This window comes from Drouetiella sp. (assembly GCF_059504425.1).
In genome coordinates, this window is sequence record NZ_JCACIN010000032.1 from 1 (window position 1) to 57671 (window position 57671).

The following is a 57671-nucleotide window of genomic DNA, read 5'->3' on the forward strand; positions in this document are numbered from 1 at the left end:
GTCTAATTGATCATCTGAATAACTTCTGGCAAAGGACACTTGCCTACCTCAATCCCTCTTCCGAACCTCGTGTGTGGCAAATTCAAGACGCTGGTAAAGTGACCTGGAATGCTTATGATCCCACGACAAGAGAATCGATCAAGCAAGTCTCTGTTCAGGAATTACGTGTGTGGTTAGAAGAACTGCACTATCAAAACGTTTAATTGCGATCGCAATATTTCAAGCCTTACTCTGCCCAGGTTTCTGCAAGCTATCAGAACTGGGCTTTTTTTGTCTCTAGCTTTTTGGCTTCTTTACCAAGATGGGGAGTAGAGCTATGTGGCTGTCACCAGTTTGCTTAGGACATTTGGGGTGGGGCGCTTCGCGCCCCACCCCAAATGTCCTTGATTGCACCTCGACAAACACAAACAAGCTGTCAAATTCGCCACAGCCACAGCCGTTGATTGGCAGTAGATTTTTGACATTCTTCTCGAAGGGGCGAAATTCAATGGAAGCGAGTGCTTTTCTCTCAGTCGATCGCGCTAAGCCGCTCTGTGACCAGTCCCATGTCGGACACAACCGCTGGCACCCTGAGATTGAACCCAAAGTTGAAGTTGAGCCGGGTCAGGTGATTGGCATGGAAACGCTCGATGCCTTCGATGGACAGATCAAACCCGATACGACTCACGAAGCGGTCGGGCGGTTGAATTTGGGATTGGTGCATCCCCTCACGGGGCCTGTTTATGTCAAAGGCGCAGAACCGGGAGATATTCTAGAAGTCACCGTTCGTCAGATTGATCCCCAACCCTTCGGCTACACCTTGCAAGTCCCAGGCTTTGGCTTCTTGCGAGATTTGTTTCCAGACCCCTACATTATTCGTTGGAACATCGCCAACGAGACAGCAACCTCAGAGGACTTGCCGGGTGTCAGCATTCCGGGTGCTGCGTTCATGGGGGTGATGGGTGTTGCGCCGTCCCACGATCTGCTGCACAAGATTTACGCGAGAGAGGCTGAACTGAAAGCCAAGGGAGGAAATGTCCTGCTGCCCGATGCCAAAAACGCGGTTCCCAATTCGGGAATTGCTACTCAAGCCATGCGGACGATCGCCCCCCACGAAACAGGTGGCAACCTGGACATCAAGCAACTGACGGCAGGCACCACTGTCCGGATTCCGGTCTATGTCCCTGGTGCTTTATTCTCGGCTGGAGATGCCCACTTTGCACAAGGCGATTGTGAAACCTGCGGCACAGCCGTAGAAATGGGTGCAACGTTCTATGCCTCGTTTCAGGTGATTAAAGGGGAAGCTGAGCGTCTGGGAATTCGAGACACCCAGTTTTACCGCAACGACTACTTCACGACTCCGCAAATGGCGGTTCCACAGCGATTCTTTGCCACGACTGGGCAGTCCTACACGCGCGAAGGAGTCAACTATTCTGAGGATCTGACCGTTGCCGCCCGCAATGCGCTGCTGAATATGATTGATCATCTTGTGGATCAGCGAGGGTTCACTCCGCAGGAGGCTTACGCGATTTGCAGTGTCGCGGTTGACTTGAAGGTCAGCGAGATGGTAGACGTACCGAACTTCGTGGTTTCTGCCTTTTTGCCCCTCGATATCTTCGTTTAGGCTTCAAGTAGCCTCTTGAACTTGAGCCATTTTAGAATGTCAAGTCTAGGCTGGCTGAGCGATCGTCATGGCTTGAGGAGAACGGGAAAAATACCCCATTAAACCATCTGGGTCGTTCTGTTCTGCCAACTATTCAACCGAGGGGTTTGAGATTCAAATGGTTAAATCTCAGAGTTAAATCTCAGAGGCTTTACTCCTTGACATCGCCTCGGAGCGTTTTGATCTGCCCCCGTTTGGCTTTACTGTCGAGCCGCTTTTGCTTGGCACTGCGCGAAGGCTTCGTAGGTTTGCGGTTTTTAGGGATGACTGTCACGCTTTGGAGCAACTGTTGGAGGCGGATGAGCGCATCTTCTTTATTTTGCTCTTGGGTGCGATGCTGTTGGGCTTTGATGACAATAACGCCATCTTTGGTGATGCGGCTATCACCCAGGTTGAGCAGGCGCTCTTTGTAGAGGGGAGAAAGGGAAGAGGCATTGATATCGAAACGCAGGTGAATGGCAGTAGCAACTTTGTTGACGTTTTGCCCCCCTGCGCCCTGCGAACGAATGGCACTTAGCTCGATTTCACTGGGAGGGATGGCGGTGCGTTTGGTAATTTCTAGCATAAATGGGGGAGGACTTTAGGCAACGCCATAACCAGTATAGGGTCGTTTTAGTTGGGTGATAGTGAGTGCTGATCGCCATAAGTTTCAGAGGGTCAGGGGTCGGTAAGAGTGGACTCCAGGTATCGATCGCCCGAAACCCGCGCACATGGAGCTTTACCCGCTGCTATCGATCGCTACAAAGGTCTAAACCCCATACGCATCAATAAATCTTGTCCTTCCTTAGTCTTCAAAGTTTTAGCATAGGCTTGCCCTGCTTTCTCATGCTCTTTTTGCCATTCTTCAACCTGATTCCCGTAGTAACGTTTTACCACTATGGACACCGTTTCATGCTGAAGATCTTGAGGGTATGCAGAGTTCACCGACACAGGTGAATAAGCGCTAGTTTCGTTTTTACAGATTTCTCTAGGCTTAAAGGTGATGGCAAACGGAAGAACGGGTTTGTCACCCGCTTCAGCAATGGGCATGGGTTTTACTGTAGATGTGTCCTGAGTGAAATAGTTGTAAATTAACGCAGAGGGGGCAAGATATATTCCACCAGGAGTTTCACTGACTTTTTGTCTTCCAAGCTCGCTATTATCAACAGATTGAACCGTCGAACCAAACGGTTGACCCTGCAAAACATATTTCTGGAAGGCATAAGCTTTGCCTTGATTAGCCGCCTCTTCTTCTGCTTTATTGATGAAGGGAATAATAGCTATATTCTCTACTTGAGAGCCTCTAAAATCTTGCCAATTTAGCTGTTTATCGCTGGTATAAATTTTTCTCAAATCGGCTAGGTTGAGTCCACCAAACATTCTAAGATCTAGATCGGGATGAACAGCGATCGCGGTAACATCTTGTGCCACTGGATACTCTTCAAGAATAAATCCTTTTCCCCTCGCGTTTTCTTTTTGTTCATCCGTCAAAGCCTCGGCAAGAGGAAGCGAAGATACTGCAAACGCAATATCTTTCTCATGGCTGACCAATAACTCAATGGCAGTGAGAGAATTAACCCGCTTTCCTTCTAAGTTAAGATCGCTAGGCAGGGTGAAGGTAGGATTAAAAGAATTAGTGGCAAGAAAATCAAACTGAGTATCAATTCCAACGCCACTTCCTTCACAACGCAATGAAGACCAGGTAGAGGTTCCGGTATACTTGAATGTCCCCGAAGGGAAATCGATGTTAGAGAGTTGCGGAGGGGTCATGGTTCCCATAGCGACAATCATCACGGCGATTACCATACCAGACAATAGTACGTAGGCTAATGGATAACGTCGTATCCTTTTCCATCTCCTTTGCCACCGTTGGATGCTTTGTGCTGGCTGTAAAGGCGTAGCAGATGCAGTTTCTAGATCTGGGGAGGTCAACTGTAGCTGTGGAACGTCTGAAGTAACAGAGGGTATATCCTGGGCTTGTTCGATTGGAACAAAAGGTTCTGGAGAAGGTTTAGGAGAACTTTGCTCAAATACTCTTTGCTCAAATATTAAAGATGAAGGTCTTTGTAATAGGATAGGAATTAAATGTTCTGGAGTTTTAGCCCGTCGAATTGCACTCCGACCTAATTTGTACGAAAACTCAATTGATTTCCCAGCCCCTAATCCATCATAAAACCCGACAACGAATTCTATAGCTGCTCTATCACTAATGGCTTGGCTCATGCCAATGACATACTTGACATGCTGAGCGATCGCTCTTGCCTGTTGTTCTGAGTAACAGGCATTCAGTAAGACGCACTCAATCCTGATGCAGCTTGTTAGGAGTTCAAATAAATCTGCCAGAGCTTCTCCATCTACGAGTTGAGCCTGACCCGTCTCGTCTTCAAAGACCAATCCTTCCTCTCCCTCGCCATGTCCACAAAAGTGAATAATTTGGGGTTCATAGTCCAAAATGGCGCGATGAATGCCTTTACGGCTGACAGCCCATTTCGTTCTGACCTCAAAGCGTTCGCGCTCCCGTGAACGTTCTAGCCCTGCTTCAATTTCGTGAGCTTCTTCGTCTAACCGCAATCTCTTCGTATTTTTGGGATTTGCTGCTAGGATTAGAATTTTTTCTGGGGAAATACTATTCACAGCATCTAAGCGGTAATGAGATCTACCTAAAGTTTATGCTCTCTTCTACCCAATTGGGCTGACTTTATCCATCCCCAGCAGATCGCAAGTTAGGATTTTGTGGCGCGCTCCGCGCGCCACAAAATCCTAAAAGCTGGATTTCAAAGGCGCAGAGCGCCTTTGAAATCCAGCTTTTAGGAAAAATAGGAAGACTTTGCGCTCTACTGATCCCTTCTGGTAATCAAAGGGCGCTTCTGGCAAACTAGCGGCTGGGCAAACTTAGCGTCAGTGCCGTCTGTCCCTCTGGCGCTGAGTCAAGCACCAAGTCGCCATTGTGTGCCCGCGCGATTTCCCGTGACAGGCTGAGTCCTAGCCCAATTCCCTCTACTTTGCGAGTTCGGGCAGGATCGCCTCGATAGAAGCGATCGAAAATACGAGGACGATCGCTCAGGGGCATGGTGTTAGACGCATTAGAGATGGTCACCTGTACAGACAGCCTCTGCCGAGCCTGAATCCGTATCCATCCGTTAGGCAAATTGTACTTGATGGCATTGCTCACCAAATTTTGCAACACTTGAGTCAAAAGATCGCGATCGCCCCACACCCACAAATCGCTGGCCACATCGGCCTCTAGCGTCAGATGGGGTGCCAGTAGCTCCATATCTTCAACAATCACGGCTAGCAGCTCTGACAGGTTGACCTCAACCTTATGCAGGCTCATCTGTCCAGCATCAGCAAGCGATAGCAGCAGCAGCTTGCGCACAATGCCGCTCAGGCGACGAACTTCATCCAGTAAATTGCTAAGGTTTTGCTGAACTTCCGAGCCTGGTTCAGCATGATAGAGCGCCTGTTCTAATTCTCCCTGCAAAATAGCAAGCGGTGTTTTAAGCTCATGTGCTGCATCTGCGCTAAACCGAGAAGCCTGCTTGAAGCTCCGTTCTAGCCGCTCTAACATTTGATTAAAGACTTGAATTAACTCTACGAACTCAACATCAGTAGCCCCCAGATGGATCTGCTGATCGAGTCCGGCAACGGTCACTTGCTGAATCGCTGCTGTTAATCTACGAATAGGACGCAATGCTCTACCTGACAATCCCCAGGCTCCTCCCGCGACCAGTAGCAGAGTTCCAGAAATAGCAACCAGAAAGATGTTGCGAATCACATCCATTTCTTGGTCAATCGCCTGAAGACTAATAGCGATCGCCGCCTGAGCACGAGGAGTGCTTACTGCTCCAATCCGCCAATCTCCGGTAGCCGTGCGCTGAGTTTGAATGCGAGGATTGGGAAACATGCCGCCCATTACAGAAAAAGAGCGATCGAGATTTCTCGGAGATTTTTCTGTTCCCAGAGCTAGATCGTTCTCATCCGGCGAGACTGGGGGAATGAGTAAAGGAGGAAAGAAATTTTGCAAATTTATTTCTGCAAACTCTTGCCCAGACTGATAAAGTACCTCACCCTGACTATTCTTGACTAATACTGCAGTCGGCGTGTCAGCATCGGCTCCTAGCTCTAGCGATAGCGAAGCGCCAAAAGCCTGCCATTCCTCTGGCGATCGAGGACGGGTAGCCCGCTTCGCCTGACTTTCTAGTTTGGCATCCAGGCGGCTAACTTCGGCAACATAAATCAGCCTCCAAGCAATAATGCCAAAACCTACTAGAGCACTCCCCGCCAAAGCCACCGAGAACAAGGCAATTCGGAGCCGAAATGAGCGAATCATGCTGACTCCGACTTGCGAAAGCGATATCCAACTCCGCGTACACTCTCAATCCAGCTTAATTCATCTCCTGAATCAACTTTCTTGCGGATTCGCTGAATGCACACATCTACAACGTTGGTATTGGGATTGAAATCATAGCCCCAGACATGCTCTAAGATTTGAGTCCGAGTAAATACACGCCCAGGAGAACGCATAAGATATTCCAACAAATTAAACTCTCGTGTCGTCAGCTCAACCAGCTGTTGATTACAAGTCACTTCACGGGTAATTCGATCGAGTTTTAGTAATCCCACCGAGAGAAAGTTTTGGCGATCGCCCGCACTTCGTCGCACTACCGCATGAATTCGGGCTACCAGTTCTTCGACAAAAAACGGCTTAGCCATGTAATCATCGGCTCCCAGATTCAGCCCTTCTAGCCGATCGTCCAGCTCATTGCGTGCCGTCAACAAAATCACGGGCGTATTTTTTCCCGATCGCCGCAAATGCTTGAGGATAGACAGCCCATCTCTACCAGGAACCATAATATCCAGCAACAGCACATCATACTCATGGGCGATCGCCTTGGCATAGGCTTCGTCACCATTGTCGCAATAGTCAACGACGAACCCTTGCTCCCTCAATCCAACTTGGACGAAGCTGGCAATCTTGGACTCATCTTCCACAAACAGAACGTGCATTGTATCCACTGCTCCATTGTAGGTCTGACAATGGCGGAATCGAATTACAAAACTGTAATTCAGACGGGTCGCCAAAGATCATTTTCAACGCATTTAATTCAGGGTATAGACCACATTAACTTGCTTAGGAAAGGAATGAAAGCTATGAAAATTCAGCGTCTGTGGATGCTCTCTATCACTTCTCTAGTGATTGTTGGGGCGCTCGGCTGGACTGTATCTGCTACCGTATCTGCCAAAACTGCCCTCAGCCCAAATCTGCTAGTACAGGCTTCCCCTGAAGACCCCGCTCAAGGACAGATGAGAAAAGAGCGCCGCCGTATTGACTTTTCTGCGGCAGCGGCTCAGCTTGGAACTACCGAGGCAGAGTTGAAAGAAGCCTTGGGAGTGCCCGCTCGACCCCCTGAAGGCGATCGCCCAGAAAATCGCCCAGAAAATCGTCCAGAAGGCAGCCGTCCGGCGCGACCCAGTTTCCAAGAAGCTGCAACCCAGCTTGGCGTGAGTGAGGAGCAGTTGACTCAGGCGCTTGGACTCACGATCGATCCTCAGACTGGCGAACCCTCACGTCCCCGGAATCGTCCTGATTTGCAAGCTGCGGCAACAGAGTTGGGAGTTACAAAAGAGCAACTCAAGGCTGCCCTAGGAATGCCTGATCGTCCTCCGACAGAAGGCCCTCAAGGTCGTCGAGGACGGCTAGATATTGCGGGTGCAGCGACTAAGCTTGGCGTGACTGAAGATCAGCTCATTCAGGCGCTTGGGATTCCAGCTCGTCCGGCTGGCGATCGTCCTGGCGATCGTCCTGGCAACTAGACTACTGGGCAGCCTTCAAGCCAGCCTGATGGTCGCTAATCTGATTTTGTAGGCAGGGACATCTACCCTGAGTCAAGTCGAAAATCCTAGCTTGTTTTGGGCGAGGCACTTCTATCCAGCCCAAAACAATTTCTTGCCCCCTCACTACAATGGTCTCGTAAACAGCAGTTTCGTCATCCAATACAACAGCGAGTATGAAACTTGATTCGCCTCCCCGAACAGCATTGATGCCATTGGTAAAGAATAAGCGGCTAACCCGCTGGCTGGTTGGGCTACTGGCTCTGGGCTTGCTGGCAGGAGGCGGATACCTGGTTTACCGTCAGATGACCACTGCTTCACGGCAGGAAGCTAGGCGGCAAATGCAGACAGTCGCCGTGAAGCGATCGACCTTACCCATCACGATTTCCGCCAATGGCACGGTGCGACCCAAGCAATCCACCAACGTCAGCCCCAAAAACTCAGGACGGGTCAAGAGCATCATTGTCGAAGAAGGGGACATGGCAGCATCAGGGCAAATCCTCGCCTATATGGATGATTCTGACCTGCAAGGACAGCTTCTCTCCGCTCAGGGGCAGCTTGCGTCGGCTCAGGCCAATCTGCAAAAGACGATCGCTGGCAATCGTCCCCAAGAGGTCGCTCAATCGCAAGCGCAACTCAAGAGTGCAGAGGCAAGTCTGCGTCAGGCAGAGTCGGATTTGCGGCGCAACCAGCAGCTCTATAACGAAGGAGCGATCGCCGCTCAGGCACTCGATACAGTTCGCACCACGCGAGACACCGCGCAAGCTGCTGTAGAACAAGCTCAGCAGGTTACAGGTCTGTCGCAAGCCGGAAGCCGCCAAGAAGATATTGATGCGGCGCGGGCAGAAGTAACTCAGGCAGAGGGAAATCTCAAGACGATCGAAACTCAAATTGACGATGCCATCATCCGTGCACCTTTCAGCGGCACCATTACCAAGCGCTATGCCGATCCAGGTGACTTTGTTGCGCCCACCACATCCGCCAGCGACACCTCCTCTGCAACTTCTTCCTCTATCCTGTCTCTCGCCTCCACCTATCAAGTCGTGGCAAAGGTGGCTGAAACAGATATCGCCCGAATCAAAGTTGGGCAGCCCGTTAGCCTGAAAGCCGATGCCTATCTCGACCAAACTTTTACTGGACGCGTGGCACAAGTTGCGGCAGAGGCAACCGTGACCAGCAACGTCACCAGTTTTGAGGTGAAAGTGGACATTCTCTCAGACACTCAGCGTCTCCTGCGTCCCGGCATGAATGTAGATGTGGAGTTTAAAGCGGGTGAACTGACCAATGTTTTGACGATTCCCACCGTGGCGATCGTCCGGCAGCAAGCGGGAGAGGGAGTGTTGGTGGTGAACGAGGGAAAATCGCAATTCACGCCCATTAAAACGGGCACTACGGTAGGCAACCAAACTGAAGTTCAGTCTGGACTAGAGGACAATCAGCAAATCCTGATTAGCGCGCCCGCTTCGTCCTCAGCACCTGCTTCGTCGGGCGGCAATCGATTGTCTTTGCCGGGACTCAATCCAGGCGGAGGACGGAGGCAGTGAAAACAAAAGCTCAAGTCAGATCTGCCCCGGTGATTCATCTCCAGCCTGTGTCGATCGCCGAAATTCTTTCTATGGCGGCTGAGGCGTTATGGAGCAACAAACTCCGCACGTTGCTGACCATGCTGGGGATTATTATCGGCATTACGGCGGTGATTGCGATTACCTCGATCGGTCAAGGGGTACAAAAGGCAACGGAGCAGCAGCTTCAAGGCTTAGGAACCGATATCTTGCAGGTGCAGGCGGGTGCAGCTCGGAGCGGCAACGTCAGTCAAGGGGGCGGTTCCGCCTCAACCTTAACCTGGGACGATGCCCAGGCGATTCAGAGCCAGGTTTCGTCAACTCAGTTGGTTTCGGCGTATCTGCAACAGACGGCGCAGGTGGTTTCTGATCAGCAAAATATTTCTACCACCATCATCGGCACCGACGCAAACTACGCAGATGTGAGAAACACACATCCCCAGGAAGGGCGATTTTTCACGCCCGAAGAGATAACCGCCGCCAAGCCATTAGCCGTTATTGGCCCTACCGCTCGCGACGAGCTGCTGGGCACAGGCAGCGTTGTAACCGGGGCAAGAATCCGGATTCAGGGAGAGAGCTATGACGTGATTGGCGTCATGGAGCCGAAAGGCTCTCAAGGGCCGTTTAATCTTGATGAGCAGGTCTATATTCCGCTGACTAACATGTCGGCGCGGCTGGTGGGAAACAACGCCCTTGCCGGAATTGCTGTCCGAGGCATCTATGTGAAAGTCAAAGCTGAAGATCAGAGCAATCCTGACCCCATGAATGCCGCCCAGTTTCAAATCACAAATTTGCTGCGCGTCCGCCACAAAATATTTCCGCCCGCTGCCGATGATTTTAGACTAACCAACCAATCTGATGTGATTAGCACGCTGACAAACGTCGTGGGGATGTTCACGATTATGGTGGTGGCGATCGCTGCTATCTCCCTCGTTGTGGGCGGCATTGGTATTGCCAATATCATGCTTGTATCAGTGGTAGAACGCACCCGCGAAATCGGCATTCGCAAGGCGATCGGGGCCACCAACACCGCAGTCTTGAGCCAATTTCTGACCGAGGCAGCCGTGATTTCGATTATCGGCGGGGCGATCGGCATTGGGCTAGGAATTGCTATTGGATTTGTCACCGCTTTGATCTTCAAGTTTCCCTTTGTGGTTTCTCTCTGGTCAATCGTGCTGGGATTCGGTCTATCGTTTGTGATCGGCATCATTGCAGGTGTAATTCCGGCACGTAATGCTGCCAGACTTGATCCGATCGCCGCCCTCAGGAGCGATTGATATGGCTACCATGATCTGGATGGAAGAAATCCGCAAAACTTACCGATTGGGAGAAATTGATGTTCCCGTACTAAAGGGCATTGATTTGGCGATCGAAGAAGGAGAATATGTCGCCATTATGGGTATGTCGGGTTCCGGAAAATCGACGCTGATGAATATCCTGGGTGGACTAGATCGCCCCACGTCAGGACTCTATGTGCTAGAAGGCTATAACCTCAGCGGACTGACCCAAGACGAACTCGCCTATATCCGCAATCGTCGGATTGGCTTTGTGTTTCAGCAGTTCAACCTACTGTCTCGCTCCACGGCGCTCGAAAACGTCATGCTGCCGATGATCTACGCCAACATTCCTAAACCCAAACGTCGCCAGCGGGCGATCGAGGCTCTGACCCGCGTCGGGTTGGGCGATCGCCTTTCCAATCGACCTAGCCAGCTTTCGGGAGGTCAGCAGCAGCGAGTAGCGATCGCCCGTGCCTTGGTGAATCGTCCCGCGCTAGTCTTGGCAGATGAACCTACCGGAGCTTTGGATACCCAAACTTCTGCCGAAGTGATGGAGCTGCTCAGCGATTTAAACCGTCAGGGAATCACGATCGTCATCGTCACACATGAGCCAGATATCGCAGCTCAAACCCATCGCACGATTCACGTCAAAGACGGGCTGATCGTCTGATTGCTCAAAAACTTTTAATGGGCTACTTTTTCTTTCCTCCAACTGCGAAAGGTTATGGCTGCATTCACAGCAGTCAGGACGGGGACATTTTTGAGGGCGCGCTCCGCGCGCCCTCAAAAATGTCCTAAGCCCGATAATTATGGGCTATATTTCTGCCTTAAGAGAGTGAAGCAGGCGATAAGGATGAATTTTTGAAGGAGGCTGGCTTTATACGTTCTCTGAAGAATCCCGCTACGTTTGCCACTTGAGATAGAAAGAGCAATAAAGCTAGTAGGATGCCTGACTGAGAAGAGGACTGTGTAAGTGGATAAGTAAGAAGATTAAAGTAGAACGAAATGGGTTCAATTTGGATACGGTCATGAATTCGCTGGGTACGCACTTGGTGAAAGCAGAATGCTCCTCGACCATAGTTGAAATGCTGCCGCCAAAATGTCTTGAAAGTTAATTGATGGGCATGGTATACCTTGACCTGTGGTGCGTAAACCATCTGATAGCCTTGGTGCAGCCAGCGATCGCAGAACTCACGATCTTCACCTGCGGCTAGCGGAAATGTTGTGTCAAACCCCTTGAGCAACTGAAAGGTAGCCGTAGATAGCGCAAAGTTATTCGAGGCAAAAAAGCTGGCTGTCGCCTCAGCGTTGTAGTAGCCATAGAGATAATCAATCAAAAGCTGGCTAGCTGTTGAGTACAAATTTTCTGGCAGTGCGTTGAGCGTTTTTCCGCCCACCAGCGCATCAGGGGTCAATTGAAACTGAACCTCAAGGGCAGCTAGCCAATCAGAAGTAGGGATACAATCATCATCTGTGAAAACGATGAATTTTCCCTGGGCGATCGCCGCCCCGGCGTTACGGGCACTGGCAGGACCTGCGTTTGCCTGCCGCAAAAGCGTTAGATTCAGCACCGCTTGCAAGGGTTCAATCACTGAAACAAGCGGTATTTTGCTACCATCATCGACCACAATCACTTCAAAATTCTCGCGAGAGTAGTTAAGTTGTGAAATTGCTTCGAGGCATTTGTGCAGGCGATCGGGACGGTTATAGGTAGGAATGACAATGGAAAAGAGTAGCGGTTCTTGAATCATATTTTGTGTCATAAATGTTTGGCTGAGAGATAGTTTTTCTTAAACTATAGTTTTCTTAAACTAACGACTTTGGCTCCTTTTTTGGGATGAAGCAAGATGTGCAAGTTCAAGTATCTGTTGAAATAATTTTGGTGCAAACAAGCGAACGGCTATCACATACACGAGCACGCCAAGTACAATACAGAACACTAATAAACTCTGTGAATTTATCGAACTATCTAGCAATTGTTTGGCAAGCAAAATGATTCCAGACATTGTGAGAGAGCAAATGAGTGGAGTGATAAACTGTCGCAAATATTGGAGTAGCGAAGTCTGAAGGAGCTTGCTAACAGCCCTTTGAGTAATCGGAAACAAGATAAAAGCCCGAGCTAGATAAGCATAAGCAACGGCAACTATGCCCCAGCGCACTGCGATCGCAAACCCAACAACATTTAATCCAGCACTCAGCAAACCAAAATATAATCGCCACTGTGGTTTACCTAGCGCCATAAAAATTGAGCCTTTGAAATAAGTAACAGACCTTAGAATTCCAACTACCGAGAGAACTTGCATGACTGGAACAGAGGGCATCCACTGTTTTCCAAAGCAAGTCACCACAATTTCAGGGGCTAAGACTACAACTCCTAAAAAAGTAGGAAATGCGATCGCGCTAGTGATTTGGGTAGCCGTATAAAATGCTCGTCGAAATCGCTCAGGATCTTCTTGTAAACGAGAGAAAGCAGGAAGCGCTACCTGGTTGGTCGTACTGACTAGAACTTGAGTCATCACCGCCAGGATGCGATAGGCAACACTGTAAAAGCCAAACGCAGTTGATCCTAAGAAAATACCAATCAGAAATTCATCTGCTCGGCTATTCAAAAATCCTAGAAAATTAAATGCCAGAATATTGATACCGAAGTTAAATAAATCTTTGAAATGCCTGACAGAGAACTTGAATTGTGGTCGCCAATCGCTGACTCGCCAAAGCACCAATGTGCCAACTAATTCCTGCACTAATTGCTGACCAACCAAGCTCCAAACACCCCAGCCACTGTAAGCCATCAGAACTCCAGTTATGCCTCCTGCCAAGGTTCCGAGTAATGAACGGGTGGCGATCTCTTTATAAGCGAACTGACGTTCCAGAACGGCTTGCTGCACTCTGCTTAGCGAAGTAATGACAAAGACAACAGAGAGCCACTGCAAAATAGGAGCAAGTTGAGGTTGCTGAAAGCCATTTGCAACTGGAATTGCCAAAGTAAATACTGCCACCGTTAACAAGATGCCGCTAATGAGGCTTGTCCAGAAAGCAGTGTCTAAATGCTCTGGCTCTAGTTCTTTTCGCTGAATTAGCGCTTGGGTAAAACCTTGCTCCAGAAACACTTGCATAAAAGCGAGAACCACATTTGCTAACGCAGCTAAACCAAAAGTCGCGGGTTCAAGTAACCGAGCCAGAACAATAAAGACCACTAGAGAGCCAATTTGACTTCCCCAATTTTGGATTGCAGACCAGACAACTCCCTGAATTGTTTGTGCTTTGATAGTCATTACAGAAGTTTGACAGTCCTGATCGAGTTAGCTGAAACTAGCAATTCACCCTTAAGGTAGAACCTTGACCTTTTGTCTCCCACCCTGAGAACCAGAGTTTGATGGCTTTGCTTCCTCTACCTAATCGAGATGGAGAAGATGTGTGGCTAAAGCTTTCAAGTGATAAATTTGGTAAGCAGTTGCTTGTTGAAAGAGAATAGGCAATTTTCTTTGACAAGAATTTGGAGTCACTAGCGTCGAATATTCCTGCTTAGTCGGATTGCAAATTTCCCTAGCAAGTTCAGCCGCGGCAATTTCTTTAAATACGGTTTCAAATTCCGCTGCTAATGTTGGATAACCCAGCTTCTCTGCCATCTCAGACAAGTGACGATCGCGCTCTGCGTATCTCTGGGATTTAGAGTCTCCGCAGTAGAGAATGCCCAGATCCAACCGCTCTTCCAGTTCATTTGCTAGACGAACTAGCAAAACATCGCGCCCAATGTCATCCAGAATATCAATTTGCTGATGAATAATAGGAATAATTGCCATATTCCACTGTAAAGCGGTGTATCTGGCAATATATTCTTCAATTTCTTGACCAATTGCCTGCACAACCTGCTTCTGTTTCGCCTTTGAGCGGCCTGTTTGACCTGCACCAAAATCGCCGTGAGAGTAGGCAGCGTGCAAGAGTCCTGCAACAACTAATTTGTAAGACACTCGAAGCTGTGCGAGAACGCTAGCTGTACCGACTAGATGGGCAATAAAGGTTTTACCAGAGGGGCGAAACCGTCCAGTGAATAGCTGCACGGCAAGCTTGTAGGCATTGGAGATGCTCTCAAGTTCAACGTGCGAATAACCTAATTGATGTAGCTGGTTGAAAAGTTGAATATTGGTTTGGGCATATAAATGCATAGATATAACCTCACTCGTGAGTAGGTGGATGTGAGTGGCTCAACTAGAGGATGGAACAGTACCTTGCGATAAAGATGATTGAGTGAATGATTGACTTCGTTGAACTTGCTGCCGAATGCGGGTATGGCGATCGAGTAGTAACCTAACGCGCAATAAAACAACACCAACTAGCTCTTGAGCGATCTGCTGGGCAACGAGACTCCAAACGCCGAAGCCATATAGCGCCATAGCAATACCAATGGCGCCTCCAGCGATCGTACCACTGAGCACACGGGTGGCTGTCGCCTTAAAGTTAAGGGCACGTTCTAGCAAGGCTTGCTGCACATTGCCACAGGCTGTGATCAAAAACAGTAAAGAGAGCGCTTGTAAGATCGGGATAAGCAGCGGCTGATGAAATCCCGCTGCCACTCCATAGGCTCCCGTACAGCTCATTAGAAATAAGCTAAGACCGATCGCCAGACTCGTCCAAAAAGCAGTATCAATATGCTCAGCCTCTAGATCTTTCCGCTGAATTAAGCTTTGGGCAAATCCCTGCTGTAAGAAGATTTGTAGCAAGGCAAGGAAAATATTTGCCATCGCAACCAGCCCAAACATTTCGGGTTTTAGCAGCCGTGCTAGCAGAAAAAAGACAATTAGCGATCCCGCCTGACTGCCCCAATTCTGTAAAGCAGACCAAAAAGCGCCTCTAATTGCCTGCTCTCGAATACTCATCTACTTACGCCAGAGCCTCGGAAGAGTGGGAAATGCGGGTCGGATATTTAGCTTGAATTTGCTGATAGATGTCGATAAAGCGCTCGGTGCGCTGCGTTTCGCTAAAGTGCGTTAAGGCGCGTTGTCGTCCGGCTTGCCCCATTTGCTCTGCCAATGTCCGATCGCTCAACAGCCGCAGCAGCGGAAGCGCGATCGCCTCCACCTCTCCAGGTGGAACCAAAAATCCAGTGGTGCCATCTTGCACGATTTCTGGCTGCCCCCCTACCGCACTGGCAATCACTGCCGTGCCACGCATCATTGCCTCGGTCGATACATTGCCAAAGGGTTCTTCCCACTGTGACGGAACGGCCTGTACCCAAGCGGCTTCAAACTGCTGTTCCATCTCGGCGAAGGGCAAATGTCCGAGCCAAGTTACGGCATTGCTAATACCCAGTTCTACCGCCAAGGTTTGCAGAAAGCTTACCTCGCTGCCTTGTCCAGCAATCAGTAGCCGCGCTTGAGGAACTTGTGGCAGAACTTGTGCAAACGCCCGCAGCAGAACTTCAACTCCTTTTTCAGGTACGAGTCGTCCCGCAAAAACAACGGTGGGCGGGTTTTGCAAGGCAGGACGCATAGGGCGTTCAGGCACGCCATTGTGAACAACTTCAACCGGAGAGATGCCTTCGGCTTCAAGTTTGACCTTCATTCCATGACTGAGGGCAACAACCCGATCGAACGCCGATCGCCAACGTAACCAAAGCTGCCGTTGCAGCATTAGCATCGCCCAAGACTGCGGGGTTAGGCAACCCGATTGTAAGCAAGCTAAACCCGCCGCAAATTCGCAGGAATCCCCGTTGGGCAGCACTTTTGTACCAAGCGGACAGATAGCTTTATAAACTGCCGTTTGGTATAGGCAAGGCAAATCGCGTAGAAGTGGCAGAATCAAAGGTGATAATTGCCACATGAACATGCGGACATGCACAACGTCTGGCTGAAAGTTCCGCAGCACCTGCCGTAGCACCCAGTAGGCTGAAGGATTCGCGACTTGTGACAGCACTTGCAGCTTGCTGGTTGTTCCAAAGCAGAGGGAGTCGGACAGCAGTGGACTGCTAACCGTCTGCGCCCGACTCGTCAGCAGACACACCTGATGACCCCGATCGCGCAAGCCCTGCCGCAGTGAAAGCATTTGCAGTTCGGCTCCACCCGTTGCCGTGCCGTAATCATGCAGGAGCAGAATTTTCATGCTTCTCTTGAGTGAGCGGTAAGGGGTCTGGTGAGGGAGCCAAGGCGAAGTGCTGTTGAGCGTAGCGATCGGTGAGGTAGCGATTCAGGCGCTTTTCGATCGGGGCAAGCAAGCCATACATCAAGATTTTTTCCAGCTTGCGGCTGCGAATGCCAAAGGTAAGACGATGGACAATCGGCATCAGAATCGTCTTTCGCCGTCGCCAGCCCAGCGCCTTATATTTCTGTTTAAAGTAGCTGTCTTCTGCCAAATTCCACTTCTGCCGCAAGCGACTCAGGCTTCCTAGCTCCCAAGCATCGCTCCAGCGCAGCATATAGAAGTGCCAGTCGCTCAAGGCTAGCGGCGACGAGGGAACGTATGTGGCAAGACACTCTGGCTCAAAGTAGACACTGCCACCTGCTTGAGCCACAGCCATACAGAAGTCAACATGCTCTTTTGTGTTGAGCATGGCTTCATCAAATTTGCCGATGCGATCGAAGATTTCTGTGCGAACCAAGGCGCAGTGGAATTCACACAGTTCAGTTTGGCTGCGCTGAAGCTGCGATCGCACTTTCGCCACCGACTGACCCTGTCGATACATTTTTTCACGCAGTCGATTTCTGCCTCTAGCATCACGAATCACGCGAGACTCACCGCCCGCAAAGTGGATGTCTTCATGGAGCGGCAAATACTGACACATTAGCGGTCCAACCACTGTTGCTCCAGTTTCATCTGCGCAATTCACCAAAGCTTCGAGCCAGCCTGGAGTAACAACAACATCATTGTCCAGAAACACGACATATTTTGTGTCAACTTCTACCAAAGCTAAGTTCCGGGCACGGTTAGGAGAGAGATAGTAGTGGGTGCGAATTAGCTTAAATTCTTTCTCTTGAGCTTGTACTTTCAGGTACTCCTGTACCTGCGGTGGAGAATTCCCATCTACATACACTAGCTTGTGCGGCATTGATGTATGTTTATAGATACTTTCAAGAGATTCACGGGTATAGCTAAATCGTTCGCGCGGAACAACTACGATCGTTACTTCAGTCATTGATGTCAAACCTCCAAGTGACAAGAGAAACGGCTCATCTCACACAACTGTTGATTCTTCAAGCTTCAATTTGTCTGTAACGAGTTTGTGCTTAGAAGTTGTCCACTGTTCTTTTGTAAACTCCTCGTGATAGGAACGCTCAACATTCACATTCCACAAGTCATGTTTCTCACCCAAAATATTCTGCACCGCAAGCATCGCCGTCAGCATGGAGTGATCTTGATTGTTATAGCGATGCATTCCATTTCTACCCACGGTTTGCAGGTTTTCAAAGGTTTCTAGATAGTCCTGAATCACCTGCAAATGCTGACGATACTCACCGTCATAAACTGGGTAGGCTTTGTATTGCCGAATGACAGTGCCATCTTCAACATCACCTGGTTGAACGCCGATATTCAGCGCGATCGCTTCTTGGGTTGCCAGCTTAATTAAGTCTTCGTCCGATCGCTGCCACAAATCATCTCCCTCGCTGCAAAAATATTCCATTCCCAAACAGGTTTTTCCAGCTTCAGGAACCATTGCTGCGCTCCAGTTTTTGAAGTTCTGAATTCGACCCACCTTAAACTCTGGACTGTGAATGTAGATCCAGTTGTCAGGAAATAAATTATCCTGGTTCACAATCAGCGAGACGATCAGAAAGTCGCGGTATTTCAAGCCGTTTGCTGCTGCTAAAACTTCAGGCGGCGGCAGCGGATCGAGGCGATGTAACAACGCTGTTACGGGCATGGTGGAGATAAATTGATCGGCTTCAATCTTCTGGATTTCCCCATTCTGCTCGATCGTAATGCTCTTGATATGCTTACCCGATCGCTCAATTCGAGTCACTGCCGTATTGAGCTGAACTGTGCCACCTTTCTCCTCAATCAGTTCTTGAGCACGCTCCCACATCATTCCTGGCCCTAGAATCGGATAATCGAATTTCTTGATCAGGCTCTTTGTATTCTGGCTACCAAACAAAGCATTGGTCACGGCGCGCTTGAGGGACATACCTTGAATACGCTGTGCCGCCCAGTCTGCCCGAATTTGGTTACAGGGAATTCCCCAAACTTTCTCAGTGTAGGTTTTAAAGAAGGTGCGATAGAGGCGATCGCCAAAGCGATTGACCACCCACTCTTCAAAGGTTTCTGGCTCAGGAGTCATTTTCAGCCTGTCTTTGAGTTTCGCTTGGAAGTAACTCATCAAAATCAGAAAGCTGTTAAAGACTCCCAAGTTTGACAGCGTATTGAACAGTGAAAGCGGATAGTCATAGAACTTTCCCTGATAATAAATGCGCGACAAACGAGGCACTTGAATAAACTCTTTATCGAGAATTTCATGCCAAAATTGCTCAACCTGCGGCACCTTGGTAAAAAAGCGATGTCCCCCAATATCAAATCGATAGCCTTTATACATCTCGGTTCGGGAGATGCCACCTACTAAATCAGCTTTCTCCAGTACAATTGGCTGAATTCCGCGTTTTACAAGCTCATAGCCTGCGGTGAGTCCAGCCGGACCTGCACCGATGATTGCAATAGGATAACGTGTCATTCAATTGCCTCGATAGATTGGTTCAGAATGGCGTAAATTTCAAGACTCTGAAATTTCTAATAGCTTGGGTTTCAGGGTTGAATGCCGACTAAACCAGTAATAGCGGACTGTCCCAATTGCAAATGCTAAACCGCCGTAGAGAAAATAAAGCCAGTGCCAAAAGATGGTTCGATAGGCGAACCACAAACCCCGTTTCTGCTGAAAAAATCGATAAACGGGAAAGTTAATGGATAAAAAAATTAGAGCTAAGAGAAAAGCGATCGCAACTGCGCCAGTCCAGAAGAATGTTCCTAGAAGCGCTGCTAAAAAGCCGTAGGCGAGCAGCAGACTAGCGCGGCTAGAGGTCTTAAGATTAAGGTCGTTAACAAATTGGCGATTGCGCCAAATCAGCTCAGTCCAGGGCAATGCACGGTAGAAAAACTCGGCTCTCAGCAGATTGACTGGCTTCCAACATTTGAGATGTTTAACCTGAAGGGTTTTGCACAGCTCAATACGATAGCCCGCCTGCTTTAAACGATAGCCTAACTCAATATCTTCAACTGAAGGATAACGATAGTTTTCATTAAATCCACCCAGCTTCAGAAAAATATCGCGTCGAATTGCGCCGCAAGCTCCCCAGAAAGTAGAGGCTTCCGTTGCTCCAGTTTGATGAGTGTAGTGGTGAAATAGATTTTTGTACTGCGACAAAAAGTTTGGCGCACCGGGCATATCGTCGTAAGAACCAATGGCTGCCGCTAAATCTGGCTTATTGTGAAACAACGCGACGACCTGTTCGAGGGTGTCAGAGGCGATCGTCACATCTGCATCTACAAAAAAGAGAATGTCGCCTTGAGCAGACTTAGCTCCTAAGTTTCGAGCTTTTGCTGGTCCTCCAGAAACTGGAATTCGCAGCACTCTAAATCCAGCTTCTTCAGCTAAACGATAAGACTGATCGGTATCACCATCGGCAACGACAATTATCTCTGCTTGAGACGCAAAACTGATTAAGCTAGATAAGCATTTACGAAAACTTTCACCTCCGTTATGAACGGGTACCACAACAGACACGTTTGGCAATCGTAAAGATGACATATCGCTGATTTCTCCGCTTATTTAACCCTCTGACTGCCTCAAAATCGGTAACCCTGATCTGTGATGCGAGAATTTATCCTCTCTTCACTTTCCAAAGCATTTTTGAACTACCCAGAGGAAAACGTTGAAGCTTACACAAACTTCACAGGCTACGGTAATTTCTAGCTGAGAAATAAAGATTTAATAAAGTCAGTTCTCAAATCTGTGAGACCCTCCTTTTAGTAGTAGGAGTAAAAAGCATCGCTTAATCAGGAGATATTTTGCGATCGGGAACACTCCGCGACCCTCTCACAAAAATCACCTTAAGATCAGCAGTGCCAAGATGGAAATTTACTGAGCGCGTTCGGTCGTTATCACCACATGGAACCATGAAATTAAGGGACTCTCCAAATTCAAAATCCCAAACAATTTTCACAGTAGCGATCGGGCTACTCTACCTAGCTCTCTTTGTTTCTTTAGATTACCTACAATTTCCTCCAGTCTGGGATGAGAGCCATTTTTGGGAGACCACGCTACGGTTTAGTCAGCAGCTCATTCCCAGTTTGGAGCTATTGAAAAGTTATGGTGAGTTAAATACTCCCCTGCCCTTTATTATTTTTGGCATTCTTGAGTTTGTGTTCAAGGGCGGTATTTTTGCTGGCAGATTTTTGAATTTAGGGCTGTCCCTGATCATGACCTATCTCATTGGTCAGGCTGCCCTGAGTCGTAATTATGCTGCACTATTGGCATTGGGCGGACTGTTCCTATTTCCTTACTATCTATGGTCAAGTGGCTATTTCTACACAGATATCATGGGCGCATTTTTTGTGTTCATTGGTTTTTGGTTTTATCAGCAGCAGCGCCATTGGCTGAGTAGTTTTGCTTTTGTTTTGGCCATTGCCTCTCGTCAGTATATGCTGGCATTTCCATTGGCGATTGCTGTTCACGAATTCATCTCAGTTCATAGAAGCGGATTCAAGTTAGAGCGCAGTTGGATCGCTCCACTGCTTGCCGCAAGTTCAATCTTGGGTTGGATTTTGCTCTTTGGGGGCCTGGCTCCCCAATCTGCATTCACAAATGAGAGTATTCAAGTACCTGGCATTCAAAAAAGCTCGTGGGCAGTCGATTTGAGCGGTAGCCTCTACTTTCTCTCCTGTCTTGGTTTTTACTTCGTAGGGTTAGAGTGGCTACTCTTCAGCCGAAAAATGAATGTTCAAAAGCTCATCACCCAAAAAAATTGTTTTTTAGCATTTATCTTAATCATTCTCTTCATCCTGTTTCCCCCCTTGGATACTCACGGGTTGCTGAGTCGAGGACTAGAACTATTGTTAGTAGAATTTCCTAGACTGTGCCTATTGTATGCTCTAGCCCTCATTGCTGTAATTCGCTTTGCCTACCGTCCTAATCTTGCCTTTTGGATACTGTTAATGAACTGTGGCATTATGCTGAGAGCTTACCCATGGGACAAGTATCTCTTACCGATACTGGTCGTATTTTGGTATCTCAAGGCGATCGATCGCCTTGATGCAACATCTGAAAACAATTTTCAGGTATAGCGGTCACCCGTTTGCTTAAGACATTTAGGGTGGGGCACGAAGCGCCCCACCCTAAATGTTCCCGTTCTAACCGCCTTGGCGGTTGCCATAAACCTCAAGGGAGAATGATTTTATAGAGTGGGCAGAAAATTAACTATACTTCGGATTGCATTAAAGCCCCTGTTTGTATGAGATAGGCAAAGTAGGTGCTGAGCAAAGCGCTGTCAACTGGGGCACAGGCGATCGCCGTTTCTTCCAGCGCTTGCAGCGTTGCCCTACAGTCAATTTGGGGCTTCTGATCTTGCTGATAAAGTTGGGGAATGGTGAGTTGCTCTGTTGACCAGCGCTTGAGGAAAAAGGGCAGCAGCGGCGCTAAGGGATTATCCTCGGTCTGTACCCGCAGCCGCTCAAGCCAGTCCTGATAGGAGCAGATTTGCATGGTGTAGCCTTTGTCTTGCAGCCAGTCTGCAAATTGTCGCCAGTGCAAGGGCTGAGGATTGTTGAGATGGAAGGCTTTGCCCAAAGATTCCGGCTGTTGGGACAAGTGAGCGATCGCCTGACTCACATAGTTGACGGGGGCAATGTCCATCCGGTAGTCCAAATCAGGCATACTGCCGAGCTGAATACAGCCCCGGATCATGAGACAGGTGAAGTCATCACTATTCCAGGCTCCTGTCTGGCTATCTCCCGAAATCAGCGGCGGACGATAGATCGTTACGGGCAAACCCTGATCGCGAGCGATCGTCACCAGCTTTTCGGCAACCCATTTACTCTGGGAATAGCCCATGTAAATCCCTTCACTGTGATCAACCGGATCGGATTCCATCACCTGCTGACCTGCATAGGCGGTAGACTCAAATACCGTCACGGTAGAAACATAGTGTAGCGGCTTCAAAGTATGCTGACTGGCAAGACGTATTACTTCTTGAGTACCCAAAACGTTACTCGTCTTTAGTCCTGCATAAGGGTATACCCAGTTGAGCAAAGCTGCACTGTGGTAAATCACATCAATTTGTAATGCTAAGTCCTGGAAGGCGGCATCACAAAGTCCGAACTGAGGACGCGCCAAGTCTCCTAGTATGGGCACAATTCGGGTTTGAAATTTCTCGTCCCACAGACCATAGTTACCGAGATTTTGTTGAATTCGGGCTATTCCTTGAATAATGTCGGCAGCACGCACCAGGCAATAGCAAGTTGCCTGAGTTTGGCGCAGTAAATCTGCTAGGAGAAATGCGCCCAGAAATCCTGTAGATCCGGTCAGGAAGATAGCTTTGGGATGCGCTACAGGATTAAGCTGTCCTCGCTTTGCGGCAATGCTGGCAGCAATTTCGATATCCAGAACTGCCTCTTGATGGAGATCGATCGCCCTTTCAACTACACGATCGGATGAAGGGAGGTTTAGCGCTTGTAATTCTGTTGCCAAATGGGTTGAGAGCGCGGCGATCGTTGGGAAATGCCAAATCAAATTTGCCTCTACCTCCAGCGGCGCTGTCATCTGCTGAAGCTCATGGGCAAACTCAACCGCCGTGACAGAATCTAAGCCATACTCGGCAAATGATCGACTGGGTTCGCTCACGGCAATATTGACCTTGCGCTCCAGCCATTGCATAATCCAGTTTTGCAGAGCCTCTTGGGTTTTAGTAGATGCCTGGGATGTATCAGAAGCCTGAGATTGGGATGTAATGGGTTCAGGCGCGACAGGTTTGCAGGGGATATGGCGCAGCAATTCGTCCAGCTCACGGTTTTCATCGGCCAAGGTTTGCTCTACCTCGCCGATCGCCTGTCCATAGTCAGCGATCGTCTGCTTCAACGGCTCTGCTGCAATAAACACCGCTGTCGGCATTTGCCCCGCCCGCTCAATCTGCTGCTCTAGCTGGATTTGTGCCCATGCTACCGCTCGTCCTAGCGAGTCGCCAGATCCAATGCGGGATTGAGCAAACGCCCAGCGCACCGATGCCAGCAAAATCACCTGAGTCGTAATCTCTCCAATCAAAACATATGCCCAGCGCTGGGCAGTGGTGCGATCGCCAAACCGCTCTCCGCAAGTTTCCTCACGCTGCTGAATCTGTTGAGCGATCGTCTGAAGGCGCTGCGCCAAATCTGCTGCCCCCAAATTGTGCGACAGGAACTGAGTTAGCCCCTGCCCCTGATGCACCACTCGCGATCCCAGGAACATATTCAGCGTTTCAGTCGGCCCTTCAAAAATTCGCAGAATTCGGGCATCTCGCAGGAGCTGCGGCGCAATATTCGTCTCAATATAGCCCCGTCCGCCCAAAAGCTGCACTAGATTATCAGCGGCTTGCCAGAAAAACTCCGGAGCCGCAATTTTGCAGGCGGTGTAGACTTCGATCGGCACTATAACGCCGCGATCGAGCCATTCTGCCACCTGATTGACCAGCGTTTCTGTTGTGGCGATGGCTGCCGTCAGGTCATTCAGCCGCACCAGCGTCACCGGATTACTCAATAGCCGCCCTGTTGAAACCATCCGGCGATCGGCATAGCGCACCATGAGCTGAGCGCAGCGCTTCATACCGCCGACACAAGCCGCCGCAATGCTTAGCCTGCCGTACATCATGGCATCTTGGGCGACCTCCATACCATTCCCCGGCTCTCCCAAAATCTGCTCAGACGCAACGGGCACACCTTCTAGATACACCGTATTCTGCACCATGCCGCGCATTCCCATCGTCAGCGCCTCGGCACCCTGCCGCAGTCCTGGGCTACCCTGCCGCACTGCAAAAGCGCTGACTCCTCTGGATTTGCCGTTGGCATCCAGATGTTGAGCAAACACATTAATCACGCCTGCCCAGGCTGCCGAGCCACTCCAAATTTTGGTGCCGTAGAGCTGTAGCCCGCTGCCTGTCCCATCTGCCGCAACAGCTTGTGTGGAAAGTGCCTGAGGGTTAGACCCGGCTCCTGGCTCCGTTAGGGCAAAAGCCGCCAGTTCCCGTCCTGTTGCCAGCTTCGGCAAAAACTCTTCCCGGATTGCTTCAGAGCCATAGTTGAGAATCGGGCGAATCCCCAATACATTATTTAAGCCAACAAATAGCGCCAGCGTCGAGTCGATCGCCCCCAACTGCTGCAAAATCCGCAGCGTGCTGCGATGGCTCAACGCAATGCCACCATAGGATTGTGGCACCTGCATTCCCAGCAGCCCCCGGTTGCCAAAATCCAGCACAATATGAGGTGGGATACAGCGCCGCTCGTCAATCAAGAAAGAGTTGATGCGATCGCCCCCGTAATTCCGTAGCCACTGAATTAAATCATCTGCTTGGGACTGCGTAGGGTCATTTAACTTCTCAGAGGCTTCCAGTTTCTCAGAGACTTGCAGGTTTTCAAAGACTTCTAGCTTCTGGGCAACTTGTTGAACCGGGATGGCTGTCTCCCTGGAAGCCACCACATCCAAGCTGCCCCTCAAAAATCCGCTGCGGCAAGCATAGCGCTGAATTTTGCCGCTGGAGGTCTTGGGAATGCTGCCCGCCGACAGCAGCACAACCCCATGCACCTGCAAACCATGCTCGATCGCCACAGCCTGCCGAATCTGGCTAACTACCTGCTCTACATCGAGAGATTGGTGCGTCGTGCCGTCTGCGTCTGGAGAAGTCTGACGGCGATCGGTCAGGTTAACGCTATCCCCCGATCGCTCGATCGCGGATATTGCCACCCGACGGCGCTCTTGGTATCGTCGCTCTACCTCTGCCACAATGACTAGGCGTTCTTCGCCTTCTACCTCGATCGCAAATGCTGCACAGCAGCCCGGTTTACGCAGCGACCCATGGCTCTGTTCCACAGTCAACTCAATATCTTGCGGGTAATGATTCTGTCCCCGGACGATAATGACATCCTTTAGCCGTCCGGTGACAAAAAGTTCTCCGTCCTCGACAAATCCCAGATCGCCTGTTCGCAGATAGGAGGTTGCCTCAGGATTCTCTTCGGGTGCTGTCACGGCATAGAATATCTGACGAGTTTGTTCTGGCTGTTGCCAATAGCCTTGCGCCAAGCTAGGATTTTGCGCCACCCAAATTTCGCCGACCTGTCCAGCAGCACAGACAACTTGACTCTCTGGATTAACGATCGCCACTCTCTGCGCCGCCTGACCACAGCCCACGAGCGATCGCCCCTCTTCCTCTGAGTTGGAGGCAACCACCTGGTTTTGCGATAGCGCCGCCGCGCTCACCGTCTTAATCACGGGCATCTGAGACTTTTGACCTCCTGAAACCAGCAGCGTGGTTTCCGCCATCCCATAGCAGGGATAAAACGCCTCTTGCCGAAAGCCACAGACCGCAAAGGCTTCGGCAAACCGCTCTAAAACTGCTGCCCGAACGGGTTCCGCTCCGTTGAACGCCACCTCCCAATGGCTTAAATCAAGCGTCGATCGCTGTTCTGGCGTAATCTTTTGTACACACAGATCGTACGCAAAATTAGGGCCGCCGCTGGTCGTTGCTTGATAGTGAGAGACTGCCCTGAGCCAGTTAATCGGTTTTCGCAAAAAATCCATGGGGGACATCAGCACCGTAGAAGCGCCAACGTAGAGCGGCTGAAGAATTCCTCCCACCAGCCCCATGTCATGATAAGGCGGCAGCCAGGTTACGCCTCGACTCTGGGCCGTGTTGCCAAAGCAGGTGCAAATTAACTCCAGGTTATGTAGCAAATTCCCATGGCTCACCATCACGCCCTTGGGGGTACCCGTCGAGCCGGAGGTGTACTGCAAAAACGCCAGCGTGTTGCTGTCGAGGATGAGGGATCGTCTATCTTCAACAGATATTTGCCCCGCAGAAATATCGCAATCATTCGTCGTCAGCCAGAGCAGGGCAGCCAAATCTGGCGTTTCCTTGAGCCAGGTGGCATTTGCCGCAATGCCCACCGTCGTCAGAGCAACGGTTGCTTGAGCATCTTGGGCGATCGCCTGGACTCGCTCGGCAGAGCGATTTGCCCTAGGCGGATAAGCCGGGACAGCCACCACTCCCGCATAAAGACAGCCAAAGAATGCCGCAATGTAGTCTAGCCCAGGGGGATAGAGCAGCAGAGCACGATCGCCTGGTTTAGCAAAAGTCTGCAACCTCGCCGCAATTGCCTGAGCCTTCTGCGCCAAAGATTGGTAGGTCAGGCGATCGGACTCCTGCTCCCCGTCTCCCAGCAAAACATAGACAGTCTGATCGGGCTGGGTCATGGCGCGATGCGTCAACAGGTCGGCAATCGTTAGCCATTGGCGCGGCGTAGCCAGGAAACGAGACGGGCAAACAGTCATGATTTGGCTCCAATGAACGCAGTAGAGGCACCTGCTTCGATCTAAATGGGGCGATCGAGTGCGGCAGGCTTTTGTACCTCTACAGTGCCCAAAGGAAATCAAAAGGAATCAAATCACTTTTCGCAAATAGTCTGATCGCTGCCGATCGACTTATTGCTGAATAAATAGCTTTACTCCTAAGAAGACCGTGAAACCTCCAGCAAGGTTCTGATACCATACCTCATGCTGTATCAGAACCCTGTCGAGGTTTCAAACAGAGTCAGTCGATCGCAAACCAATGCTCACGCTAGAAATACTCGTGTCTGATCCCCCTGAATTCCCGCGCTATCGCGCCGCTGCGCGAGAAAAAAGGGGGACTTTGAGTTCTGAAGCCCCCTTTTTAAGGAGTTGGGGGGATCGAGTGTAAGCTTTGCGATCGACTGAGAGTATTAATCAGTGGTCAGAGTTCTGTTTCCTACGAATATAGCTGTAGGAGTTTTTGTAGCTGTGTAAGCTGCAATTCCATACTCATAGGTTTTTCCAGCCGTTGGCTTTGGTGCCTTTAGGGCAACGGTTAGCATTGTGCCTGATGCCACAGATGGATCAAATTCAATCCAAAAGGTTCCGGTTTCGTCCATCCACGCCTCAGTAGCGATCGCTTGACCGATTGCTTCAGGGGTTCCAGCAAAAGCTTGAGCATTGATCAAATCAAATCTCATTGGAATCGTAGAGGCATCTTGATTAAGATCACTAAACGATAGCTTTGAGAATTGCTGTGAATGCTCTGGCATAACTACCGTGAAGTAATATAAGCTCTCTCCTTCTGTAAGGCGATCGCTCACAACAGAACCGCTTAAAGTGTTAGCAGCAGTTTGATAGCTGGAGGCAGAAGAATCGGAAGGGTGAGGATTAGACAAATTTTTGTCGCTGTCCGTCAGGTCAAATTCAGGAATATGGGGCAGTGAAAACTCGGTAGCATATGCCCACGAACCCAGCAGGGCGCTAGTAATTGCCACCGTCAAACCTAAGCTAATTTGCCGCATAATTTACCTCTTGCTTTTTGAAAGATTCAAGCCGAAGCTTTTAAAGTCTGATAGCCTAATCAAGATTTAGATATCCAGCAATGAACTTGGCAAACGGCGAACATTGCGCCTGCTAAAGCCGTTATGAACAAGCACATCTGTGGCGATCGTTAGTCCTCGGTTCTGTAATGAGGGCTGGTAACGCAGCTTAGTCATCGTGGTTTCCTTTGATTCAGGTTAGGGACGAACGGTCACAGGAATTTCTAGCTCAAAGGGCCTGAATGCCTCGCTTCTAGACTGTCCTGCAAACACGAGCCGATAGCTTCCTGGTGTAGGAAACGTAATGCTCGTGCCAATAGGCTGTTCATGCCCTTCGGCCGGAGTTTCAGCTAGTTGGGGACGAGCGATCGCTCGATCTTGGGAATCATAGACGACTAAGTTACAGTTGCAGTCTGTTAAGGGAACAGTTTCGCCGTCCGAGCGGATCAAACGAATCCAAGTAGGGCTGGGCTGTCCAGCATAGGGAGAATCATCCGGCTGAAGATGAACTGTTGCCTGAAGATCTCCTACAGCTAGGTCTTGATGCGAAATCATGTCTGAGGTGTCTATAAGGACGCTAGCTGGAACCAGCACCATAGACACAAGCAAGGGAAGATATTGATGCATGATTATTACCTGATGTGAACTTACAGGATGAGTTGATTAGAATGTAGCGATCGCCCGATGGTGTTAAAACGCTCTAGACCCGATCTAGGCTCTAGACATCCGCTCAAGATGCTCTCAGCACTTAACTTTCTCAGTAAAGTGCAGTGAAAAAGACCCGATCGCGATAGATAGAGCGTTTGGAATCTGAAATTGAATGTCAATGGCAGGGTTTTTCGCCTCACTGAGATTCTAGCAGCTTATTTTAATTAGAACAAGAGATGGTTCTAATTAAATTCTGGCGTTCAGCTTTAGAAATAATTAGAGTGATTTGAGAAAGATAGTGTTCCAATTAGATTGAATTCGGTTAAGCTGTGGGTGAAAGGCTAAATTTGCTCTTGTTGCAGGCGATCGAAGTTGCTATATTAGCGGATGCAGGTACCTGCTAGAGTAAACCTGGCTTCTCCGGGCGTGCAAGATCAGTTCGCTCTTATCCCAGAGCTTCTCCTAATCAATAGTCTTAACATTCATAATCTTGAACTCATCGCCATAGAGACTCATCGCTCTAACAAAAATGTAGTGCAGTGTGATGGATTGAGCGAGTTACTAAGTTTTTTGTCAAATCATGCTAAGTTGTTGCCGCGCAAGAGTGTGGCAACAATCCTTCCTAGGATTTGAATCTATCAGGCGGTTTCCCAAACCATAAGTCTAGAGCTTTCTATGCACAGAATTTTGCCGATTTTCATTTTATCTGTTCTCGGAATTTCAGTAACTCCGCTGGTGGGCGCCCTACCCTCGATCGCCTATCGACAGATGGCTAGCACGGTCGGAGCCTCCATGCACCTAGAGCCGCATGATATGCCCCGTGCTAAGCAATCAAGCCCTACTTGGTTTGTGCTGACTCAGCGCGGGGGAAGCTTAATTCCTGCCGGAAATTGTGCTTGTCAAGTTGCAGTATACAACTCAAGTCATCAGGTAATCGCTCAGAGTTTACCTCTTTCTACGGTGCTAGTGGAAACGCATCAGGCAATCAGCACGACTATGAATTTTCCAAATCCTGGCACCTATACAGTCGTTTTGTCAGGACGATCGAAGGACGAAAGCTTTCACCCCTTTGAACTTACGTTTCCTGTCATTGTTAGCCCTTAATCTTTTCATTTAGGAGCCGTTATATGACCTTACTGAAACAGAAAAATCTCCAGACTGAAGAGACACTTGAGAATCAGCGGGAGCAGATTAAAAGAGAATTGCGGCAGAAAATTAATGAAACGCTCCAGAATGCAAAAAATTTGTCTCCTAGCAAATGTTTAGATGAAATTAGGAGCAGACTTTTTGCCATTCAGCAATACTGTAAAGTCCATGGAAAAACCTTCATTGCGATCGAGGAAACCATTACCTGCGATCAATATGGGCTAGGTGGAAATAGGGCAGATGCCGCAACGCTATTTCGAGGTCCCAATGTGGATGCTTCAGTCGCAATTTGTGTGTCCAAACAAGGATCTTTGCTGCATCGGGATGGTAGCTCTTGGCAAATCTATAAAAATGCAGGCGATGTCGATCCTTCTGAATTTATTTCAGCTCTGAAAATTTCTTAAGAAGTGACCCAGCGACACTTCTTAAGAAATTAATAACTCTTAGGGTGGCTCTAAAACTCTAGATCATCTGCGTACACCAATCGTGTTGCCGATCGCTGTTCAAACAGCATATACTCCTCCATAATGCTCCAGAAGAAAGCCCGTAGGGTTTTACGACGAGCCTCGGCTGGAATAGCGTAGTTAAATTGAGAGTCAGAGGGCTGGAGTTTTGCCAGATGGCTATCGCAACCACAGCCATGCTCCATAAAATATCCGTGACGGCTAGAGATGCTGTCAATGAGCCGCCGCAGCATGGAAACATATCCCCCGTGTAAGATGGCATCAAACCGACGGGCGATCGCCAAGTCCTGCTCACTAAAGCGGAAAGAACGAACTTCAAATAGATCCGATCGCTGTAAAGGATGTAGAAATGTCCAGTAGAAGGTGGCAGGCACGTCGTAGCCGAGTTCATCAAATAAATCGCTAACAATGTTGAGCAGTGCCACACGATTGCTCTGCTGAAACTCTGCCTGCGGCTGATTCCGAATCTGTTGCAGGTTTGGATAGCTCTCAGGCAAGAACATTTCACCGTAGTGAGTCACGGCTTCCCAAGCCAATTGTCCATTTCCTTCGCAGTAAGCAGACTTAAGGTGCTGAGCTTCGGGACGCTCTAGAAATAGAATGTGTCCGCCTTGATTTTTAGCCAGAAATACCTGTGCCATTGCCGTATACACGCGCGGCTCAGTCATCCAGGTGCCCGCTGCAATCTGTCGCCAGCTGTCTGGCATTTGTGCAATTGGCACGGCAGGTTCGCCATTGATTGTAATCAGCGCAGATCTGGAAATAGGTTCTGTCGATAGCATCAAAAAACAGCTCCTTATGTCGGTAATCTCTCCAGGCAGTAAAACTTTTGCTCAGCTCAACAACCTGACTCGGCTTAATTTTGCCACAACTCAAGCAGATTGTCCTGTTATGGATCTGCATATCGCCAATGTACAGATCGCCGATATGCAGATCGCTGATATGCATATCGGCGATATACAGTGTGTGAGCAATGCCCCCCTTTTTATCCCGATCGCTAAATTATGAATAAATTTGAATCGTTCGCCTTTCGATACCAATCAATTTGCCTTTTCGACTCCATTGCGGTACTGATAGAAGAGATCCTCACATTGAAATATTTTCTAAAGTTATGGCAACACTCCCTTCTTTAAGACTGCTTCAACGGCTTAGTATGACAGGATGGGTTGGAGTAGGGTTAATTCTAGCGGCTCCGGGTTTTGCAAACTCCTATTCAGTGCATCAATCTTCAGTGCATCAATCCGATCGCCTCACCTCTGCCTCGCTTTCATTCATGCCCTCAGTGCTACATCAGGCGGGACTAACCATCGCTCAAGCCCAGAGACAGGACATTATTGACACAGCAGCAGCTAAGGGTTCTTTCCAAACCCTCCTCCAGCTTCTAGATGAATTGGGAATGACAGAAGATCTGAGAGGCTATGGGCGATTCACAATTTTTGCACCCACAGATGCAGCCTTTGCTGCCATTCCTCCTGATGTGATGAAAAAACTGTCTGACGATCGGACTCTGATGTCTAAGGTGTTGGCATACCATGTCATTTCTTCAGCTAACCCGCTAACGTCTGGTCAAATCAACCCACCCGCTTCTGTAAGAACATTAGAACGGAGCGAGGTCAAAATCACCAAGCGTAGAGGTCGTCTCTATGTCAACGAGGCAAGAATAGTTGAGGCAGACATCGAAGCGACTAACGGCGTAATTCATGCTGTTGATCAGGTTTTAATTCCTGACAATCTAAGATGACTACTCATTGGCTGGCAAAATTTATTGGCTGGCAAAGTTTATTGACTGACAAAACTTAGAATTGTGGATTAGGTAGAACCCAATATTTTTTGGAAGTGCCGCGCGGCACTTCCAAAAAATATTTCAGGTTACCCACAGCTTTCAGTTTGCCATAATCTCTTTTCTAAACTAAGCTTTTCAAACTAAGCTGACATTAATTGCTGAATACGCTGTGGCTCTTCTCCCAGCCAGTCTGGATTCTGAGCCGTACCATCAAAAATTGATGAGGTCTTGAACGGTTCAAACTCTCCTCTTGCCCCTGCTGATGCCGTTTTTGCTAGGAGCGATCGCACCTGTTGATCATCCATAGGCTGAAATGTTCGCACGGCTTCAAATGCCTGATCCAGGATTTCCATACTGTCTATCCCTGTAATCACGACTGACGTAGGCAAATTCAGGGCATAGTGTAAGCACTCGATCGGCGTAACGGTGCCAGACTTCAGCAGAATACCGTTTGCCATACTTTTCATGCCCAGAATCCCGATGTTCTGCTTGACCAATTCTGGCACCACCAGTTTGGCAAAGCTACGGTAGTGAGCATCCATCACATTCAGCGGCATTTGAGCCGTAGCAAACTGAAAGCCATGATTGGCAGCAACTTCCAGCATATGCAAATGAATCTGTGGATCTTTGTGCCCGGTAAAACCGATGTACCGGAGCTTGCCCGCTTTTTGTGCCTCTACCAGAGCTGCATTTGACCCTTCTTCGTCAAAAACGCGATGGGGATCTTCAAATCGAAGGATCTCGTGATGCTGAACCAAGTCGATGTGATCGACTTGCAAACGGAGAAGCGATTCATCGAGCTGTCTAGCGGCTTCTTTCTTGGAGCGTCCATCAATTTTTGTCATCAGGAATACTTTGTCGCGGTAGCCATCGCGCAGAGCTTTACCCATCCGCATCTCGCTAACGCCGCTGTTATAGTCCCAGCAGTTGTCCATGAAAGTAATGCCTCGATCGATCGCGCTCCGAACAATCCGGATCGCTAGCGGCTCGTCCACATGTTTTAGGCTCAAGTGCCAGCCCCCTAAACCGATCGCCGAAACTTTCTCTCCCGTATTGCCCAAAATCCGGTACTGCATTTCTGAAGACATATTTCCTATCATCTGTTTCTCTGCTGTGTTCGCCATTATTTCAGTCAATCTCCCCAGAAATATCTATCCAAAGCGATCGTCTCTACTTGATGGTGAAGGCATTGAGCCACCAGAACATCAATCGCTAGAGAGAAAGCAGCTTGGGCTAAAGCGATCGCAAAGATTGCCATGTTTGGATAACATCAAGCATGAGTAAGACTTGACGTTGACGTTAAAGTTGCGCTATAAATCAAATGTGAACCAACAAATGCGGATCGGAGAATTTGCGAAACTGGCTGGCGTGACCCCCCGCACTGTTCGGTACTACGAAAGCTTAGGCTTATTGAGTCCAAACGAGCGGGAAGGAGCGGGCTTTCGTTACTATACGGACGTCGAATTAGCCAGACTGCAAAAGATTAATGCCCTGAAGGAATTGGGGCTGAGTCTAGAGGAAATTGCCAGCGTCGCACCTCTCTATTTTGAAGACCTAACAATGTTGCAAGGCAAGCGAAAGATTGTTGAAATTCTTAAATCACACCTTCAGGAAACAGAAGACAAGCTTGCAGGATTAGAGCAGTTTCGAGCGGAATTACAGGCAAACATCGATCGCATTGAACAATGGATTGAGTCTCAAACGAAAAATTAGCAATTTTTTTGGCGCAAAACTAACGTTAACGTAAATGTTGCAATGAGAAACCTATGCCAACCCTTCAACCCAAATTTGAGCAACCCACGTCTGAACCTAGCCGCTACAGACGTGGCTGGGAAAAGCTGACCGAAATCGACGGAGACGCAGGAGAAAAGGTAATTGCTAGCCTGAAAGACATTGCTCCCGATCTTGGACGATACATCATTGAATTTGCCTTTGGCGACATCTACTCCCGCCCAGGACTGGATTTGAAATCGCGCGAAATTGCCACTGTTGCAGCGCTAACGGCGTTGGGCAATGCTCAGCCACAGCTTAAGGTTCACATCCATGGCGCTTTGAACGTGGGCTGTACTCAAGAGGAAGTAGTAGAGGTTATTTTGCAAATGGCAGTCTACGCAGGATTTCCAGCAGCGCTGAATGGTATTACAGCTGCAAAGGAAGTCTTCCAAGAGTGGGATGCTTCCGGTCACGCGCCTCGGCATGATTGAAGTCTGATCGCGATACCAGAAAGATACATGATTTTAAGGAGACTTTAGAATATGACAGGTAAGTTAAATGGAAAAGTAGCGATCGTCACAGGAGCTTCCTCTGGTATTGGAGAAGCAACGGCGATCGCTTTGGCAGCAGAAGGCGCAGCGATTGTGATTGCAGCACGGCGAATCGATCGGCTGAATGATTTAGCGAAGCGGATTACAGAGAAAGGTGGGCAGGTTTTGTCTATTACGGCTGACGTATCCGATGAGGCGCAGATCAGTGACCTCGTGCAACAAACCCAGACAAAGTTTGGCAAGGTTGATATTCTCGTCAACAATGCAGGCGTGATGCTGCTCGGCATGATCGATGGTGCCAACACTGAAGACTGGCGACGCATGCTCAACCTCAATGTTCTAGGACTGATGTATGCCACGCACAAAGTTTTACCGCTAATGAAAGCTCAGGGCAGCGGGCATATTGTCAATATTTCATCGGTGGCGGGACGAGTTGCTAACGCAGGATCGGGAGTCTATAACGCCTCTAAATGGGCGGTAGGAGCATTCTCTGAATCCTTGCGCAAAGAGGTCTATCAAAACAACATTCGCGTCACGATTATTGAGCCGGGACTGGTGGCAACCGAGCTGCCGCAGCATGTCACTGACCCGAAAGCAAAAGAGACGACCGCGAACTTTTACGGCTCAGTCAAAAACTTGGAAAGCGAGGACATTGCAGCAGCGATCGTCTATGCCGTCACGCAGCCCTCTCACGTCAATGTCAACGAAATTCTGATTCGCCCAACTGAGCAAGAGCGGTAGATAAATCAGTTACGTTGAATTGCACATAATCTTGCACACAATTATCAGGAGAACATCATGAAAACGAGAAAACTGGGTAATCAAGGTTTAGTTGTTTCTGAACTGGGACTGGGCTGCATGGGCATGTCTGAGTTCTATGCCGGACGCAATGAGAAAGAGTCGATCGCCACGCTCCATCGCGCTTTGGAACTGGGAATTACCTTCTTAGATACTGCCGATATGTATGGGCCATTCACGAATGAGGTACTGGTTGGTAAGGCAATTAAAGATCATCGCGATCGGGTAATTCTGGCAACGAAATTTGGTAATGTCCGTACCGAAGACGGTGGCTGGAAGGGGATTAATGGTAGCCCAGAGTATGTGCGTCAGTCGTGTGATGCCTCTTTGAAGCGTTTAGGTGTTGATGTAATTGACCTCTACTACCAGCATCGGGTTGATCCCAACGTGCCGATTGAAGACACGATGGGCGCCATGGCGGAACTGGTGCAGCAGGGGAAAGTTCGCTATCTGGGGCTTTCGGAAGCAGCTCCAGCAACCATCCGACGGGCACATGCCGTGCATCCCATTAGCGCCTTGCAGACTGAATATTCGCTCTGGAGTCGTGATCCGGAAGACGAAATCTTGCCGACCATTCGCGAATTGGGAATTGGGTTTGTGCCTTACAGCCCGCTCGGTCGCGGCTTTCTATCGGGGGAGTTTACCAAGCCTGAAGATTTAGCTGCCGATGATTATCGTCGTCAGTCGCCACGCTTCCAGGGCGAGAATTTCTATAAAAACCTGGAATTAGTAGATAAAGTGAAGACGATCGCCACTCAAAAAAGTGTAACGCCCAGCCAGCTCGCCCTCGCGTGGTTGCTGGCTCAAGGTAACGATATTGTTCCCATCCCTGGCACAAAACGCCGGAAATATCTAGAAGAAAATGTCGGCGCGGCTGAGGTGATACTAACACCCGATGAATTGAGGCAGATTGAAGACGCTGCTCCAAAAGGGATAGCCGCAGGCGATCGCTATCATGCTCAGGCTATGAGTGCTGTTAATCGCTGAGTCTTGAGAGGTGCAGCAATCGGCATTTGCCACACCTCCCAACACCTACTGCATTAGGATCGATTTTTACCCAACTGAGAACCGTCGTACTGTAGCTGCTCAAATTTTATAGCTATCGATTAATGGAGAGTGAAACGACAGCTAATTTGCTTGATATAGCGCTACGCCCTTAGATCCAATGAGTTATTTTTTGAGAGCCGCGCGGAGCGCGGCTCTCAAAAAATAACTCATCCTAACTCAATTACGTAATGCCATACCATCATCAGCGCAAGCATAGCAACCGCTAGGGCGGTTAGGACGGGGACATTTTTGGCGGGGCGCTTCGCGCCCCACTAAAAATGCCTTAAGCAAACTGGCGGCAGCTATACCTTCAGGAATTTGGAAGATAATCTCAAGCTCTAGAGGTCTTTTTTGGGAAGACGTGAGAATGGATCAACCACATCTTTGGAGTAGAGAACTGGAAGTTTGAGATTATAGTGCAAAGCAAGCATCCTTAAAACAACTACTGCTGTAAATCCTGCTGCACCTGCAAAGGAGGGCGAAAGTTTGAATGATAAAAAGAGCAAGTACGTCCAGCCTCCCAGAAACGAGCAGGTTGCATAAAGGGTGGATTGGCGAAAAATAACTGGGATCTCGATTAAGGTAACATCGCGCAGAACACCACCAAATACGCCTGTTATCACGCCGAAGAGAACGGCAATAAAAGGAGGAATGCGATCGGCTATTGCATAGGATGTACCCGATATGCTGAACAAGGCAAGACCCAAAGCATCTATCAAGTTAAACGACTTTCTAGCCAAAGGTTTTACAGGTGTCAATCTCTGAGAATAGTAGAGGAACAGAATAGACAGAATAAAAATAAGAATAGGATACTCCTGATGGCTTACCCAAAATAGGGGTCGCCGATTCAGCAAAACATCTCGGAGAGTTCCACCCCCAAAAGCAGTGATGAACGCAATGAAATAGGTGCCAACAATATCTAGCTGTTTTTCGCGGGCAGCAATCATACCTGAGAGAGCCGAAACGGTGACAGCAGACGCCTCAATAAAATACTGAAATTCAGCAAATCTATCCAGTTGGTCGGCGATCGCATCTAAAGCCATGGCGATGTATCCCGCTTTAAATCAGCTATGCTAGATCAGTAAAAATTCTGGGAAATTCTGGAAATTCTGATCGATGATCCAGCTAATTATACGCTGTTCACTTCGTTAAAGAATTGGGTACTTTAATAGGAAATCGCCCGTTTTAACTTGAAGTGCATCTCACTCTTTCCACCCGCGAAAGACTTTAGCCATGATGAAGACCTGTACCAAGCCTCTGAAAACCAATCCTTTCAGCAGTTACCGCGATCCAGCTACGGGTCGGTGGATCGTGATTAAAGAAAGTTCTAAGCCCGGTCAGCACAAGAACTAGCCAAAATCCAGCAATAGCCAAATACCGCATATTGCTATCAATATCCCCACTACCGATCGCCAACTGACCCGTTCACCCAACGCGATCGCAAGGGGAATAATAAATAGCGGACTGGTTGCCGTTAGCGCCTGTGCAATTCCGGCTGCCGTATATTTGAGCGCCGTTTGCTGAAGCCAGATCGCCAGATAGGTACCTGCAAAGGATGTACCTATTAATATTCGCAAAAACTGAGGCGATCGCACAGCCTGGAAACCTGCCCAAACGCTTCGTCTTTGGAGAATAAGGATAGACAGCACTGCCATCCCTGCCAGCAGTCGAATGAGCGTACTCCATAACGGACTAACGCTGGTTTCAGCAAGAGCAGCCCTTGATAGTACGGCTCCACTTGCCTGCCCCAAAGCTGCCAGCAGTCCAAAGCCAACGCCCCTTAGCGGTTTCATCTGATGCACCTGATCAGGGGCACGCTCTGCAATCACCCATGACACACCCGCCACCGTCAAAAAGATGCCGAGCCAAGCCTGTAAACTCAGCTGCTCTGCCAAAAAAACGCTTGCCAGCACAGCCGCCAAAGGCGGCGCTAGAGATTCCATTAAGAGCGATCGCCTTGCGCCCACACAGTTGAGCGATTCCAGAAAAGCCGTATCGCCAAAGCCAATGCCGATCGCGCCACTCAGCAGCAGTAACCCCAGGTTGAAGCCGCCAATCTGCGAGCTAAAATTGCCCTGAAACAGCAGCGTCAGCAAAATTAGGGCGATCGCCACCCCGTTTTTAGCAAAGTTCAGCAGTAGCGGAGACATTTGCTTGCCCAAGTCCACGTAAATCAGAGAGGCGATCGCCCAGATCAAGGCAGCACTGAGGGCAGCAAGTTCGCCTCGGTATTCAAGAAAAAACAGCATAGATAAAGTTAGGCTTCCTTTGGGCTATCCAGCATTCTGACATAACGCATCGCTGGGATGTGTCTCTGCATCTTGATAACAGCTATTGACAACCAGACTTAACTGTGCTTCTATCTAAATATGCAAGTGAGTATCTATGCTTAGATATTCGTCTCATGCGCACTACCTTCGACTTTCACGTCAGTGCATACCCAGTATTCTGGTCTAGCAATTCCTCAAAGGTTTGGACTCAACTTTTAAGCGATCGCTGGTTCAGCCTACTAGATATGCCCTAATGTGAAGCTTAGAGGTTGTGCGATTGAGACGTAGATCGTTAAGTAGAAAGCAGATTTCTCGTCTATAAAGACATTTATAGAGATAAGAGTCTTTTGCTTGAGATATTCCAATGCTACTCAAATTTGTAGCTCAGGAAGTTCTACATGAATCCTAGACAAAGAAAAGTCAGAAAAACTCAGCTCGTTAGTGAGTATGGATCTTGCTGCTGGTGGTGTGATTGCAAATTGCCATCTGAGCAGTTAACACTCGATCACTTGAAACCCAAGAGCAAAGGGGGTTCCAATTCACTGGAGAATCTACGCCTCGCCTGTCGCCCCTGCAATAGCTCTCGCGGGAATAGTCTCTTTCCCCCTCAGGTAAAGAAGATTACGAGCGCTTAAATTCACTCGTGGTTGAGGAAGTTTTGAGCCACCTGAACTTCCTCAACCGTAAATTCGAGACTCCTTTTAGATTCAATTTCGATCACAGAACAACAGCGATTAAGATGCACAAACTTTTGATGTTCAATGATGAAAAACTGCTGCGTCAGGCGCTGACTCATCGCTCCTATGTGAATGAAAATCCTGGAGAGATCAAAGACAATGAGCGGCTAGAATTTCTAGGTGATGCTATTCTCACCTTCGTCAGCGGCGAGTACCTTTATCAACGTCATTCTGAAATGGGGGAAGACGAAATGACGCGATGGCGATCGGCTCTCGTCGATGAGAAACAGCTTGCTAAATTCGCAACTGAAGTTGGGCTAGATTTTAGAATGCGTTTAGGACAGGGCGCAATTCGGGACGGCGGCTACCAGAACCCCAATCTTCTCAGCAGCACGTTTGAAGCCGTGATTGGGGCGTACTATCTAGATTGCGATCGCAATCTAGAAGCTGTCCGTCCTTTAATAGAAGAGTTGTTTGATTCTGTACCCCCAGACGATCAACCTGGCTCCAACATAGATTCAAAAAATAGGTTCCAGGAATATGCCCAGGCGAATGGAGCAATTATGCCTCCAAAGTATGTTACGGAGAAGAAGGGGGGCACAGATCATGCGCCAGAATTTATTTCTAAAGTCTATGTCGGTGACAAAGTTTATGGCGAAGGCACAGGACGGAAGAAAAAAGATGCTGAAAAGCAGGCTGCCGAGGACGCTTTAGCGAAGTTGAAAAAGCGAGGATTACTTTGAGCTATCAACTTGTGGTACAAAATATTTCGCATCACTAAACTGGTTTGTCATCAGAAAATTTGTCATCAGAAAACTACGAAAGATACTGCCAATTTTGCCTAGCCATTTCAGAATGCTTGATTTACTGAACGTTTGGTATACTGTCCAAATAGAAGCAGAAAACAATTTTGAGGTGAGTTAATGTCCAAAGCGGCGGTTATTCCCCAATTAATGGCGGTATTCCGGCAATATGGCTATGAAGGAGCCAGCATTACTCGGTTTTCGGAAGCGACTGGTTTAAAACGAGCTAGCCTGTATCACTATTTTCCAAACGGCAAAGAGGAGATGGCAGCCGTAGTGCTAGATTACGTCACGCAGGCGCTCAAAGATCAGGTGCTAGCACCGTTGGACAGCGATCGCCCCCCCATCGATCGCATCCGCGCTATGAACCAGAATATAGATGCGTTTTATCAGCATGGACAGCGAGACTGTCTGTTGGCACTGCTCAGCATTGGGGAAGCACACGAGTTGTTTCAAGGGCAGGTGCAGCAAGCGCTCAAGCTCTGGATCGATGGTTTGGCAACCTTACTCATCAATACGGGAATCACACCCGCCACTGCCCATCAACGCGCGGAAGATGCAATTGTGCAGATTCAAGGAGCGATCGTGCTGACACGAGGACTAAATAATACGGCAACGTTTGAGCGCGTCTTGAAACAAATCCCAGAGTTTTTGCTGCGCCCTGAGTAAGCGATTCATCAAAGTTCTAATTTTGAAAGAGGCTTCAGAATAATTGCACATGCAACTTCAGTTCTTAACCTTCCCCACCCAAGGAATCAGCGGATCTTGGGCTAGCCGATAGGATATGGCATAGGCTCCGTAGCGGTTCAGGTGACTGGGATCAGAGAAATAGCCATATTTTGTTGTCCAAATTTCGCCCAAGTCCCGGAACGCAAATCCGGGCTGGCTGAGGGAAAGCTTGACCATGTACTCTTTAAATTCCTGCTCGTGCTGACGACGGGCAGGATCGAGGTAATCTTCGGTGAGGGGCAGGTTAACAAAAACGACGGGAATATTGCGCGTTTGGGCGTACTGTAAGAGCGATCGCAAAGCAGTTTCCTGCCGTCCAGCAATCCTGAAGTTTTCATAGTCGCCATCATACTGACCTGTCACCCTGGCATACTTCTGATAGTAGGTTGCCGGATTGAACTGCATCGGCAGCGAGAGAAACCCATCAGGATTGACAAGGATCGACTGAGCCGCAGAATGAGCAGGGATAGCCTGAGCCGAATTGGGACTCACAGCACTGACAGGTGAAGTCTCGATCGCCGCAGTAGGCAAGATCTGGGAAAAGTTTTCTTGAAAGAGATGCTTGAGGCGATCGCGCTGGTCGTAGGTACCCGAAATCTCAGCTAGTTGGCTGCTAAACCAGCGATCGATCGCCTCATAGCTGCTAGTCAGGGAAATATTGATGCCATTTTTGGGCTGGGTGGGAGCGGTTGGCAGTTCAGCTGTCAGCTTGGGAATAGGAAACTGACCTGCCGTGAGCTGCCGATAGCCTTCAGATGCAGCAATGCCGTTGAACGTAACGTCGCCACCGCCGCTGTTGAAAGCCCTTGCTCCATCTGCCCAGAGAATCAGGCGCGGCAGTTGGTCGGGTGTGAGGAGCTGCTGCACTAACAGGTCTGCAACCTGCGCTGTCGCACCATTGATGCCAAAGTTAAAAATACTCAGGTCTGCGTAGCCCAAATCCGCTAGACTCTGCTTCAGTGCAGCTGGATCAATGCCCCGTAAGGCTCTGGAGCTACCCATGACCAGCACGTCAGGCGGTTTGCCGTTTTCCTTAATGTATTGGTAATAGAGCTTTAGCTTCTCGTCCATCTGATGGCTATTGAAGCTGGGTAAAGTCGGTTCGGCTGCCAAAATAGCAGCCGTAATTTGACTGGCTTCAGGTTGGATCGCCGTGTAGGGTAGGGACGATCGCTTTTGTAAGGGCGGCGATTGGGGTGGCGCATCGGCTGAATCCGCAGGCTTCGCCAAGCTAGAATTCGAGGCAGTCGATCGGGTAAACCCTTCAGAGTTAAAGATGCCGTCTTGAGGAGAACGCCGCAGCGTGATTTTGGGCGATGCCGCCTGAGTTGGAGGCTGAGGCTGAGCCTGAGGTGTCGGCTGTTCCGCAAGATCGGTAGGCAATGTCGAAGACAACACAGGTGCCGTTGAGTCGCTGGGTGCAGAGGGTTTAGGCTTGGGCTGAGCTTGCAGCATCTGACCCGCTAGCCAGTTGGCTTGCAGCATTAGCAGAATTCCTACCATGCCCCACACGGCAGCAATGCGAGTCTGAGAGTTTGAACCCGCAGATGCTACGGCCAAGACCTGAGTCTGCGGCGTGGGGGTGAAGAGGAACGATCGCACCAGAATCTGCTCTGTCCCGTTTTTGAGGCGCTGCTGAAACCGTTTCCAGACGGAATGAATATCCGCAGGGGTGAGATCTGGGCGTAGGGCTGACTCATCGGCTGGAGTCATCAGATCATGCACAAAGCTGTCTGTCGCGACAAACTCAGGCGTGGCTTCTGGAACCAGCCGATGACGAGACACAAAATCGACTCCGAAACTCCAGAGCGGCAGTTTTTGTCCCGACCGTCTGCCGTAAATCCGCACTCCTGCTAAATTGGGCAGCTTCAACTGCCGCAAAAACTTGGCGATCGTCTGCCCAACTCGGTGCTGCTCTGGACAGACGGGAGCCTCGCTCATCACATGCAGCAAGTCTTGCTTGGGCAAAAGCTGTAGCCGGATGCCTCCCGTCATCAGATAGCGATCGAGATCGGGATTGAGCAATCGATGCAGCAAGAAAGCAATCGCTTCCCAGTCGCCCTGCTGAGCAAGCGCCATTGCCGATTCTGATAGAGCCGGATGTTGGGCGGCAGGCAGTTTGAGCCAATCAATCCAGGCAGGCGCTTCCATACCCGTAATCTGCGGCATCTGTCCATACAGCGTTGCGGCATGAATGCCTTGGGGGGCAAGAGGCTCTAGCAACTCGCTGATCCACTGACGCGATCGCGACAGGTCGGGCGGCTCAGCAGGCTTTCGTAAATTTGTGGGCGAATCGATATCACAAAACAGGTGCAGCGTTGATTCCTTTAGCGAAGCAGTGGCAACCCGCAATCCCTGACTGGCTCCCGCCTGGTTCAGCAATTGCCGGATGGCTTCCACATCGCCCCAGCGCCCCCACTCTCGCAACATTTCGCTCGGAGGAGTCAAATCGACCCTGAGCTTCCAGTCAGGTTGGGTTTCTCCGGATACCTGAAATAAAATCACCGCATCTCGGTAGCCCTGAATCTCTAGCTCTCGCAAGCGGCGAGTAATGGGTTCACCCACCAGAGACAAATCGGGACTATAGGCTGCGCCACAGGAGATCCACAGCCGCTTGGTGGTCATTGCCGCCAGAGGAATAGCCCCCGACTGCACCGTAGAAGGCGACAGATAGGGGACGGTCTTAGCGCTGACTCGAACCGCCACACCCAAGTCACTAAGGGTTTCGCTGAGGTAGCTGGCGATCGCCACTTCCTCCCCCTGCTGTGCCAAACTGCGGTTCGATCGCGCTAGAGCTGAATTTTCCTGATGAGAACTCCCCTGGGCTGCTTTTCCTTGCAGGGCTGGACGGTTGGCGAGTTGGAGCTTGCCGACAGCTCTAGTGGCGCTAATCTTTTGGGGATCAATTGGATCTAATTGATGTGCGTCCAGTTCAGGCAAGCTCGATCGCCGTATGCCCTGCTGCATCTGCTTCAGATGGCGATCGAGCTGGTTTAGGTGAATGGCGGCTGTCCATGCAGGTTGTCCGGCACCCGGCAGGCAGCCATAAAGCTGCACCCGATAAATGGGCGTATGAGCTTCCGATAGAAGCGTCTTGAAATCAGTTTTTTGAAGGACAGGAATGAGCCAGAGTAGCAGAGTACCGCGATCGGGACAGGGTTGAGCCTGACACAGCAGATGAAGATTATTGCCGCGCAGACGAAATTTGACCTGAAGCCCTCGTGGCTCGAAGGTTTGGCTGACCCATCGACCTAGCGCAGATGCGTAATTTGAGGAGTAATGATCCACAGCGTTTGACATTCGAGGTTATCTATGAAGACCCTGACGCTTCACTCGCTAAGGTTGTAGCACACTAATAGGAACACCGATCGCTATCCCAACTTTAGCCCGCCGATTTCTGCCGCCATTCTAACGGTCTTGTAGGATATTGTTATGTAACTTCATATCAAATTTTCATACGCTCTCCCTAGGTTTTTACAAAGGCTAATTTCAAACAATGGCTGATTTCAAAGTTCCGACCCAAGTTTTGCTGAGCTTAAGCACCTTTCCTTTGCTGCTGCTGCTAGTAGGAAGCAAAGTGCTGACTAAAGCGATCGACGAGTTGGGGCAAGCTAGCGAGGAAATCTTTCGAGGCGATCGCCTGCCTATTCTTCATATCCCCAAGCCTGCGGATCAAAAAGAGTAGAAATTTGTTGGTCTACTCAAAGCGTTGGAGCGATCGCGACCACTGCTGAATTTGATAGCGCTGACCCTTGTGGATTAATAGAGCTGGCAACCCCTGTGGGACATCAATAATAGCGGCGATCGTCTGCTCAGACAAAGAGAGATCGCTATAGAGCAATGCGCCCGCACTCGAAAAAATGACCGTGTGATCTGTCGTTCGATCTACCGTGCGATCTGCGGTATCGTTATCGGTTCTGATGGTGATCACCCATTCGGGCTGACCTTCACCCGTTAGCTCTAGGCGATCGACCTGCCAATCTCCTATTTGTGCTAGAGCCTGAGTCTCAGGATGCTCTGGAGCGCTGGCTTGGGTACTAGCTGGAGTGCCAACTGGTGCAGCTGGCAACTGTTGTCCTGCCTGTTGCAGCTGCTGCTCTAGGGTCGTTAGCACGGTGGCGATCTGCTGAGGCTGCTGTTGGCTAAGGCTGGTTAGAGTCAGGCGATCGATGGGAGCCAGTAAAGGCAGCGTCAGAGCGATCGCAGGCTGGGTCGGATGGGTTGCAGGAGCCGCCGCCAAAAGGTGCAGATTGCCACTACGCCACTGCACGGCTTTAATGCTGAGCGTCTGAGCCGATTCCTCTGACTCGCTGATCCGCTGAATCTGTGAATCTGAGGTTAGCCCCAAATGCTTCCACGCCAATTTTTCGGAGTTAGGCAGATTAAAGGGCGATCGCTGCCAGCGCTGACCGTCTTGAAATCCCAAAACTTTGACTTGATGCCAGACCTGGCGATCGGGTAAGACTAGCGGACGAGGACTATACCAGTCGCTAGCCCGAAAGGAAGTCAGCGGCGAAACCGATCCAATCAGGCGTAATGGCCCAGAGGGAGCGTTGGCGATTGGCTGAGACGGGTCAGTTTGGGATGGCTCAGTTAAGGGATCAAGCAACGCGAGAATTTGTTGAATGGACTGAGGCGATCGCGCTGACGAGGCTACCCCTGAATGTAGCGGGTGCTGCCGGAGCCAGGTAGCTGCAGCTGAGCGATCGCGCTGGCTAGCAACCGTCATCGCTCCCCATTGCTGTATCACAGGCTGATCTGAATCGACTCGCAGAGCGGCTTCTACTCGGCGCTGTAGCGACTCGGCATTGGCAGACAAAAGACTTTTGATGTCATATCCGCTCGCACGAACCGATCGCAGCGCTTCTAAAGCTTTTCCCCAGCGACCATCAATCACCAGCGCGGCAATCTGTTGCGTAGGGCTTGCCCAAGTGCGATCGGCTTGAGCTTGAGTAACCTGGGCATGCAGAGCAATGAAATCTATTTGGGCTTGAACAGCGCTGCCATCCTGACCCCGATCGGTCAATAGCTTGAGGGCATCTGACCATAGTCCGTTTCTGGCTAGCAGCAGTCCGTCTCTGTAGCGCGGCTGATTGGAAACTATCTCCGTTAGAACGATCGCCTCTAGCCGCAAAGGTTCGCCAGGGGCACGGGGCAGTCTAGCCTGATAGACCTGAAACTGAGGTTCTAACCCTACAGCTTGATTGACCACCAGCTCATTTTGCTTGTGGCTACCTGTCACCTGCTGCCAGTGGGGCATCTGTCCGGTGGGGCTTGTCCAAGGCAGCAGAGCCTGAAGCCGATCGCGCTGCGAATCATAGCGCACCACCTGACCATATTTAATACCAGCACTACCGCGCTGCAACTCGCCGCTGAGGTTTAGCCAAACTGAGGCATCCGGCGGTTCGCCCTCGATCAAGGTGACATAGTTGAGAGGCAGCTTACGGCTACCTCCCAACTGACGCAAGGGAGCGATCGCCATCAGTTCCTCAATCCCTGTCACCTTTAGGCGATCGATTAGCTCAAATTTTGTTGAATTTAAATTGCTATTGGGACGGTAGGCATTAGAACGATAGGCACGGAGTTCCACAATGTGCTGACAGGCGGTATCTCTGGTTTGGCTCCCCCGACAGCGCGATTGTGTCTCCAAAATCGGCAGCAGCAGGTCTTGAGTAGCGGGTGCTGCAATCGGCTCTCCTAAGGCACGACCCAATTGGGCTTCTTGGGCGGCAATTTCTGCCAGGGTTTGGCTTGTGCCCCCCGGTAGGGTAAACCGTCCCCACTCCGGCAAAATGTTGTTTAGCCAACTCACAGAACTCGGATTCACAATCAGGCTCACAGCCAGCCAGCCACTCCAGGTTAGGAGGGCGATCGCTCCCACGCTTGCCACGGCAAAGAGTCCCCTTCCTCGACGCACAGATGGCAGTTCATCCACCCAAATACTGACTTTAATTGGGGTTGCTTTGGGGTTGTCGCCGCTCTTATGGTTCATGACCATGCGCTTCATGTCTCTGCGCTTCATACTTGCCGCTAATCACCTCTGCATATTGCCGCCCTGCTTGCTCCCAGGTGTAATCTTGTTCAATCAGCGATCGCCCCGATCGGGAAAGTTGGTCGCGCAATGCTGCATCTTCAAACAGACGGGAGATGGCACTCACATATTCTTCAGGACGATTGGCGCGGAGGGCGCGGAGAGGTTCGTCTACGGCAAGCCCTTCTAGACCGCGATCGCTCCCCACTAGCGGAATCCCAGCCGCCATCGCCTCTAACGCCTTGTTTTTAATGCCGAATCCGGTACGCATGGGCACCACACAGACCGTTGCCCGATGCAATGGCTCCACCATCCGAGGCACCCGACCCGTGACGGTAATGCCAGGGCGATCGCCCAGCTCCAGAACGGTGGCAACGGGACGATTGCCTACCAAATCTAGGGTGGCATTCGGGTATTTCCGCTGAAGGACTGGCAACACCTCTAGGCTGAAGAAGCGGGCAGCATCGATGTTGGCAACATTGTCCATTGCGCCAATGAACACCAGCCGATGACCGCCCGGATCGACAGCGCGACCGGGAAATTCCTCCAAATCAACGCCGTTGGGAATGACGGCAATTTCTGCATCTGGACAGAAGGCTTGCATCTGCTGCCGATCTTCAGCCGTCGTCACGACAATGCGGGAAAACTTGCGGGAAAACTTTTGCTCATAGCGGTAAAGCAACGGCAGATTGAGGCGATCGCGTCCCGGATGCTCGGACGTGCCCGTCTCTAGCTGATTTTTGCAGGTGCCGTAGACGGAGCTGTGGATATTAACGATCGTGCGTAGACGGGATTTCCAAGACGATCGCACATAGATTTCGTTGACGCTATGCTCACAGGTGATTACATCAAAGCGATTTGCCTCGACAGCCTGTTCTACCCAGCTCTGCGCTGGGGGAGAATAGCTAGTCAGGACGCTAGGCGGCGTACCGCCCATTAGGAAATTACCAAAGCGCTCTAGTTTGCCCCCCCAGCCCTTGAGTTCAGTTGCCGGAGGTCGGGGGAAAATTACCAGCTCTGTCACTTGCTCCCGCAGTGCCGCGATTTCACTTTCTGAAGTATCGGGCGATCGCAAGGTTAGCAACGTGACGGCATGGTGCTGCTGCAAATACTTCAGCAGGTTAAACGTCCTAACCTGGGTGCCTCCCTGCGTGGGCGGATAGGGAAACGTTGAAGAAATCATCAGAATGTTCATATTCAGCCGCCCCCGCCCCCTGCTCGAATCTCGTGTTTCTGTACCTGTCCCTCCACAAAGTTTACTTTGACTTCGCTGATCTGGATTCTCTTACATAGCGCTACGCGCTTAGATCCAATGAGTTATTTTTTGAGAGCCGCGCGGAGCGCGGCTCTCAAAAAATAACTTGTCCTAACTCAATTACGTAGGGCTATAGCAACCGCCAAGGCGGTTGGGACGGGGACATTTTGGGTGGGGCGCGCAGCGCCCCACCCAAAATGTCCTCAGCAAACTGGCGATCGCTATCCCATTCAGGACACTCCGGCTCTTGCTGATTCAATTGCCCAGAGAGTAACTGGTAGTAAGCGGCTCATAGTCATACCGCTGAGGATTTGATGACTAACCTGAATTCGGGGAATGCTAGAACCAAGTCCTGCTGATTCGTCCTGCCCATCCTACTTCTCCATCATGCCCGCCATCATACCCAAGATTAGCGTCTGCATTCCCACCCACAACCGATCGCACTTGTTACCCGAAGCGATCGCCAGCGTTTTGGAGCAAACCGAAACTGACTTTGAGCTGATTATTTGCGATGATGGCTCCACAGACGGCACGGCGGCATTGATGGCGCAGCTTTTGCAGTTTGGCGATCCTAGAATTCGCTACATTCGCCATGAACAAAATATTGGCAAGAGCAACAATATGCGCTCTGGGTTTGATGCCGCTGGAGGTCAGTATTTTGTCAAATTTGATGACGACGATCGCCTGACGCCAGAGTTTTTGAGCGCCACTGCCGAAATTCTTGACGGCTGCTCTGCTGATTTTGTCGGCACTGATCACTGGATTATTGACATCCAGGGTCAGCGCGATCTTGCCGCTACCGAGAACAACTCGCGGCATTGGGGACGTGCCGATCTGCCGGAAGGGATTGTTCAAGATTTGCTCCAGGTTGCGTTTGTCCAGCAAAGCTTTCAGGTGGGCGCAACGCTGTTTCGGCGGCGATCGCTCACGGAGGTCGGCTTCATGCGCCCCAACTGGCAAAACTGCGAAGACAACGATCTGTTTGTGCGCCTAGCGCTTGCCGGAAAGCAAGGATACTACTGGAACGATCGCCTGATGGAATATCGCGTTCATGCCGAACAGCAGGGTCTTCAGCGCGCCATTCCTTACCTCAAAGACAAGGTCAGCTATCTCGCAAGCCATCAATTTGAGGATGAAGCTGTGGAAAAAGTTCGGCAGTTTCGCCTTGCCGAGACGCAGCTCCTGCTGGGCTTGCGGCTGATTAATAGGGGTGAGATTGAAGAGGGGCGATCGCTAATACAGCTCGGCAAAACTGCTGCTCCACTCAAAGCCTGGGCAGGTCTAGGACTTTCGTTCCTGCCTGTTCACTTACGCAATTCCGGCTTTCAACTGCTGCGCCAAGCTCAAGAGATGCACTTTAAATTAGCCGCAAATTAGAGAAGCTACAGCAATTTCAAATGGGTCGTGAGAGGTGGGATAGGCCCAGGCTGCCCTATCCTCTCACCAATTACTGGGGCTGCTATGAAACTAGAGTGGTAAGGTTAGGAGAAAATTTTTTTGAAAGCCGCGCTTAGCACGGCTTTCAAAAAAAACTCATTTTGATAGTAAGCGCGTAGCGCTGTAATCAGTAATACAGCTATCGCCAGTTGGCTTAAGAAATTCTGGGTAGGGCGCTTCGCGCCCTACCCAGAATTTCCCCGTCCTAACCGCCTTGGCGGCTGCCACAACAGGACTCAGCGCCACTAATACTCAGCCAGTCCAGAAGCAGTACCTATCGTAGATGAAGCACCAGCACTACCGCTGGTATCCTTGACAAAGCCGTTGTAGGCTTCCATGCCATGCTCGCCGATATCCAAGCCGACATACTCTTCTTCTGAACTTACCCGAATGCCAAGAACTGTCTTGAGCGCTATCCAGAAAATTGAGGAAAGCAAAACGGTGATGCCGCCTACGGCTAAAGTTCCTACAATCTGTATCCACAACTGCCCAAAGCCACCGCCCAAGAGTAGACCTGCGGCAGGGCCAGCGCTATACAATGCGCCAGCAGCTTCACTAGGACCTACGGCAAACAAACCGAGTGCCAAAGTGCCCCAGATACCGTTGACCAAGTGAACCGCAGTAGCCCCAACCGGATCGTCAATGCGAATGCGATCGAAGAAGGTAACGGCAAAAACCACCAAGATACCGCCTATGGCACCAATGACTGCTGCCGCAGGCAGAGTGATGAAAGCGCAAGAGGCCGTGACGGAAACCAAACCTGCCAAAATACCGTTGATGATCATAGACAGGTCGGGTTTGCCTAACACCATCCAAGCTGTCGCTGTGGCTGCAACGCCACCGAAGGCTCCGCCCATGTTGGTTGTCAACGCGATGTGAGCGATCGCCGATCCATTTCCCACGCTCATCGTAGAACCCGGATTAAAGCCAAACCAGCCCAGCCACAGAATGAGACAGCCCAAAGTGGCAATACTCATGTTGTGACCCGGTATGGCATTGACATTGCCATCGTCACTGTATTTGCCCAAGCGAGGCCCTAGGAAGGCTGCACCCATGAGCGCTGACCAACCGCCAACGGCATGGACAACGGTTGATCCAGCAAAGTCAAAGAATCCCATTTGCGCTAGCCAGCCACCACCCCAGACCCAGTGCCCGGTAATGGGGTAGGCAATACCTACAAGCAGAAGGCTGAAGATCAAGAACTCAAAGAACTTGATCCGCTCTGCTACCGCACCCGAAACGATCGTGGCTGCGGTTCCAGCAAAAGCAAGCTGGAAGAAAAACTTGGCAGCTAGAGGTACGCCTGTCCAGTTCAACGAGCCGTAAGCTCCCTGATAAGCATCACCCACTGCGGGGCTATTGTCAGCTCCCGTTAGCCCAAAAATGCCTTCTAAACCCACAAAACCGTTGCCATTGCCAAACATTAGACCAAAGCCAATCAACCAAAAGGCGATCGTTGCCAAGGCAAACACAATCAGGTTTTTTGACAGGACATTAACGGCATTTTTCTGCCGACAGAAGCCAGTTTCCAACATGCAGAATCCGGCGTTCATGAAGATCACCAGCATTGCGGCGACCATGACCCACATGGTGTCCATGCCCACCTTTAGCTCACTCTCTAGCTGCTCCACCGTTTTAGTGCCAGTTTGAGCCGAGGCAGAAAAGGCAAAAACAACCACAATTAATGCTGCTAGGGGCAAGCAGGCTCTCCAGGTTGGCGACCAAGAGGAAACCGTTTTCAGCTTTTCTAGCAGAGTGGAAAAGCTAACTTGATCGAGTTGTAGAGAGGTCGTGCGGCGGCTAGAGCTACGACCTGCTTGCCTTTGAGGCTGGTTTTGAAAGACCGATCGCCCTCCCCGTTTTTTGGGCTTTCGGCGCATAAGTTGAGACATGTATAATAAATCCTCCTAAAATGTGCAATCTGCGATCAAAATTGTGCCTGAATAAGAAGTCACAACCTCTAGCACCTGGTAGATGAACTAAGGCTGGCATCTGGCTTAATGTTGAGCTTGTCAAGCCAAACTGTCCGACCAGCTTCCTTAATCCGTCACGGGCTTCTCCTAAGCAGCTTGAAAACACCCCTTAACTGAACTTGCTCTCGCCTTACTCAAGAAAATCACCCAACGAAATACCGCTTCTTACAGCAGCACAAGCCGAGATAAGAACTTTACTAATGCTTGAATGCCTTAGCAATTTCCCTTTGGAACTGTACTGACTTTCAATAAGAAATTTCTGTATACCAAAGCATGTTTAAAGTCTTAATTTTATGCTTTTGATAAACTGTGCTGTCTGACCTACCACCTAGCCAGATCAGCCCTGTAAATGTTGACTAGCAACACTTTGACAGGGTTGAGGCACACCTAATTTGGCGTTAGGAAAATGTATACCCCATCACCAGACTCAAGATCTGCATCCCACCAGCCCCCTAAATTTTACCGACCCCGCTCGGTCAAAATAATGTAGTACACCTCTGGCGGGGTCATTTGGGCATGAGCTTAAAATCGCATTAGCCTGAAGTGGACGATCGCCTCCAGGATGCCGTCCGCAAAAGGTGCGCGTGAAAGATAGTGACGAGATTCACCACAGAGGCGATACCATGCCATCAGTTCCGATCGCGCATTGCTAACAATCAGCCCTAGCGTGTTTTGCTGAAATAGGCTGATATCGTTGCCTGAATCGCCACAAACCAGCGTTTTGTTGGCAGGAATATTAAGCTTTTCCCGTAGATAAGTCATTGCCAAGCCTTTGTCGCCGTGCTTAGGCAGAATGTCTACGTCTTCATCGTTGCTGAAAATAATTTGTGCCTTCAATCCTGCTTGGGCAATCAAAGCCTGTAGATTTGCCAAAATCGAATCGGCTAGTTCAGGGTCAATTAAAAAGCTGAGTTTCCAAGGGTTTTGCTCCGCTTTAGGCTGAATAATCAAGTCTGGAAACGTGCTGGCGATCGCCGCCACTGAGTCTCGATTCCAATCTTGCGAAAGATGTTCCGCCCAAAGTGGATCTCGCTCATCTTTACGATAGATCTCCGTACCCACACCTGTTACCCAGTAGTCAGGCTCAAGCAAGTCCTGCTCAGCCTGAAGCTGACGCGCTAGGGCATAGGAGCGACCCGTGGCGTAGATCAAATAGAGACGATCGCGGTTCGCCGAAACCTTTTGGTTAAACCTCAGCAGAGCAGCAGCATCACCCACCAAGGTATTATCTAGGTCTGTAACCAAAAGGAATCTCATGTTGGTTGACCAAGACGTAAGATACTCTAGCAGAAAGGATACTTTAGCAAGAGTTAATCCTGTATCTGCCCTGGGACGGATGTGAGAAACGAGGAATAGCAGCCAAGTGTGAAATTATGAAACGTGCCTTCATACCTTCATACTATTTCATCCCTCACACCCCCATTTGATCCCTTACACCCCACACCCCACTGCCCCCAGATCAACCGTAAGGTAGTGAGTACTCAATTGATTAACTTGACTATCTTATGCCAGACGTTGAAATTCAAGAAGCAGTAAAGTCTGCCCGATCGCTGTTTTATGAAAAAGCGTTAGTGCAATTTGAGGGTGAATGGGTAGGAGCGATCGCTGCAATCCTTCAGCCTGTTGGCATGGACAGTTCAGCCAGTGCTCCTGACTTAAACTATGGTGAGATTTTCATTCGCGACAACGTGCCTGTGATGGTCTACCTACTGACGCAGGGTAAGTATTCAACTGTGCGCCACTTCTTGGAGGTGTGCCTACGGCTGCAAAGCGATCAGCCGCAGACGCGAGGCATTTTTCCCACTAGCTTCGTTGAAGTGGATGGGAAGCTCGTTGCAGATTATGGACAGCGGGCGATCGGGCGCGTGGTTTCAGTGGATGCAACTTTGTGGTGGGTGATTCTAGCTCACGCTTATGTGCAAAAGTCGGGCGATCGCGCCTTTGCCTCTCAACCCTCCATCCAAGCAGGAATTCAGCGCTTTCTAGGTTTAATTTTGCCGCCCTCCTTTCGAGAAGCACCCACGCTGCACGTACCAGACGGGGCTTTTATGATCGATCGCCCCTTAGATGTCTGGGGTGCGCCCCTAGAAATTCAGGTGTTGCTGCATGGCGCTTTGCTGAGTGCGGCGGGGCTAATGAAAATGGCGATCGAATCCCCTGATTTTGAATATCTTGGCGATCGCATTCAGCAAACCGTTGACCACGCTAGGCGACTGCACCGCTATCTGCAAAAGCACTATTGGGTTACAGGTCAGAAGATTCAGGTGATGCGGCGCTACCCTACAGAGCAGTATGGGGAAGCGATCGAGAATGAACATAATATTCAAGTTGAAACAATTCCTGACTGGCTTCAGCAGTGGCTAGGCGATCGTGGAGGATACTTAATTGGCAACATGCGGACAGGCAAACCAGATTTCCGTTTCTTTACGCTAGGAAACTGCTTGGGCGCAATCTTTGATGTATTAGACTGCGATCAACAAAGCGAACTCTTTGGGCTAGTTGTCCAGAATCAAGAAGAACTCATTGCCCAAATGCCGCTGCGAATTTGCCATCCACCCATTGATGGGGCAGATTGGCAGATTAAGACCGGATACGATCGCAAAAATTCACCAGGGTGTTACCACAACGGTGGACATTGGCCCTGCCTCACTTGGTTCTTGGCGGCAGCTATTTTGCGGCAACCTAGCTCTGGCTCGACTCATGATTCAGCCTTTGCTGCCGAGATGAATCTGCTGGAATTGAGCTATCAAAAGATGCTCAGCCAGTTACCCCAACAAAACTGGGCAGAATATTTTGACGGTTCAACGGCCGCTTGGGTAGGTCAGCAGGCAAGGCTTTATCAAACTTGGACGATCGTCGGCTTCCTGCTGATGCATCACTTGCTTAAAGTCAATCCTGCGGATGCCGCAATCCTCAACGTGCCTCGCCTTCAGGACTTTTGCTAACTTCAGACTTTTGCTGACTCCAGAAAGTGGCGATCAACACCAGCGCGGCTCCTATCATCCCTCGGATGCCAAGCTGTTCGCCCAGTAGCCCAAATGAAAAGATCGCTGCAAAGACGGGTTCTAAGGTGTAAATGAAAGCGGTTTCATGGGCGGCAACGTAGCGCTGAGCGATCGTCTGTGTCCAAATTGGCGTTGCCGTCACCGCCAACCCGATATAGAGCAGCGTGTGAGAGTGTTGAGCGACTGCTGCCATTTGTTCAACCAACTGCGGAGCCGCCCAAGTCAAGCTCAGCAGCGACATCACCCCAAGCTGCACTGCCACCAACGGTAGAGTTGCATGACGCGGCGACAGCACGCCCAGAGTCAAAATGTGGGTTGCTACACCGATCGCGCAGCCCAGAGTGAGCCAATCTCCCTGACTCCAGCCGCCTCCCTCCCAGGACAAAATGCCGATACCTGCGATCGCCAGCCCTGCGGCACAGATCACCTGAAGGGAGAGTTTTTTACCGAAACAGACAGAAAAAATTGGCACCAGAATCACATTAAAGCTAATGATGAAAGCCGATCGGTTTGCGGAAATGGTTTCTAGCCCCAGTAGGGCAGTCGCGCACTCAGCAAAGTAGAGAACTCCCAAAAACGCCCCATCGCGAAGCAGAGTTGCATCCAGCTTGCGTAGCCAGGGTACAAAGACGGCAGCAGCGATCGTCGATCGAACCGCCAGAATTACCGCAGGAGAGACATCGCCAACCACCTGTTTGAGTAAAGGAAAAGAGGTTCCCCAAAGAACGGTTGTGATAATCAGCAGCAGAATCCCCCGGCTATGTTTAGATTTCTCCTCTCTGGTCTTTTTCTGCGCCTGTAATCCTAAAGTCATGATAAATGGCTCAACTTAAATACCGACGTTCAATCCAGACTCGAATTTCGTTTTCTGACACCTGATGGAGCGATCGCTGCGTTTGCGGATCGTAGCCGCTCCACCAAACCTTGCCGGATGCATCGCATACAGAGGAAATCTGAATGTCAGTGGGCTGCGTGAGATGGCACATCCACTCTCTCCAAAGGTGCAGCAAGCGATCGCACCAGGAAACCTTGACGGGCTTTGCAGGGAGAATCAGCTCTAGCTGCTGATATTCCAACCAGCTAATTGCGGGTTTCATAGGTTGAGTTCTCCACTTTGAGAAAAGGGCTAACGGAGGACGAAACTATTGCTTCTCCTGTGATACTCACTGTAAGGATTAAGCGCACTGAGAACCAATCAACCGTCTCATCACATCCATCAGGGAATTCGATGGTTAACATTTTTACTCGCGGTTAGCTCCATCTGCTGCAACGCTTAGACTCTGTCCTAATCGATAAGCATTGTTTAAGCAGGATTAACTTTCCTATAAGCAATTGCTGCTAACGTTTCAGGATTTTGCGACAATGCAAAAGCTGCGTCCATCACCTAAGCCCTATGGGAACTGCTCCATTCGATCGCCACAGCCAGTTCAAAAGCCAGCTCAAACTCTCGCAACTTCATGTTTTGATTGCCGTAGCGGACTTTGGGAGCTTCAGCGAAGCCGCACTGCAACTCCAAATGTCGCAGTCGGCAATTAGCTATGCGATCGCCGCTCTCGAAGCAGACTTGGGCGTGGTGCTGTTCTCGCGAGGGCGCTACGGAGCGCATCTGACTCCTGTGGGGGAGCAGATTGTCGATCGCGCCCGTCAGGTCACGTATCTGCTGCAAGATATCGTTAAGCAAGCCAACTTGTCGAAAGGACTAAAGGGCGGTCAGGTGCGGATTTCGGCATTTCGCAGTGCTGCTACCCGCATCTTACCGGAAGTCATTGCCCAGTTTTGTCGTTGCTATCCGGCGATCGCCATCAGCATTGCCGAGTATGACGATCGTCCTGATGTTGAAGAGGCTCTGCGCAGGGGGCGATCGGATATTGGCATTACCTACCTGCCTACCTGCTCTGACTTTGAAACCTGGGAGTTACTGCGCGACGAGTTTGTCGTGCTGTTTCCCAAAGACTTTCAGTCCGCCACAGGACAGCTAAGCTGGCAAGAGTTAGCCGCATACCCGCTGATCATGGCTCCTGATGGCGACGGCTGTGATGCCATGGTCTACGCCCACTCTGCCAAATATGGAACCCAGCTCCAGCCGACCTATCAAGTGCGATCGGATGCAACGATCGTTAGCATGGTGGCTCAAGGTTTAGGAGCAGCCATCAGCCCAAGACTCGCGGCTGAGCCTATTCCGGCAGATGTGCAGGTTTTTAGCCTACCCGTGCCGCTATTTCGCCTGGTCTGCATTGCCACCCTCGCTGATGCCTTGCTACCCCCTGCCGCCTTTGCCTTTCTCGATCTGCTCAAAAGCACAATGTGCCAGAAATCGGGTTTGTAAGCCCACGCGGCATCGCTTAATCTGGGTACGTTTTTTTGAAAGGGGGCGCTCTGCACTCTTTCACAAAAAGCTACACCTCAAATCAGCGATGCCCCTCGTGCCTCTGCTTTACGCTTCAATCACAACTCGGAGATTTCCCCGCTTGCGCACAACGCGACAAGACGTTGCCGACTCCGCCCGCGCCTCTAGCGAACTGCCCTCCCGGACAAACTCCAGATCCACCAGAGTAGAACCCACCCGAAAGTTCTTCAGCGACAAATGCTGAATGGAGGCAGGTAAAGCGGGATCAATAATCCTTAAGTGATTTCCGGGCGCATCAGGCACCAGATTTACCATCACCTGAATCAACTGAAAGATCGTACCCGTTGCCCAAGCTTGCGGCGAACAAGCCACCGGATAGCGGACAGGCTCAATGTGATCGCGCTGATAGCCACAGAACAGCTCTGGCGGACGCTGATAGGGCTGCTCCATAGTCATATCAATCAGCCCTTGGCTGACCTCTAGCGCCTGCTCCACATGACCAATCGATCGCAACCCCAGAGTAATCATGCCATTGTCATGCGGCCAGACCGAGCCAACATGATAGCCCATTGGATTGTATGCCGGAGAAAGGCTGCTGAGGGTGCGAATGCCCCAGCCGCTAAACATATCCAGGGCATGCAGGCGTTCTGCAACGCTCTTGGCGCGCTCAGGCAAAAAGATCCCCAAATTTAGACAATGTCCGGGATTAGAGGTAATACTATCTACCTGCTTACCCTCGCCATCTAGCGCCAAAGCGCAGAAATCTAAGTCAGCAACCCAAAAGTCTTGATTAAAGCGAATCTTGAGCTGTCGGGCTTCCTCCTGCCAGCGATCGGCTAAATCAATTCGCTTCTTGAGTCGGGCAATTTCGCTCAAGCGAACCTTGGCGGCATAGACATAGCCCTGCACCTCGCTCAGGGTAATGGGTCCCTTCGCCTGCGTGCCGTCTCGGTAGACAATACAGTCCCCAGAGTCTTTCCAGCCCTGGTTCATTAAGCCTTTTTTCGATCGCCGATCGTATCTCAGATAACCTGTCTCTTGGAGGTTGCGATCGATCCAGCTCATCGCCGCCAAGGCATTCTCCCACAGCTTGTCTAGCGTCACCTGGTCGTAAGTCCAGGCATAGTATTCGGCGTAAAGCATGATCCACAAGGGCGTTGCGTCCACCGTGCC

At 50.0% G+C, this 57671-nt stretch carries 51 protein-coding genes and 1 pseudogene (1 of these 52 running past the window's edge); 22 read left to right on the forward strand and 30 right to left on the reverse strand.

The annotated features are described in order from the left end of the window. Both AC5JMP_RS07875 and AC5JMP_RS07880 read left to right on the forward strand, forming a co-directional pair. A pseudogene (locus AC5JMP_RS07875) lies at positions 1-203 on the forward strand (hypothetical protein); the annotation flags it as partial. 284 nt (positions 204-487) lie between these two features. Further along, positions 488-1603 carry an acetamidase/formamidase family protein gene (locus AC5JMP_RS07880; protein ID WP_495850899.1) on the forward strand — a complete coding sequence of 372 codons (1116 nt, stop codon included), beginning with the start codon at positions 488-490 and terminating at the stop codon, positions 1601-1603. A gap of 190 nt (positions 1604-1793) precedes the next feature. Here AC5JMP_RS07880 and arfB read toward each other — a convergent pair whose 3' ends face one another. The 4 genes from arfB to AC5JMP_RS07900 all read right to left on the reverse strand — a co-directional run bounded on the left by arfB (position 1794) and on the right by AC5JMP_RS07900 (position 6628). Beyond that, positions 1794-2207, reverse strand: coding sequence for an alternative ribosome rescue aminoacyl-tRNA hydrolase ArfB (gene arfB / locus AC5JMP_RS07885; RefSeq protein ID WP_495850900.1), 414 nt, complete (start codon positions 2205-2207; stop codon positions 1794-1796). 173 nt (positions 2208-2380) lie between these two features. Further along, positions 2381-4255, reverse strand: coding sequence for a CHAT domain-containing protein (locus tag AC5JMP_RS07890; RefSeq protein ID WP_495850901.1), 1875 nt, complete (start codon positions 4253-4255; stop codon positions 2381-2383). A gap of 241 nt (positions 4256-4496) precedes the next feature. Beyond that, positions 4497-5951: an ATP-binding protein gene (locus AC5JMP_RS07895; RefSeq protein WP_495850902.1), complete on the reverse strand. Its 1455-nt coding sequence runs from the start codon at positions 5949-5951 to the stop codon at positions 4497-4499. Next, a complete protein-coding gene (locus AC5JMP_RS07900; RefSeq protein WP_495850903.1) occupies positions 5948-6628 on the reverse strand; it encodes a response regulator transcription factor in 681 nt (226 codons plus the stop codon). Before AC5JMP_RS07900 ends, AC5JMP_RS07895 begins: the two co-directional genes overlap by 4 nt. Before the next feature lie 144 nt (positions 6629-6772). Here AC5JMP_RS07900 and AC5JMP_RS07905 point away from each other — a divergent pair, with 144 nt between their 5' ends. From AC5JMP_RS07905 to AC5JMP_RS07920, 4 genes are all read left to right on the forward strand, one after another. Beyond that, complete coding sequence (locus tag AC5JMP_RS07905) at positions 6773-7435, forward strand: hypothetical protein (protein WP_495850904.1); 663 nt, start codon at positions 6773-6775, stop codon at positions 7433-7435. A 194-nt stretch (positions 7436-7629) separates the two neighbouring features. Then, positions 7630-8997, forward strand: coding sequence for an efflux RND transporter periplasmic adaptor subunit (locus AC5JMP_RS07910; protein ID WP_495850905.1), 1368 nt, complete (start codon positions 7630-7632; stop codon positions 8995-8997). A gap of 71 nt (positions 8998-9068) precedes the next feature. Next, on the forward strand, positions 9069-10292 hold the full coding sequence (locus AC5JMP_RS07915; protein WP_495850950.1) for an ABC transporter permease: 1224 nt from the start codon (positions 9069-9071) through the stop codon (positions 10290-10292). Position 10293: 1 nt separating this feature from the next. Next, positions 10294-10962 (forward strand): ABC transporter ATP-binding protein, encoded by a 669-nt coding sequence (locus AC5JMP_RS07920; protein WP_495850906.1) that lies wholly within the window; start codon positions 10294-10296, stop codon positions 10960-10962. Between the two features lie 157 nt (positions 10963-11119). On the opposite strand, the gene AC5JMP_RS07925 is transcribed toward AC5JMP_RS07920, so the two are convergent. From AC5JMP_RS07925 to AC5JMP_RS07960, 8 genes are all read right to left on the reverse strand, one after another. Beyond that, positions 11120-12043, reverse strand: coding sequence for a glycosyltransferase family 2 protein (locus AC5JMP_RS07925; RefSeq protein ID WP_495850951.1), 924 nt, complete (start codon positions 12041-12043; stop codon positions 11120-11122). 60 nt (positions 12044-12103) lie between these two features. Next, positions 12104-13567: an MOP flippase family protein gene (locus AC5JMP_RS07930; RefSeq protein ID WP_495850907.1), complete on the reverse strand. Its 1464-nt coding sequence runs from the start codon at positions 13565-13567 to the stop codon at positions 12104-12106. A 120-nt stretch (positions 13568-13687) separates the two neighbouring features. Further along, positions 13688-14458, reverse strand: a complete 771-nt coding sequence (locus AC5JMP_RS07935; RefSeq protein WP_495850908.1) for a DUF6817 domain-containing protein — start codon at positions 14456-14458, stop codon at positions 13688-13690. 39 nt (positions 14459-14497) lie between these two features. Next, positions 14498-15169, reverse strand: coding sequence for an oligosaccharide flippase family protein (locus AC5JMP_RS07940; RefSeq protein WP_495850909.1), 672 nt, complete (start codon positions 15167-15169; stop codon positions 14498-14500). Positions 15170-15173: 4 nt separating this feature from the next. Continuing rightward, complete coding sequence (locus AC5JMP_RS07945; RefSeq protein WP_495850910.1) at positions 15174-16391, reverse strand: glycosyltransferase family 4 protein; 1218 nt, start codon at positions 16389-16391, stop codon at positions 15174-15176. After that, positions 16369-17421, reverse strand: coding sequence for a glycosyltransferase family 2 protein (locus tag AC5JMP_RS07950; RefSeq protein ID WP_495850911.1), 1053 nt, complete (start codon positions 17419-17421; stop codon positions 16369-16371). The genes AC5JMP_RS07945 and AC5JMP_RS07950 overlap by 23 nt, the downstream gene beginning before the upstream one ends. 39 nt (positions 17422-17460) lie before the next feature. After that, positions 17461-18948 carry an NAD(P)/FAD-dependent oxidoreductase gene (locus AC5JMP_RS07955; RefSeq protein ID WP_495850912.1) on the reverse strand — a complete coding sequence of 496 codons (1488 nt, stop codon included), beginning with the start codon at positions 18946-18948 and terminating at the stop codon, positions 17461-17463. Positions 18949-18987: 39 nt separating this feature from the next. Next, the gene (locus AC5JMP_RS07960; protein WP_495850913.1) at positions 18988-20019 is read right to left on the reverse strand and encodes a glycosyltransferase family 2 protein; all 1032 of its coding nucleotides are present in this window, start codon (positions 20017-20019) and stop codon (positions 18988-18990) included. Positions 20020-20387: 368 nt separating this feature from the next. On the opposite strand from AC5JMP_RS07960, the gene AC5JMP_RS07965 reads away from it, so the two are divergent. Next, positions 20388-21554: a hypothetical protein gene (locus AC5JMP_RS07965; protein ID WP_495850914.1), complete on the forward strand. Its 1167-nt coding sequence runs from the start codon at positions 20388-20390 to the stop codon at positions 21552-21554. 133 nt (positions 21555-21687) lie between these two features. On the opposite strand, the gene AC5JMP_RS07970 is transcribed toward AC5JMP_RS07965, so the two are convergent. The 4 genes from AC5JMP_RS07970 to AC5JMP_RS07985 form a co-directional block, all read right to left on the reverse strand. Beyond that, positions 21688-26781 carry a thioester reductase domain-containing protein gene (locus AC5JMP_RS07970; protein WP_495850915.1) on the reverse strand — a complete coding sequence of 1698 codons (5094 nt, stop codon included), beginning with the start codon at positions 26779-26781 and terminating at the stop codon, positions 21688-21690. Positions 26782-27209: 428 nt separating this feature from the next. After that, entirely contained in the window at positions 27210-27803 is a 594-nt protein-coding gene (locus tag AC5JMP_RS07975; protein ID WP_495850916.1) for a DUF2808 domain-containing protein, read from the reverse strand. Positions 27804-27869: 66 nt separating this feature from the next. After that, the gene (locus tag AC5JMP_RS07980) at positions 27870-27998 is read right to left on the reverse strand and encodes a hypothetical protein (protein ID WP_495850917.1); all 129 of its coding nucleotides are present in this window, start codon (positions 27996-27998) and stop codon (positions 27870-27872) included. A 21-nt stretch (positions 27999-28019) separates the two neighbouring features. Next, positions 28020-28448 carry a hypothetical protein gene (locus AC5JMP_RS07985; RefSeq protein WP_495850918.1) on the reverse strand — a complete coding sequence of 143 codons (429 nt, stop codon included), beginning with the start codon at positions 28446-28448 and terminating at the stop codon, positions 28020-28022. Positions 28449-29144: 696 nt separating this feature from the next. Here AC5JMP_RS07985 and AC5JMP_RS07990 point away from each other — a divergent pair. After that, positions 29145-29573: a hypothetical protein gene (locus AC5JMP_RS07990; protein ID WP_495850919.1), complete on the forward strand. Its 429-nt coding sequence runs from the start codon at positions 29145-29147 to the stop codon at positions 29571-29573. Between the two features lie 23 nt (positions 29574-29596). Continuing rightward, the gene (locus tag AC5JMP_RS07995) at positions 29597-30019 is read left to right on the forward strand and encodes a hypothetical protein (protein ID WP_495850920.1); all 423 of its coding nucleotides are present in this window, start codon (positions 29597-29599) and stop codon (positions 30017-30019) included. A gap of 50 nt (positions 30020-30069) precedes the next feature. Here AC5JMP_RS07995 and AC5JMP_RS08000 read toward each other — a convergent pair whose 3' ends face one another. After that, positions 30070-30861, reverse strand: a complete 792-nt coding sequence (locus tag AC5JMP_RS08000) for a hypothetical protein (RefSeq protein WP_495850921.1) — start codon at positions 30859-30861, stop codon at positions 30070-30072. Between the two features lie 16 nt (positions 30862-30877). Here AC5JMP_RS08000 and AC5JMP_RS08005 point away from each other — a divergent pair, with 16 nt between their 5' ends. Both AC5JMP_RS08005 and AC5JMP_RS08010 read left to right on the forward strand, forming a co-directional pair. Next, complete coding sequence (locus tag AC5JMP_RS08005; RefSeq protein WP_495850922.1) at positions 30878-31087, forward strand: hypothetical protein; 210 nt, start codon at positions 30878-30880, stop codon at positions 31085-31087. Positions 31088-31190: 103 nt separating this feature from the next. Beyond that, positions 31191-31820, forward strand: coding sequence for a fasciclin domain-containing protein (locus AC5JMP_RS08010; protein WP_495850923.1), 630 nt, complete (start codon positions 31191-31193; stop codon positions 31818-31820). Positions 31821-32002: 182 nt separating this feature from the next. Here the strand turns inward: AC5JMP_RS08010 and AC5JMP_RS08015 are convergent, their stop codons facing one another. Continuing rightward, positions 32003-32962 (reverse strand): aldo/keto reductase, encoded by a 960-nt coding sequence (locus AC5JMP_RS08015; protein WP_495850952.1) that lies wholly within the window; start codon positions 32960-32962, stop codon positions 32003-32005. Between the two features lie 32 nt (positions 32963-32994). Next, positions 32995-33120, reverse strand: coding sequence for a hypothetical protein (locus tag AC5JMP_RS08020; protein ID WP_495850924.1), 126 nt, complete (start codon positions 33118-33120; stop codon positions 32995-32997). A gap of 65 nt (positions 33121-33185) precedes the next feature. On the opposite strand from AC5JMP_RS08020, the gene AC5JMP_RS08025 reads away from it, so the two are divergent. Genes AC5JMP_RS08025 through AC5JMP_RS08040 form a run of 4 tightly spaced genes read left to right on the forward strand, consistent with a single transcriptional unit; the run spans position 33186 to position 35911 of the window. Next, positions 33186-33575, forward strand: coding sequence for a helix-turn-helix domain-containing protein (locus AC5JMP_RS08025; protein ID WP_495850925.1), 390 nt, complete (start codon positions 33186-33188; stop codon positions 33573-33575). Positions 33576-33628: 53 nt separating this feature from the next. Continuing rightward, entirely contained in the window at positions 33629-34066 is a 438-nt protein-coding gene (locus AC5JMP_RS08030; RefSeq protein WP_495850926.1) for a carboxymuconolactone decarboxylase family protein, read from the forward strand. A gap of 51 nt (positions 34067-34117) precedes the next feature. Next, on the forward strand, positions 34118-34867 hold the full coding sequence (locus AC5JMP_RS08035; RefSeq protein ID WP_495850927.1) for an SDR family NAD(P)-dependent oxidoreductase: 750 nt from the start codon (positions 34118-34120) through the stop codon (positions 34865-34867). A 57-nt stretch (positions 34868-34924) separates the two neighbouring features. Continuing rightward, complete coding sequence (locus AC5JMP_RS08040; protein ID WP_495850928.1) at positions 34925-35911, forward strand: aldo/keto reductase; 987 nt, start codon at positions 34925-34927, stop codon at positions 35909-35911. 398 nt (positions 35912-36309) lie between these two features. Here AC5JMP_RS08040 and AC5JMP_RS08045 read toward each other — a convergent pair whose 3' ends face one another. Beyond that, complete coding sequence (locus AC5JMP_RS08045; RefSeq protein WP_495850929.1) at positions 36310-37014, reverse strand: trimeric intracellular cation channel family protein; 705 nt, start codon at positions 37012-37014, stop codon at positions 36310-36312. Between the two features lie 306 nt (positions 37015-37320). Next, a complete protein-coding gene (locus tag AC5JMP_RS08050) occupies positions 37321-38220 on the reverse strand; it encodes a DMT family transporter (RefSeq protein ID WP_495850930.1) in 900 nt (299 codons plus the stop codon). Between the two features lie 419 nt (positions 38221-38639). On the opposite strand from AC5JMP_RS08050, the gene AC5JMP_RS08055 reads away from it, so the two are divergent. The 3 genes from AC5JMP_RS08055 to AC5JMP_RS08065 all read left to right on the forward strand — a co-directional run bounded on the left by AC5JMP_RS08055 (position 38640) and on the right by AC5JMP_RS08065 (position 40390). Next, positions 38640-38876 carry an HNH endonuclease gene (locus AC5JMP_RS08055; protein ID WP_495850931.1) on the forward strand — a complete coding sequence of 79 codons (237 nt, stop codon included), beginning with the start codon at positions 38640-38642 and terminating at the stop codon, positions 38874-38876. Positions 38877-38980: 104 nt separating this feature from the next. Beyond that, positions 38981-39661 carry a ribonuclease III gene (rnc, locus tag AC5JMP_RS08060; RefSeq protein ID WP_495850932.1) on the forward strand — a complete coding sequence of 227 codons (681 nt, stop codon included), beginning with the start codon at positions 38981-38983 and terminating at the stop codon, positions 39659-39661. Positions 39662-39841: 180 nt separating this feature from the next. Continuing rightward, positions 39842-40390, forward strand: coding sequence for a TetR/AcrR family transcriptional regulator (locus AC5JMP_RS08065; protein ID WP_495850933.1), 549 nt, complete (start codon positions 39842-39844; stop codon positions 40388-40390). 57 nt (positions 40391-40447) lie between these two features. Here the strand turns inward: AC5JMP_RS08065 and AC5JMP_RS08070 are convergent, their stop codons facing one another. Next, entirely contained in the window at positions 40448-43750 is a 3303-nt protein-coding gene (locus AC5JMP_RS08070; RefSeq protein WP_495850934.1) for a DUF1574 domain-containing protein, read from the reverse strand. 196 nt (positions 43751-43946) lie between these two features. On the opposite strand from AC5JMP_RS08070, the gene AC5JMP_RS08075 reads away from it, so the two are divergent. Beyond that, on the forward strand, positions 43947-44135 hold the full coding sequence (locus AC5JMP_RS08075) for a hypothetical protein (RefSeq protein WP_495850935.1): 189 nt from the start codon (positions 43947-43949) through the stop codon (positions 44133-44135). Positions 44136-44147: 12 nt separating this feature from the next. On the opposite strand, the gene AC5JMP_RS08080 is transcribed toward AC5JMP_RS08075, so the two are convergent. The 3 genes from AC5JMP_RS08080 to AC5JMP_RS08090 all read right to left on the reverse strand — a co-directional run bounded on the left by AC5JMP_RS08080 (position 44148) and on the right by AC5JMP_RS08090 (position 47995). Beyond that, entirely contained in the window at positions 44148-46442 is a 2295-nt protein-coding gene (locus AC5JMP_RS08080; protein WP_495850936.1) for a hypothetical protein, read from the reverse strand. After that, complete coding sequence (locus tag AC5JMP_RS08085) at positions 46432-47676, reverse strand: glycosyltransferase family 4 protein (protein ID WP_495850937.1); 1245 nt, start codon at positions 47674-47676, stop codon at positions 46432-46434. Before AC5JMP_RS08085 ends, AC5JMP_RS08080 begins: the two co-directional genes overlap by 11 nt. A gap of 190 nt (positions 47677-47866) precedes the next feature. Further along, positions 47867-47995 (reverse strand): hypothetical protein, encoded by a 129-nt coding sequence (locus AC5JMP_RS08090; protein ID WP_495850938.1) that lies wholly within the window; start codon positions 47993-47995, stop codon positions 47867-47869. Positions 47996-48135: 140 nt separating this feature from the next. Between AC5JMP_RS08090 and AC5JMP_RS08095 the strand changes: the two genes are divergently transcribed. After that, complete coding sequence (locus AC5JMP_RS08095; protein WP_495850953.1) at positions 48136-49113, forward strand: glycosyltransferase family 2 protein; 978 nt, start codon at positions 48136-48138, stop codon at positions 49111-49113. A 305-nt stretch (positions 49114-49418) separates the two neighbouring features. Here the strand turns inward: AC5JMP_RS08095 and AC5JMP_RS08100 are convergent, their stop codons facing one another. Beyond that, complete coding sequence (locus AC5JMP_RS08100) at positions 49419-51053, reverse strand: ammonium transporter (protein ID WP_495850954.1); 1635 nt, start codon at positions 51051-51053, stop codon at positions 49419-49421. Positions 51054-51668: 615 nt separating this feature from the next. Beyond that, positions 51669-52403 carry a sucrose-phosphate phosphatase gene (locus AC5JMP_RS08105; RefSeq protein WP_495850939.1) on the reverse strand — a complete coding sequence of 245 codons (735 nt, stop codon included), beginning with the start codon at positions 52401-52403 and terminating at the stop codon, positions 51669-51671. Between the two features lie 248 nt (positions 52404-52651). Here AC5JMP_RS08105 and AC5JMP_RS08110 point away from each other — a divergent pair, with 248 nt between their 5' ends. Then, entirely contained in the window at positions 52652-54091 is a 1440-nt protein-coding gene (locus AC5JMP_RS08110; RefSeq protein WP_495850940.1) for a glycoside hydrolase 100 family protein, read from the forward strand. On the opposite strand, the gene AC5JMP_RS08115 is transcribed toward AC5JMP_RS08110, so the two are convergent. Together AC5JMP_RS08115 and AC5JMP_RS08120 are read right to left on the reverse strand one after the other, a co-directional pair. Further along, entirely contained in the window at positions 54060-54965 is a 906-nt protein-coding gene (locus AC5JMP_RS08115; protein WP_495850941.1) for a DMT family transporter, read from the reverse strand. The genes AC5JMP_RS08110 and AC5JMP_RS08115 overlap by 32 nt on opposite strands. Before the next feature lie 10 nt (positions 54966-54975). After that, positions 54976-55248, reverse strand: coding sequence for a hypothetical protein (locus tag AC5JMP_RS08120; protein ID WP_495850942.1), 273 nt, complete (start codon positions 55246-55248; stop codon positions 54976-54978). A gap of 296 nt (positions 55249-55544) precedes the next feature. On the opposite strand from AC5JMP_RS08120, the gene AC5JMP_RS08125 reads away from it, so the two are divergent. After that, on the forward strand, positions 55545-56477 hold the full coding sequence (locus AC5JMP_RS08125; RefSeq protein WP_495850943.1) for a LysR family transcriptional regulator: 933 nt from the start codon (positions 55545-55547) through the stop codon (positions 56475-56477). Positions 56478-56585: 108 nt separating this feature from the next. Here AC5JMP_RS08125 and AC5JMP_RS08130 read toward each other — a convergent pair whose 3' ends face one another. Further along, positions 56586-57671, reverse strand: partial view of an amylo-alpha-1,6-glucosidase gene (locus AC5JMP_RS08130; protein ID WP_495850944.1) — the 3' portion only. It continues 1245 nt past the right edge of the window; the window shows 1086 of its 2331 coding nt (coding positions 1246-2331); its start codon lies off the right edge, out of view; it ends in the stop codon at positions 56586-56588.

What these genes read in the sequence shown, in the direction of transcription:
- AC5JMP_RS08035 (WP_495850927.1), top strand. Translation starts at nt 34,118, where the DNA reads ATGACAGGTAAGTTAAATGGAAAAGTAGCGATCGTCACAGGAGCTTCC.
- AC5JMP_RS08005 (WP_495850922.1), top strand. Translation starts at nt 30,878, where the DNA reads ATGTCGGTAATCTCTCCAGGCAGTAAAACTTTTGCTCAGCTCAACAAC.
- AC5JMP_RS08100 (WP_495850954.1), bottom strand. Translation starts at nt 51,053, where the DNA reads ATGCGCCGAAAGCCCAAAAAACGGGGAGGGCGATCGGTCTTTCAAAAC.
- AC5JMP_RS07980 (WP_495850917.1), bottom strand. Translation starts at nt 27,998, where the DNA reads ATGACTAAGCTGCGTTACCAGCCCTCATTACAGAACCGAGGACTAACG.
- AC5JMP_RS07970 (WP_495850915.1), bottom strand. Translation starts at nt 26,781, where the DNA reads ATGACTGTTTGCCCGTCTCGTTTCCTGGCTACGCCGCGCCAATGGCTA.
- AC5JMP_RS08125 (WP_495850943.1), top strand. Translation starts at nt 55,545, where the DNA reads ATGGGAACTGCTCCATTCGATCGCCACAGCCAGTTCAAAAGCCAGCTC.
- AC5JMP_RS07955 (WP_495850912.1), bottom strand. Translation starts at nt 18,948, where the DNA reads ATGACACGTTATCCTATTGCAATCATCGGTGCAGGTCCGGCTGGACTC.
- AC5JMP_RS07905 (WP_495850904.1), top strand. Translation starts at nt 6,773, where the DNA reads ATGAAAATTCAGCGTCTGTGGATGCTCTCTATCACTTCTCTAGTGATT.
- AC5JMP_RS07900 (WP_495850903.1), bottom strand. Translation starts at nt 6,628, where the DNA reads ATGCACGTTCTGTTTGTGGAAGATGAGTCCAAGATTGCCAGCTTCGTC.
- rnc (WP_495850932.1), top strand. Translation starts at nt 38,981, where the DNA reads ATGCACAAACTTTTGATGTTCAATGATGAAAAACTGCTGCGTCAGGCG.
- AC5JMP_RS08015 (WP_495850952.1), bottom strand. Translation starts at nt 32,962, where the DNA reads ATGATAGGAAATATGTCTTCAGAAATGCAGTACCGGATTTTGGGCAAT.
- AC5JMP_RS07990 (WP_495850919.1), top strand. Translation starts at nt 29,145, where the DNA reads ATGCACAGAATTTTGCCGATTTTCATTTTATCTGTTCTCGGAATTTCA.
- AC5JMP_RS08110 (WP_495850940.1), top strand. Translation starts at nt 52,652, where the DNA reads ATGCCAGACGTTGAAATTCAAGAAGCAGTAAAGTCTGCCCGATCGCTG.
- AC5JMP_RS07995 (WP_495850920.1), top strand. Translation starts at nt 29,597, where the DNA reads ATGACCTTACTGAAACAGAAAAATCTCCAGACTGAAGAGACACTTGAG.
- AC5JMP_RS08070 (WP_495850934.1), bottom strand. Translation starts at nt 43,750, where the DNA reads ATGTCAAACGCTGTGGATCATTACTCCTCAAATTACGCATCTGCGCTA.
- AC5JMP_RS08000 (WP_495850921.1), bottom strand. Translation starts at nt 30,861, where the DNA reads ATGCTATCGACAGAACCTATTTCCAGATCTGCGCTGATTACAATCAAT.
- AC5JMP_RS07945 (WP_495850910.1), bottom strand. Translation starts at nt 16,391, where the DNA reads ATGAAAATTCTGCTCCTGCATGATTACGGCACGGCAACGGGTGGAGCC.
- AC5JMP_RS07920 (WP_495850906.1), top strand. Translation starts at nt 10,294, where the DNA reads ATGGCTACCATGATCTGGATGGAAGAAATCCGCAAAACTTACCGATTG.
- AC5JMP_RS08050 (WP_495850930.1), bottom strand. Translation starts at nt 38,220, where the DNA reads ATGCTGTTTTTTCTTGAATACCGAGGCGAACTTGCTGCCCTCAGTGCT.
- AC5JMP_RS08020 (WP_495850924.1), bottom strand. Translation starts at nt 33,120, where the DNA reads ATGGCAATCTTTGCGATCGCTTTAGCCCAAGCTGCTTTCTCTCTAGCG.
- AC5JMP_RS08040 (WP_495850928.1), top strand. Translation starts at nt 34,925, where the DNA reads ATGAAAACGAGAAAACTGGGTAATCAAGGTTTAGTTGTTTCTGAACTG.
- AC5JMP_RS07915 (WP_495850950.1), top strand. Translation starts at nt 9,069, where the DNA reads ATGGCGGCTGAGGCGTTATGGAGCAACAAACTCCGCACGTTGCTGACC.
- AC5JMP_RS07880 (WP_495850899.1), top strand. Translation starts at nt 488, where the DNA reads ATGGAAGCGAGTGCTTTTCTCTCAGTCGATCGCGCTAAGCCGCTCTGT.
- AC5JMP_RS07975 (WP_495850916.1), bottom strand. Translation starts at nt 27,803, where the DNA reads ATGCGGCAAATTAGCTTAGGTTTGACGGTGGCAATTACTAGCGCCCTG.
- AC5JMP_RS07910 (WP_495850905.1), top strand. Translation starts at nt 7,630, where the DNA reads ATGAAACTTGATTCGCCTCCCCGAACAGCATTGATGCCATTGGTAAAG.
- AC5JMP_RS07940 (WP_495850909.1), bottom strand. Translation starts at nt 15,169, where the DNA reads ATGAGTATTCGAGAGCAGGCAATTAGAGGCGCTTTTTGGTCTGCTTTA.
- AC5JMP_RS07930 (WP_495850907.1), bottom strand. Translation starts at nt 13,567, where the DNA reads ATGACTATCAAAGCACAAACAATTCAGGGAGTTGTCTGGTCTGCAATC.
- AC5JMP_RS08085 (WP_495850937.1), bottom strand. Translation starts at nt 47,676, where the DNA reads ATGAACATTCTGATGATTTCTTCAACGTTTCCCTATCCGCCCACGCAG.
- AC5JMP_RS08075 (WP_495850935.1), top strand. Translation starts at nt 43,947, where the DNA reads ATGGCTGATTTCAAAGTTCCGACCCAAGTTTTGCTGAGCTTAAGCACC.
- AC5JMP_RS08065 (WP_495850933.1), top strand. Translation starts at nt 39,842, where the DNA reads ATGTCCAAAGCGGCGGTTATTCCCCAATTAATGGCGGTATTCCGGCAA.
- AC5JMP_RS07960 (WP_495850913.1), bottom strand. Translation starts at nt 20,019, where the DNA reads ATGTCATCTTTACGATTGCCAAACGTGTCTGTTGTGGTACCCGTTCAT.
- AC5JMP_RS07965 (WP_495850914.1), top strand. Translation starts at nt 20,388, where the DNA reads ATGAAATTAAGGGACTCTCCAAATTCAAAATCCCAAACAATTTTCACA.
- AC5JMP_RS07985 (WP_495850918.1), bottom strand. Translation starts at nt 28,448, where the DNA reads ATGCATCAATATCTTCCCTTGCTTGTGTCTATGGTGCTGGTTCCAGCT.
- AC5JMP_RS08115 (WP_495850941.1), bottom strand. Translation starts at nt 54,965, where the DNA reads ATGACTTTAGGATTACAGGCGCAGAAAAAGACCAGAGAGGAGAAATCT.
- AC5JMP_RS08030 (WP_495850926.1), top strand. Translation starts at nt 33,629, where the DNA reads ATGCCAACCCTTCAACCCAAATTTGAGCAACCCACGTCTGAACCTAGC.
- AC5JMP_RS08055 (WP_495850931.1), top strand. Translation starts at nt 38,640, where the DNA reads ATGAATCCTAGACAAAGAAAAGTCAGAAAAACTCAGCTCGTTAGTGAG.
- AC5JMP_RS07925 (WP_495850951.1), bottom strand. Translation starts at nt 12,043, where the DNA reads ATGATTCAAGAACCGCTACTCTTTTCCATTGTCATTCCTACCTATAAC.
- AC5JMP_RS08080 (WP_495850936.1), bottom strand. Translation starts at nt 46,442, where the DNA reads ATGAACCATAAGAGCGGCGACAACCCCAAAGCAACCCCAATTAAAGTC.
- AC5JMP_RS08010 (WP_495850923.1), top strand. Translation starts at nt 31,191, where the DNA reads ATGGCAACACTCCCTTCTTTAAGACTGCTTCAACGGCTTAGTATGACA.
- AC5JMP_RS08045 (WP_495850929.1), bottom strand. Translation starts at nt 37,014, where the DNA reads ATGGCTTTAGATGCGATCGCCGACCAACTGGATAGATTTGCTGAATTT.
- arfB (WP_495850900.1), bottom strand. Translation starts at nt 2,207, where the DNA reads ATGCTAGAAATTACCAAACGCACCGCCATCCCTCCCAGTGAAATCGAG.
- AC5JMP_RS07935 (WP_495850908.1), bottom strand. Translation starts at nt 14,458, where the DNA reads ATGCATTTATATGCCCAAACCAATATTCAACTTTTCAACCAGCTACAT.
- AC5JMP_RS07895 (WP_495850902.1), bottom strand. Translation starts at nt 5,951, where the DNA reads ATGATTCGCTCATTTCGGCTCCGAATTGCCTTGTTCTCGGTGGCTTTG.
- AC5JMP_RS07950 (WP_495850911.1), bottom strand. Translation starts at nt 17,421, where the DNA reads ATGACTGAAGTAACGATCGTAGTTGTTCCGCGCGAACGATTTAGCTAT.
- AC5JMP_RS08120 (WP_495850942.1), bottom strand. Translation starts at nt 55,248, where the DNA reads ATGAAACCCGCAATTAGCTGGTTGGAATATCAGCAGCTAGAGCTGATT.
- AC5JMP_RS08105 (WP_495850939.1), bottom strand. Translation starts at nt 52,403, where the DNA reads ATGAGATTCCTTTTGGTTACAGACCTAGATAATACCTTGGTGGGTGAT.